Annotated in this window: 59 protein-coding genes and 1 pseudogene (2 of these 60 cut by a window edge); 38 read left to right on the forward strand and 22 right to left on the reverse strand. The window is 71.8% G+C overall.

Features of this window, described 5'->3' with window-relative positions; translation table 11 throughout:
* The 3 genes from HG542_RS07015 to HG542_RS07025 all read left to right on the forward strand — a co-directional run.
* On the forward strand, nt 1-145 hold the final stretch of the coding sequence (locus HG542_RS07015; RefSeq protein WP_171079199.1) for a 6-phosphofructokinase. The gene continues 881 nt to the left of window position 1, outside the view; 145 of the gene's 1,026 nt are visible here — the last part of the coding sequence; the start codon falls outside the window, past its left edge; its stop codon occupies nt 143-145.
* Between the two features lie 78 nt (nt 146-223).
* Nucleotides 224-1,183 (forward strand): cytochrome c oxidase assembly protein, encoded by a 960-nt coding sequence (locus HG542_RS07020; protein WP_171079200.1) that lies wholly within the window; start codon nt 224-226, stop codon nt 1,181-1,183.
* 118 nt (nt 1,184-1,301) lie between these two features.
* Nucleotides 1,302-1,460, forward strand: coding sequence for a hypothetical protein (locus HG542_RS07025; protein ID WP_171079201.1), 159 nt, complete (start codon nt 1,302-1,304; stop codon nt 1,458-1,460).
* 21 nt (nt 1,461-1,481) lie between these two features.
* On the opposite strand, the gene HG542_RS07030 is transcribed toward HG542_RS07025, so the two are convergent.
* Nucleotides 1,482-1,871, reverse strand: coding sequence for an SSI family serine proteinase inhibitor (locus HG542_RS07030; protein WP_171079202.1), 390 nt, complete (start codon nt 1,869-1,871; stop codon nt 1,482-1,484).
* A gap of 233 nt (nt 1,872-2,104) precedes the next feature.
* Here HG542_RS07030 and HG542_RS07035 point away from each other — a divergent pair, with 233 nt between their 5' ends.
* The gene (locus HG542_RS07035) at nt 2,105-2,935 is read left to right on the forward strand and encodes a TIGR02452 family protein (protein ID WP_171079203.1); all 831 of its coding nucleotides are present in this window, start codon (nt 2,105-2,107) and stop codon (nt 2,933-2,935) included.
* Nucleotides 2,936-3,000: 65 nt separating this feature from the next.
* On the opposite strand, the gene HG542_RS34815 is transcribed toward HG542_RS07035, so the two are convergent.
* A complete protein-coding gene (locus HG542_RS34815; RefSeq protein WP_255315813.1) occupies nt 3,001-3,123 on the reverse strand; it encodes a hypothetical protein in 123 nt (40 codons plus the stop codon).
* Nucleotides 3,124-3,193: 70 nt separating this feature from the next.
* Entirely contained in the window at nt 3,194-5,887 is a 2,694-nt protein-coding gene (gene lanL, locus HG542_RS07040; RefSeq protein ID WP_171079204.1) for a class IV lanthionine synthetase LanL, read from the reverse strand.
* A gap of 387 nt (nt 5,888-6,274) precedes the next feature.
* Here lanL and HG542_RS07045 point away from each other — a divergent pair, with 387 nt between their 5' ends.
* The gene (locus HG542_RS07045) at nt 6,275-6,946 is read left to right on the forward strand and encodes an HdeD family acid-resistance protein (RefSeq protein ID WP_171079205.1); all 672 of its coding nucleotides are present in this window, start codon (nt 6,275-6,277) and stop codon (nt 6,944-6,946) included.
* A gap of 10 nt (nt 6,947-6,956) precedes the next feature.
* On the opposite strand, the gene HG542_RS07050 is transcribed toward HG542_RS07045, so the two are convergent.
* Complete coding sequence (locus HG542_RS07050) at nt 6,957-7,220, reverse strand: hypothetical protein (protein WP_176606300.1); 264 nt, start codon at nt 7,218-7,220, stop codon at nt 6,957-6,959.
* Between HG542_RS07050 and HG542_RS07055 the strand changes: the two genes are divergently transcribed.
* On the forward strand, nt 7,206-7,895 hold the full coding sequence (locus tag HG542_RS07055) for an alpha/beta fold hydrolase (RefSeq protein ID WP_171079206.1): 690 nt from the start codon (nt 7,206-7,208) through the stop codon (nt 7,893-7,895). The two genes, HG542_RS07050 and HG542_RS07055, sit on opposite strands and share 15 nt — an antisense overlap.
* Before the next feature lie 70 nt (nt 7,896-7,965).
* On the opposite strand, the gene HG542_RS35645 is transcribed toward HG542_RS07055, so the two are convergent.
* A complete protein-coding gene (locus tag HG542_RS35645; RefSeq protein WP_171079207.1) occupies nt 7,966-10,059 on the reverse strand; it encodes an NEW3 domain-containing protein in 2,094 nt (697 codons plus the stop codon).
* A 153-nt stretch (nt 10,060-10,212) separates the two neighbouring features.
* A complete protein-coding gene (locus HG542_RS07065; protein WP_171079208.1) occupies nt 10,213-10,848 on the reverse strand; it encodes a LysE family translocator in 636 nt (211 codons plus the stop codon).
* A gap of 109 nt (nt 10,849-10,957) precedes the next feature.
* On the opposite strand from HG542_RS07065, the gene HG542_RS07070 reads away from it, so the two are divergent.
* The 7 genes from HG542_RS07070 to HG542_RS07100 all read left to right on the forward strand — a co-directional run bounded on the left by HG542_RS07070 (nt 10,958) and on the right by HG542_RS07100 (nt 16,993).
* The gene (locus tag HG542_RS07070) at nt 10,958-11,902 is read left to right on the forward strand and encodes a glycoside hydrolase family 25 protein (RefSeq protein ID WP_171079209.1); all 945 of its coding nucleotides are present in this window, start codon (nt 10,958-10,960) and stop codon (nt 11,900-11,902) included.
* Nucleotides 11,903-11,971: 69 nt separating this feature from the next.
* Nucleotides 11,972-12,751, forward strand: coding sequence for an SDR family NAD(P)-dependent oxidoreductase (locus HG542_RS07075; RefSeq protein ID WP_171079210.1), 780 nt, complete (start codon nt 11,972-11,974; stop codon nt 12,749-12,751).
* A gap of 198 nt (nt 12,752-12,949) precedes the next feature.
* The gene (locus HG542_RS07080; protein ID WP_171079211.1) at nt 12,950-13,477 is read left to right on the forward strand and encodes a toxin-antitoxin system HicB family antitoxin; all 528 of its coding nucleotides are present in this window, start codon (nt 12,950-12,952) and stop codon (nt 13,475-13,477) included.
* A 92-nt stretch (nt 13,478-13,569) separates the two neighbouring features.
* The gene (locus HG542_RS07085; protein ID WP_171079212.1) at nt 13,570-14,415 is read left to right on the forward strand and encodes a DUF4097 family beta strand repeat-containing protein; all 846 of its coding nucleotides are present in this window, start codon (nt 13,570-13,572) and stop codon (nt 14,413-14,415) included.
* An 80-nt stretch (nt 14,416-14,495) separates the two neighbouring features.
* Entirely contained in the window at nt 14,496-15,491 is a 996-nt protein-coding gene (locus tag HG542_RS07090) for an ATP-binding cassette domain-containing protein (protein WP_171079340.1), read from the forward strand.
* The gene (locus HG542_RS07095) at nt 15,488-16,276 is read left to right on the forward strand and encodes an ABC transporter permease (RefSeq protein ID WP_171079213.1); all 789 of its coding nucleotides are present in this window, start codon (nt 15,488-15,490) and stop codon (nt 16,274-16,276) included. The genes HG542_RS07090 and HG542_RS07095 overlap by 4 nt, the downstream gene beginning before the upstream one ends.
* A 39-nt stretch (nt 16,277-16,315) precedes the next feature.
* Nucleotides 16,316-16,993 (forward strand): nitroreductase, encoded by a 678-nt coding sequence (locus HG542_RS07100; RefSeq protein ID WP_171079214.1) that lies wholly within the window; start codon nt 16,316-16,318, stop codon nt 16,991-16,993.
* 29 nt (nt 16,994-17,022) lie between these two features.
* Here the strand turns inward: HG542_RS07100 and HG542_RS07105 are convergent, their stop codons facing one another.
* Together HG542_RS07105 and HG542_RS34830 are read right to left on the reverse strand one after the other, a co-directional pair.
* Nucleotides 17,023-17,307, reverse strand: a complete 285-nt coding sequence (locus HG542_RS07105) for an antibiotic biosynthesis monooxygenase (RefSeq protein ID WP_171079215.1) — start codon at nt 17,305-17,307, stop codon at nt 17,023-17,025.
* Between the two features lie 204 nt (nt 17,308-17,511).
* A pseudogene (locus tag HG542_RS34830) lies at nt 17,512-17,905 on the reverse strand (transposase); the annotation flags it as partial.
* 118 nt (nt 17,906-18,023) lie between these two features.
* On the opposite strand from HG542_RS34830, the gene HG542_RS07115 reads away from it, so the two are divergent.
* The 3 genes from HG542_RS07115 (at nt 18,024) to HG542_RS07125 (ending at nt 20,662) form a co-directional block, all read left to right on the forward strand.
* Complete coding sequence (locus HG542_RS07115) at nt 18,024-18,986, forward strand: quinone oxidoreductase family protein (protein ID WP_171079217.1); 963 nt, start codon at nt 18,024-18,026, stop codon at nt 18,984-18,986.
* Nucleotides 18,987-19,026: 40 nt separating this feature from the next.
* Nucleotides 19,027-19,185 (forward strand): hypothetical protein, encoded by a 159-nt coding sequence (locus HG542_RS36250; protein WP_218039009.1) that lies wholly within the window; start codon nt 19,027-19,029, stop codon nt 19,183-19,185.
* Between the two features lie 259 nt (nt 19,186-19,444).
* Entirely contained in the window at nt 19,445-20,662 is a 1,218-nt protein-coding gene (locus HG542_RS07125) for a threonine synthase (RefSeq protein WP_171079218.1), read from the forward strand.
* A 235-nt stretch (nt 20,663-20,897) separates the two neighbouring features.
* On the opposite strand, the gene HG542_RS07130 is transcribed toward HG542_RS07125, so the two are convergent.
* Together HG542_RS07130 and HG542_RS07135 are read right to left on the reverse strand one after the other, a co-directional pair.
* Nucleotides 20,898-21,518, reverse strand: coding sequence for a 2'-5' RNA ligase family protein (locus tag HG542_RS07130; RefSeq protein WP_229922597.1), 621 nt, complete (start codon nt 21,516-21,518; stop codon nt 20,898-20,900).
* 14 nt (nt 21,519-21,532) lie between these two features.
* On the reverse strand, nt 21,533-22,942 hold the full coding sequence (locus HG542_RS07135) for an NsdA family TPR-like regulatory protein (RefSeq protein WP_229922598.1): 1,410 nt from the start codon (nt 22,940-22,942) through the stop codon (nt 21,533-21,535).
* Between the two features lie 473 nt (nt 22,943-23,415).
* On the opposite strand from HG542_RS07135, the gene HG542_RS07140 reads away from it, so the two are divergent.
* The 3 genes from HG542_RS07140 (at nt 23,416) to HG542_RS07150 (ending at nt 25,190) form a co-directional block, all read left to right on the forward strand.
* Nucleotides 23,416-23,811, forward strand: coding sequence for a hypothetical protein (locus HG542_RS07140; protein WP_171079219.1), 396 nt, complete (start codon nt 23,416-23,418; stop codon nt 23,809-23,811).
* Nucleotides 23,812-24,138: 327 nt separating this feature from the next.
* Nucleotides 24,139-24,696: a hypothetical protein gene (locus tag HG542_RS07145; RefSeq protein WP_171079220.1), complete on the forward strand. Its 558-nt coding sequence runs from the start codon at nt 24,139-24,141 to the stop codon at nt 24,694-24,696.
* A gap of 32 nt (nt 24,697-24,728) precedes the next feature.
* Nucleotides 24,729-25,190 (forward strand): hypothetical protein, encoded by a 462-nt coding sequence (locus HG542_RS07150; RefSeq protein ID WP_171079221.1) that lies wholly within the window; start codon nt 24,729-24,731, stop codon nt 25,188-25,190.
* Nucleotides 25,191-25,274: 84 nt separating this feature from the next.
* On the opposite strand, the gene HG542_RS07155 is transcribed toward HG542_RS07150, so the two are convergent.
* The 8 genes from HG542_RS07155 to HG542_RS07190 form a co-directional block, all read right to left on the reverse strand.
* Complete coding sequence (locus tag HG542_RS07155; protein ID WP_171079343.1) at nt 25,275-26,822, reverse strand: alpha/beta hydrolase; 1,548 nt, start codon at nt 26,820-26,822, stop codon at nt 25,275-25,277.
* A gap of 216 nt (nt 26,823-27,038) precedes the next feature.
* Nucleotides 27,039-27,833 (reverse strand): urease accessory protein UreD, encoded by a 795-nt coding sequence (locus HG542_RS07160; RefSeq protein WP_171079222.1) that lies wholly within the window; start codon nt 27,831-27,833, stop codon nt 27,039-27,041.
* Complete coding sequence (ureG, locus tag HG542_RS07165) at nt 27,818-28,510, reverse strand: urease accessory protein UreG (RefSeq protein WP_171079223.1); 693 nt, start codon at nt 28,508-28,510, stop codon at nt 27,818-27,820. The genes HG542_RS07160 and ureG overlap by 16 nt, the downstream gene beginning before the upstream one ends.
* 28 nt (nt 28,511-28,538) lie before the next feature.
* A complete protein-coding gene (locus tag HG542_RS07170) occupies nt 28,539-29,258 on the reverse strand; it encodes an urease accessory protein UreF (protein WP_171079224.1) in 720 nt (239 codons plus the stop codon).
* Between the two features lie 17 nt (nt 29,259-29,275).
* Nucleotides 29,276-30,997 (reverse strand): urease subunit alpha, encoded by a 1,722-nt coding sequence (locus HG542_RS07175; protein WP_171079344.1) that lies wholly within the window; start codon nt 30,995-30,997, stop codon nt 29,276-29,278.
* 10 nt (nt 30,998-31,007) lie between these two features.
* Nucleotides 31,008-31,319, reverse strand: a complete 312-nt coding sequence (locus tag HG542_RS07180; RefSeq protein ID WP_171079225.1) for an urease subunit beta — start codon at nt 31,317-31,319, stop codon at nt 31,008-31,010.
* 14 nt (nt 31,320-31,333) lie between these two features.
* Complete coding sequence (locus tag HG542_RS07185) at nt 31,334-31,636, reverse strand: urease subunit gamma (RefSeq protein WP_171079226.1); 303 nt, start codon at nt 31,634-31,636, stop codon at nt 31,334-31,336.
* Nucleotides 31,637-31,764: 128 nt separating this feature from the next.
* Nucleotides 31,765-32,079 carry a type II toxin-antitoxin system Phd/YefM family antitoxin gene (locus HG542_RS07190; protein ID WP_171079227.1) on the reverse strand — a complete coding sequence of 105 codons (315 nt, stop codon included), beginning with the start codon at nt 32,077-32,079 and terminating at the stop codon, nt 31,765-31,767.
* 84 nt (nt 32,080-32,163) lie between these two features.
* Between HG542_RS07190 and HG542_RS07195 the strand changes: the two genes are divergently transcribed.
* From HG542_RS07195 to HG542_RS07205, 3 genes are all read left to right on the forward strand, one after another.
* Nucleotides 32,164-32,802: an ATP-dependent Clp protease proteolytic subunit gene (locus HG542_RS07195; RefSeq protein ID WP_171079228.1), complete on the forward strand. Its 639-nt coding sequence runs from the start codon at nt 32,164-32,166 to the stop codon at nt 32,800-32,802.
* Between the two features lie 5 nt (nt 32,803-32,807).
* Nucleotides 32,808-33,119 (forward strand): hypothetical protein, encoded by a 312-nt coding sequence (locus HG542_RS07200; protein WP_171079229.1) that lies wholly within the window; start codon nt 32,808-32,810, stop codon nt 33,117-33,119.
* A 475-nt stretch (nt 33,120-33,594) separates the two neighbouring features.
* Complete coding sequence (locus HG542_RS07205) at nt 33,595-34,068, forward strand: C40 family peptidase (RefSeq protein ID WP_171079230.1); 474 nt, start codon at nt 33,595-33,597, stop codon at nt 34,066-34,068.
* Nucleotides 34,069-34,122: 54 nt separating this feature from the next.
* Here the strand turns inward: HG542_RS07205 and HG542_RS07210 are convergent, their stop codons facing one another.
* A complete protein-coding gene (locus tag HG542_RS07210; RefSeq protein ID WP_171079231.1) occupies nt 34,123-34,551 on the reverse strand; it encodes an ATP-binding protein in 429 nt (142 codons plus the stop codon).
* A 278-nt stretch (nt 34,552-34,829) separates the two neighbouring features.
* On the opposite strand from HG542_RS07210, the gene HG542_RS07215 reads away from it, so the two are divergent.
* Together HG542_RS07215 and HG542_RS07220 are read left to right on the forward strand one after the other, a co-directional pair.
* On the forward strand, nt 34,830-35,708 hold the full coding sequence (locus HG542_RS07215) for a helix-turn-helix domain-containing protein (protein WP_171079232.1): 879 nt from the start codon (nt 34,830-34,832) through the stop codon (nt 35,706-35,708).
* 10 nt (nt 35,709-35,718) lie between these two features.
* On the forward strand, nt 35,719-35,922 hold the full coding sequence (locus tag HG542_RS07220; protein WP_171079233.1) for a DUF397 domain-containing protein: 204 nt from the start codon (nt 35,719-35,721) through the stop codon (nt 35,920-35,922).
* A 16-nt stretch (nt 35,923-35,938) separates the two neighbouring features.
* On the opposite strand, the gene HG542_RS07225 is transcribed toward HG542_RS07220, so the two are convergent.
* The gene (locus HG542_RS07225) at nt 35,939-37,099 is read right to left on the reverse strand and encodes an 8-amino-7-oxononanoate synthase (protein WP_171079234.1); all 1,161 of its coding nucleotides are present in this window, start codon (nt 37,097-37,099) and stop codon (nt 35,939-35,941) included.
* Nucleotides 37,100-37,247: 148 nt separating this feature from the next.
* Between HG542_RS07225 and bioB the strand changes: the two genes are divergently transcribed.
* The 11 genes from bioB to HG542_RS07280 all read left to right on the forward strand — a co-directional run bounded on the left by bioB (nt 37,248) and on the right by HG542_RS07280 (nt 48,930).
* Entirely contained in the window at nt 37,248-38,402 is a 1,155-nt protein-coding gene (bioB, locus tag HG542_RS07230) for a biotin synthase BioB (protein WP_171079235.1), read from the forward strand.
* Nucleotides 38,395-39,699: an adenosylmethionine--8-amino-7-oxononanoate transaminase gene (locus HG542_RS07235; RefSeq protein WP_171079236.1), complete on the forward strand. Its 1,305-nt coding sequence runs from the start codon at nt 38,395-38,397 to the stop codon at nt 39,697-39,699. Before bioB ends, HG542_RS07235 begins: the two co-directional genes overlap by 8 nt.
* A 54-nt stretch (nt 39,700-39,753) precedes the next feature.
* On the forward strand, nt 39,754-40,464 hold the full coding sequence (bioD, locus tag HG542_RS07240; protein ID WP_171079237.1) for a dethiobiotin synthase: 711 nt from the start codon (nt 39,754-39,756) through the stop codon (nt 40,462-40,464).
* Nucleotides 40,465-40,582: 118 nt separating this feature from the next.
* A complete protein-coding gene (locus HG542_RS07245) occupies nt 40,583-41,269 on the forward strand; it encodes a class I SAM-dependent methyltransferase (protein ID WP_171079238.1) in 687 nt (228 codons plus the stop codon).
* Between the two features lie 100 nt (nt 41,270-41,369).
* A complete protein-coding gene (locus HG542_RS07250; protein ID WP_171079239.1) occupies nt 41,370-42,248 on the forward strand; it encodes an LLM class F420-dependent oxidoreductase in 879 nt (292 codons plus the stop codon).
* A 128-nt stretch (nt 42,249-42,376) separates the two neighbouring features.
* Nucleotides 42,377-43,702: a hemolysin family protein gene (locus HG542_RS07255; protein ID WP_171079240.1), complete on the forward strand. Its 1,326-nt coding sequence runs from the start codon at nt 42,377-42,379 to the stop codon at nt 43,700-43,702.
* Complete coding sequence (locus tag HG542_RS07260; protein ID WP_171079241.1) at nt 43,699-44,712, forward strand: hemolysin family protein; 1,014 nt, start codon at nt 43,699-43,701, stop codon at nt 44,710-44,712. Before HG542_RS07255 ends, HG542_RS07260 begins: the two co-directional genes overlap by 4 nt.
* A gap of 35 nt (nt 44,713-44,747) precedes the next feature.
* A complete protein-coding gene (locus HG542_RS07265; protein WP_171079242.1) occupies nt 44,748-45,515 on the forward strand; it encodes an SGNH/GDSL hydrolase family protein in 768 nt (255 codons plus the stop codon).
* A 209-nt stretch (nt 45,516-45,724) separates the two neighbouring features.
* Entirely contained in the window at nt 45,725-47,158 is a 1,434-nt protein-coding gene (gene purB, locus HG542_RS07270; RefSeq protein ID WP_171079243.1) for an adenylosuccinate lyase, read from the forward strand.
* Nucleotides 47,159-47,161: 3 nt separating this feature from the next.
* Nucleotides 47,162-47,701 carry a G/U mismatch-specific DNA glycosylase gene (gene mug, locus HG542_RS07275; RefSeq protein WP_171079244.1) on the forward strand — a complete coding sequence of 180 codons (540 nt, stop codon included), beginning with the start codon at nt 47,162-47,164 and terminating at the stop codon, nt 47,699-47,701.
* An 89-nt stretch (nt 47,702-47,790) separates the two neighbouring features.
* Nucleotides 47,791-48,930 carry an ROK family protein gene (locus HG542_RS07280; protein WP_171079245.1) on the forward strand — a complete coding sequence of 380 codons (1,140 nt, stop codon included), beginning with the start codon at nt 47,791-47,793 and terminating at the stop codon, nt 48,928-48,930.
* 40 nt (nt 48,931-48,970) lie between these two features.
* Here the strand turns inward: HG542_RS07280 and HG542_RS07285 are convergent, their stop codons facing one another.
* A complete protein-coding gene (locus HG542_RS07285; protein WP_171079246.1) occupies nt 48,971-49,699 on the reverse strand; it encodes a GntR family transcriptional regulator in 729 nt (242 codons plus the stop codon).
* Nucleotides 49,700-49,870: 171 nt separating this feature from the next.
* Nucleotides 49,871-50,794, reverse strand: coding sequence for an RNA polymerase sigma-70 factor (locus HG542_RS07290; RefSeq protein ID WP_171079247.1), 924 nt, complete (start codon nt 50,792-50,794; stop codon nt 49,871-49,873).
* A 120-nt stretch (nt 50,795-50,914) separates the two neighbouring features.
* On the opposite strand from HG542_RS07290, the gene HG542_RS07295 reads away from it, so the two are divergent.
* The 3 genes from HG542_RS07295 to HG542_RS07305 all read left to right on the forward strand — a co-directional run.
* Entirely contained in the window at nt 50,915-51,769 is an 855-nt protein-coding gene (locus tag HG542_RS07295; RefSeq protein WP_171079248.1) for an alpha/beta fold hydrolase, read from the forward strand.
* Between the two features lie 67 nt (nt 51,770-51,836).
* Nucleotides 51,837-53,222, forward strand: a complete 1,386-nt coding sequence (locus HG542_RS35930; protein WP_171079249.1) for a dihydrolipoyl dehydrogenase family protein — start codon at nt 51,837-51,839, stop codon at nt 53,220-53,222.
* A gap of 121 nt (nt 53,223-53,343) precedes the next feature.
* On the forward strand, nt 53,344-54,139 hold the 5' portion of the coding sequence (locus HG542_RS07305) for a GNAT family N-acetyltransferase (protein ID WP_171079250.1). Its footprint extends 578 nt past the window's final position; only the first 796 of its 1,374 coding nucleotides appear in the window; its start codon is at nt 53,344-53,346; the stop codon falls past the right edge of the window.

Consider the following 54,139-nt stretch of genomic DNA (forward strand, 5'->3'; position numbering starts at 1 on the left):
GGTGGAGGCGGTGCACCGCAAGGAGTTCGGCATGATGACGGCGCTGCGCGGCAACGAGATCACGCTGGTGCCACTGGCCGATGCGGTCGCGCAGTTGAAGACGGTGCCGGAGGACCGATACTCCGAGGTCGAGTGCGTGCTGTGAGGCCACCCCGCGGCTGATCGCCCGCGAGTGCGCCTCTACTCTGGTCGAGGCGCATTGGTCCGAATTGGGAGAGAGTGGATGGATCACAGCGGGCATCACGGCATGATGATGATGGACATGCCGCCGTTCACGCTGGGACGGGGCCTGGAGTTCAGCGGCGACCCGTTCTTCATGATCGGCAGCCTGCTGGGCCTGGGGCTCTACGGCTGGGCCGTGGTGCGACTGCGGCGGCGCGGCGACAAGTGGCCGGTCGGCCGGACCGTGGCGTGGGTCCTGGGCGTGCTGTCGGTGGCCCTGGTGATGTGCACCAAGCTCAACGACTACGGCATGGTCATGTTCAGCGTGCACATGGTGCAGCACATGGTCATCAGCATGCTCTCCCCCATCCTGCTCCTGCTGGGCGCGCCGGTGACGCTGACGCTGCGCGCGCTGCCGGCGGCGGGCCGCGGCCGCAAGGGCCCGCGCGAGTTGCTGGTCGCCCTGCTGCACAGTCGCTACATGCGCGTCATCACGCACCCGGCGTTCACGATCCCGCTGTTCATCGCGAGCCTCTACGCGCTGTACTTCAGCCCGCTCTTCGACTTCCTGATGGAGACGAAGACCGGACACATCGCGATGATGGTCCACTTCCTCGCCGTGGGCCTGGTGTTCTTCTGGCCGATCATGGGCGTGGACCCGGGTCCGCACCGGCCGGGCTATGTGATGCGGATGCTGGAGCTGTTCGCGGGCATGCCGTTCCACGCGTTCTTCGGCATCGCGCTGATGATGGCGACCCAGCCGATGATCGGCACGTACATGCACCCGCCGGCCTCGCTGGGCATCGACGCCCTGTCCGACCAGACGGCGGCGGGCGGCATCGCCTGGGCGTTCAGCGAGATCCCCTCGGTCGTGGTGCTGATCGCGCTGGTCTACCAGTGGTACCGCTCCGAGCAGCGGCAGGCGAAGCGGAGCGACCGCAACGCGGCCCGGGACGGCGACAAGGAACTGGCGGCCTACAACGCCTACCTGGCCTCGCTCCGGGCGCGCGAGCAGCAGTAGGCGGTCACCAGGGTGTGGCGGACGGACCGCGGCAAGGAGACCATGGACTCCTGGCCGCGGTCCGCGCGTTTGTACAGTGCTGTACGGCTGTGCGGAACCGCAGTTGAGGAGGTGCGGGATGCCCGGCTCGACCAAGGCGATGGCGGTACTGACGGTGGGCGCGCTGATCGCGGTGACCGCCTATTCCGTCGCGCTCGGCAGCAACGGCTGGCTGTGGTTCACGTGGCTGGTGCTGGGGGCGGCGACGGTGGGGGTCGCGGTGGCCCGCAGAACGTGACGCCTCCGGGGGGCTCCGGGGTCAGAACCGGAAGACCGGTCCGGTGGCGGCGTCGAGCACGCAGGCGTTGCCGAAGGCCTTCCGCCAGTGGATGTCCTGCCCGTGCCACTCCCCCTGCGCGGTGGCGATCACCGGGTCCTCCTCCAAGGTGCACGGGTGCGGGTCGCCGCGCAGCGCGTCCGGCCGCCCGCCGGCCGCGATCAGATCCCGGCAGGCCTCGGCCCCGTGCGGGTGCTTCCCGTGCGCTCCGGGGCAGCCGAGCCGGACACCGCGGATCCAGCTGTGCTCGGCACCGGAGACGGTCAGCAGGAGCCGCCCCTCCTCCTGCTCGTCGGCCGATGCCGGGACGAGCGGCAGGGCGAGCAGCGCGGTGGCGGTCGCCGCAGCGGCCGCGGCGGAGCATACGGACATGGACGGGCCTCCCGGGCACGGGGATACGGATACGGGGTGGTGCGGGGTCGCGGGCCAGGCCACCGCGCGCGGGCACACCGCGGCAAGCGGCCGCACCGCCCGCGTCGCCCGTCCGGCGGGCGCGGGCCACTCGGTTGGCGGTGGCCGTGTGACCTGCGGAAAAGCCGTCGCGGTGCGGGGCGGTGGGCCGTACGCTCGGTGCCTTCGACACGGCCCGGGAGGGGAATCCACGGATGAGCGCACGACTGCGCGAGATGGCGAAGGCGACGGAGCAGATCGTCGCCGCGGGCGGCTGGACGACGCCGGACGGCCGCAGGACGGACATCGCGCAGGCGGTGGCCCGGGCCCGGCGGGGGACACGGCTGTACGGGCCGGAGCCGGTCGCCGTTCCGGCGTGGGAACCGGTGGCCGGTACAACGGAGTTCGAGGTGACGGCGGAAGGCAGCCTGGAGGCGGCCCGCCGGCTGGCCGCCACCGCTCCGGTGGCGGTCCTCAACTTCGCCTCGGCCCGCAATCCGGGCGGCGGCTACCTCAACGGCGCACAGGCGCAGGAGGAGGCTCTGTGCCGGGGCTCGGCCCTCTACACCTGTCTGCGCGAGGCACCGGACTTCTACGCGGCCCACCGGGCGGACGCGAGCCCCTTCTACAGCGACCGGGTCATCCACTCCCCCGCCGTCCCGGTCTTCCGGGACGACCGCGGCACGCTCCTCGACACGCCCTTCGAGGCGGGCTTCCTCACCTGCCCGGCCCCCAACGCGGGCGTGATCGCACAGCGCATGCCGGGCGTGAGCGCCCGCGTCCCGGGCGCCCTGGTCACCCGCGCGGAACGCGTTCTGGAGGTGGCGGCTGCGCATCATTACCGTCAACTGGTGCTCGGTGCCTGGGGATGCGGGGTCTTCCGCAACGAACCGGCCGACGTGGCAACGGCGTTCGCCACGCACCTGACCGGCGGGGGCCGCTTCGCGGACTGCTTCGAGCGGGTCGTCTTCGCCGTCCTGGACCGGCGCACGGACTCGCCGGTGCGTGAGGCGTTCGCCCGGCGGTTCCCGCGGGCGGAAAGCTGACGGCCGGCCCGTCCCGTACGGCCACGGGACGGACCGGCGTCACTCACCGGCCCGGAAGCCGGTTCCTAGAAGTTGGTCCAGGAACAGCTCCACGAACAGCTCCATGAACAGCTCGACGGGCAGTCGATGCTGTCCTCGGACTCCTCCTCGGACGGGAGCAGTTGCAGCAGGTTCACATCGTCGGCCATGTCGGATCACCTCCTCTCGCAATGCGGCGGGTCTCCACACCGGGGGGCGGCCGGCGTGGAGGGGCCGGTGTCACCGGGCGCTCGGCGGCCCGGTGAAGGATGTGGGCAGCCAGAGGCGGGGGCCGCCGTCGCGCAGGCGCAGCAGGAAGGCCAGTACACCGGCGAGGCCCGTGTTGTAGTCGGCGGAGACGGCGGCGCCGGTCTCGTCCGGGACGAGGACGCGGCCGTCGTGCACGGCGTGGCGGGCGTAGATGCCGACGGCGAGCTCCTCGGCCCAGCCGCGGTACGTGTCCTGTCCGGTCGCCTCGGCGAGGTCGAGCAGGAACTCGCCGTCGCCGGCCAGTCCGTGGCACTGCGAGGTGCCGGCGTGCCACCGGGAGCGGCGTACGGCGACGGCCGCCCGGTGGCTCGCCTCGCGCAGTCGCTCGTCCCGGGTCTCCTGCCAGAGGCGGATCAGGAAGGTGCCGATCCCGGACGATCCGCTGCACCAGTGCGTCTTGAGGACCCGGCCGGAGGGACCTTCCGGCCAGTAGGCGGCGCCGTCCTTCGACTGGGCCGTCGCGAGCAGGGTTTCGCCCGCTTCGGCCGCCATGGCGAGGTGACCGCTGTCGTGGGCGGCCCGGCCCGCGGCGAGCAGGAACGCTCCGGCTCCGGCGACCCCGTGGGCGAAGCCGTAGTGGACGAGGCCGGCCAGCCGGGACGCCGAGCCGCGGGGTACCGGCCAGTAGGAAAGGGTCTCCCTGCGCTCGCGTGCCGCCGCGACCGCGTCGGCGGCCTCCCGGGCCCGGTCCAGGAAGCGGTCGCTGCCCGTGTCCTCCCAGAAGCGGAGCTGGGTCATGCCCGCCCCGGCCGCCCCGTGGCAGATGTCGGGGTTGGGCGGACGCAGCGGTACGCGCCCGGCGAGCTCGTGCGCCTGCGCGACCAGTTCCTCGTCGCCCAGGGCCCGGCCGGCTGCGAGCAGCGCCCATGCGGTGCCGGAACGGCCGAAGTGGAGTCCGGGCAGCACGCGCGGTTCGCGGCCCACCGTGCGGCCGGTCCAGTGCGCTGCAGCGGCAACGGCCTCCCGCAGGGCGGGGTCCGGGGCGGACTCGTACGCGCGGACCAGTACGCCGAGGATGCCCGCGGCGCCGTGCTGGACGTTGCACGGGTCGGTCGTGGCACCGAACGGCGAGGGCGGCCACAGGTGTTGCGGCGCGGCGGGGTCCATCGTGGTGAGCAGGTGGTCCAGCGCGTCGCCGATCAGCTGCTTCAGCTCCGCGTCGCCCAGCCGGCCGGGGCGGCGCAGCGGCGTGCCGCCGCCGAGGAGGCCCCGTACGGCGCCGGGTCCGGGACGCCGTGCGGGGTCGTCGTGCATCAGGGCGACGATGGCGGGGGCGAGGCGCCGTGCGGCGGGGTTGCCGGCGCACAGGGTGCCGAGCCAGTCCTGGATCCGCCGGTGCCCCGGGCGCACCATGGGCCGGTCGGGCGGCAGTTGGGGATCGACGCCGGTGGCGGCGTGGAAGAGGGTGGCGCCCAGGCTGTAGCAGTCGGCCGTGGGCCCGGGTGCCGTGCCGATGTACGGGGAGGCGATCTGCTCCGGGGCGGCGTAGCCCGGCGTGTACACGCGGGTGACCGGGTCGCCCGGGCGGGCGAGGTGTTCCAGGTCGATCAGGCGGAGTTCCTCGTCCGGCAGCACCATGACGTTGCCGGGGTTGAAGTCCCGTAACACGAGGCCGTGGCCGTGGACGAGCTCCACGAGTTCCAGCAGTTGCCAGGCGATCCGTTCCACGGCGTCGTCCGGCGGACCCCAGGTGCCGCCGTCGTGCGCGATGTTGTCGGCCACCCATCTGCGCAGGGTGACGCCCGGCAGTTCCTCCTGGACTAGGAAGAGGTCGTGCTGCTGCTCGAAGAGGCCGAGCGGGCGAGGCGTGATGCCGGTCGGTTCCAGCAGTTCGAGCATGGCGGCTTCGTTCCGCCGAGCGTCCCGCACGTCCTGGCCGGTGAGGGTGGCGCCGGTGTGCGGGCGGGCCTGCTTGATGACGACGGGCAGCCCGGTCTCGTCGTCCGTCGCCCGGTACACCCCGCCCGTGAACGCGTGGCGGACGACCTGCCGTACGGTGTACCGGCCGTCGAGCCGGACGGCTCCGGCGGCTGTGCCGCCGTGCGCGACGGACGGCGAGGCGAAAGGATCGTGGGGCGCCCAGCGCGGCGGGGAGAACCAGGCGTGGCGCTCGTCCCGGGCCAGGGTCCCGTCCGGGGCCATCAGCATGGCTTCGTACGAACCGTCGTCGCCCAGGACCGGAACCCCGTCGTGGACCCCGAATCGGTAGTGCACCAGGCTGCCCGCCCGATAGGGACGGTCGGAGAGAATACCGGGACCTGGCAGCCCCAGGGTCGCCCGATGCAGTTCCGCCGCAAGTTCCCGGAGTCGGTTCTCGTCCCCGTCCGGATATGCGGTGATGAATTTCCCGCCGCTGCCCCGGCCGTACCCCCGGGAGAGCAGTTCGGTCACCCGCGCGAGAGAGCCGGCGAACTTGAACGCGCAGCGGTGTCCGACGAGTACGTCCGCTGCCCGCGCGAGCACGAGCGGCGCGGACAGCGGGGTCGCGGAAAGGTGCAGTTTCCATCCCTGGACCCCGGGGCGCTTGCCGCACGGTGCGACGTGGCACCAGAAATCCCCCTGGACGATGTGCCATTCCGTGGCGCCATGACGGGCGAGGGCAGCTCGGACGCATCCGCGGAGCAGCGGGGCATCACCGGGGAATTCACGGTCGTCACAGGTCATGGGCCGCCCACCTTCCGGATATCCGTGCCTGTCGTGCGGCTGCTCAACATAGCCGTCCCGACGGACCGTTGACCCACCCCCTCACAGCACCCCGTGTACCGGCCACCCGAAAACAGCCAGAGGAATGATCGATTTCATTTCCGCGCATTTCATTTATGCTTCATCGCACGCGTGCGATCTCCGCTGGCCAATGGTTTTCGCGGGCGGACCGGAAGGCTACGTTTCAGCGGATCCCGGCGGACCGCGCGACGGTCGATCCGACGCAAAAGGACTGCCCGGCCCGGCCCGTGCTGTTGCCGCTGCTCCGGAACCTGTGCAAGCCTGAACAGAAGGAGCGGTCGACCGCCTGCTGAAGTTATCTGTCCGACTTCAGGAGAGGCGAATGCCATGACATCCTCCCCGCACACACCCGGCGAACACCACGGCACGGAGCCACAGGGCTTCGGACCCGGCGGTGGGCTGGAGGCGCTGGCCCGTGCCGGCTGGCAGATTCTGCTGAGCACCGCCGTGGCGTCCGTGGCCCTCGGCGTCATCGTCCTGGCCTGGCCCAGGGCCAGTCTCACCGTGGTCGGTGTCCTCTTCGGCATCTACCTGCTGGCCGTCGGGGTCTTCCAGCTGGCGGGCGCCTTCGGGCACCACATCCCGGGGCACATGCGCGCCCTCGGCTTCATCAGCGGCGGCCTGTGCGTCCTGCTCGGCCTGGTGGCCCTCCGCGGTCCGGCGCAGTCGATCCTGCTGCTCGCCCTCTGGATCGGGTTCGGCTGGCTGCTCCGGGGCGTCATGCTGACGGGCGTGGCCCTGTCCACCCCGGCCCTGCCCGCCCGCGGCTGGCAGCTGTTCCTCGGCATCATCAGCGTCCTGGCCGGGATCGTGATGGTCAGCGCCCCCTTCCATTCGATCGCCGTGCTCACCCTGGTCACCGGCATCCTGCTGGTCGCGCTCGGGCTGGTCGAGGCCGTCCACGGCATCCAGCTCCGCGCCCGCCTGGGCCGCACGTCCCGCCCGGCCGCGCCGGGCACCACGCAGGGCCACCGCTGGCACCTGCGGCCCCAGCACTAGGGGTTCTGCGTCAGGCCGTGGCCGACGGGAGGCACTTGCGGATCAGCTCGTGGGCGAGATGCGCCGTCACCAGCAGGTCCTCACGATCCGCGCCGAGGCCGGCTTGCACCGACAGGCCGTGCACGACGGACTGGACGAGACCCGTCAGCGCCGCTGCGTCGGTGCCGCCGGTGAGTTCCCCGTCCTGGACGGCCTGCTCGATGCGTGCGAGGAGAGTGCGCTCGTTCCAGCCGTGCAGTTCGGCGTAGTAGGCGCCCGGATGAGCGACGCGCACGCGTGGCGACACGTCGCGACCGCTGTCGCCGCCTGGCCGTCGGTGACGGTCGTCAACCGCCGGGGCCGCACCCCTTCGGGGCCGTTGACCGGCTCGTACTCACTGCGGTCGGAAGTCGAGGACCTGTGCGTGGTCCTCGACCAATTCGAGGACACGCAGGCGTTGTTCGGCTGGAGCTACGGCGGCTTGATCGCGTTGCTGGCCGCCGATGAACGCCCGCTGCACCAGGTGATCGCCTACGAGCCGGTGATACGGCCGTTCGGCAGTCACGCCCTGCCGGACCTGAAGGCCGCCGAAGGGGCGGCGGACCGGGATGCCACCGTCGAGACGGTGAGCCGGCAGATCGCCGGCCTCGATACCGCGGAGATCGAGGCCCTGCGGGCGGACCGCCGGGGCTGGGCGGCCTTGCAGCACCTGAGCAGGACGGCGTACGCCGAAATCGCCGCGCTGAACGCGGCGCCGACACCGTATGAGCTGGCGCGACGAGCGACGCATGTCGACCTGATCCTCGGTCGATGTCATCGGGGAACGTCCGCGTACGACATGGCGTTCGACGACGTCCGGAAGCGCATCCCCGGTGCCGCGGTCCACATGCTTCCGGGCCAGGGTCACATGGCCCACCTCCAGGCGCCGGCAGAACTCGCCCGCCTGCTCGACGGACTCGCCACCGCGTGATGACCGCACGCGACCCGTCGGGCACGCAACGCCCCGGTTCCCGGCCGGAACCGGGGCGTTGCACAGACGGTCAGCTCTGGCGGAAGTCCGTGAAGTCCGCCTGGCCGGTGGTGCCCTCGCTGTGCGAGCTGGTGAAGACGCCGACGTCCTGAACGGCGTTCACGTGCGGAAGAGTTGCCGTGCCGACCCGGGTCCACGTCACGCCGTCCGCCGAGCGGTACCCGGTGAACGTCGAGCCCGAGCGCGTCAGTTTGAGCCGGGTCGGGTACGCGGCCGTGCCGCTTCCCTCGTTGGACGGAGCGCTGTTGGAGTCGAGGCGGCCGCTGCCGGTGCTGTCCCACTGGAGGACGTAGCCCTTGCCGGGGGCTTCGGCGAGGATGACGTAGCCCGGTGAAGTGCCGGGCCCGGTGATGTCGTTGCGCACCATGATGCCCGCCTTGGCCCACTCGCTGGTGGGGGTCTGGGCCGTCAGTTCGACGGTGGTCGTGGAGCCGTCGTGCTCCGCGCCCGGCCGGTAGATCGCGCTGTACTGGTCGACGCGGGACCACAGGTCGGCGCCCGCGCCGTCGATCGCGAGACGGTCCCCCTGCGCGCCGAAGACGGCGGCGTTGTCGGTGAAGGTCTTCAGCGGCGCCCGGACCGGTGCCGCGAGCTCCACGGCGTTCGGCGCGGCGATCGTCCGGGAGCCGCCGGGCCCGCGGACGGACGCGGTGCCGGTGACCGTGGCGCGGGTGATCGGCGCGGGGAGGACGGCCGGTGCGGTCACGCGGAACCTGGCCACCGCCTGCTGCCCGCCCGCGAGTCGGGCGAACCGGACGGGCGTGAGCGGGGTCGCGGCCCAGCCGGTGGGGGTCGCGACGCCGAGCTGCAGGCCGTCGGCGGTCCGCGTGCCGTGGTTGGTCAGGGTGGCCGTCACCGTGGCGGAGCTGCCGGCCGTCCAGCCGGGCGCGGTGGTGTCCAGCACCAGGTGCGGTGCGTACCGGCCCGGCGTCGCGGTGGGTGCGACGCGGTACATGACGGTGCCGTGGCCGGGCACGGTGGCGCTGATGACCCCGGCGCTCTCGGTGGTGCGGTGCTCCCACAGATCCCGCAGGGCGTAACCGCGCGCGGGGCCCAGCCCGATGTCACGGGCGGTGGTGGAGATCACGGCGGGTGCGGTGTTCTCGTTGAACAGCGTCACCGCAACACTTCCGTCGGCGAGCGGCTTGGCCAGCACGTCCAGGCCGTTCTTCATGCTCACCGGCCGTCCCTGCCGGCCGAGCCGGTCCTGGTCGACGGCGATGACCTCCTTGTTGCCGTAGACGGCGAGGGTCTCGGGCCGTGCCGAGCGCAGGTCGGCGCCGGAGATCAGCGGGGCGGCCATCTCGGCCCAGAGCGAGAACTCGGTGCGGTCCTCCACGGGCGTCATGCCGTTGCCGACTTCGAGCATGTCGGGGTCGTTCCAGGCCCCCGGCCCGGCCGCGTCGGCGAGCTTGGCGTTCTGGTGGAAGATGTACAGCATCCGACCGTACGAAGCGTCGATGTCACCGGTGGTGCGCCAGAGGTTGCCGACGGGGCGGGCCCAGCTCGCCACGGATTCCTCGCCCCAGTTGCAGAGGCTGTAGACGATGGGGCGACGGGTCCTGGCCAGGGCATCGCCCATGGCCTGGTAGCGCTGCCGGGACGGGATACCGAGGTTGTTGCAGTTGTCGTACTTCAGGTAGTCGACTCCCCAGGCGGCGAAGGAGTCGGCGTCGCGCTGCTCATGGCCGAGGCTGCCGGGATAGCCGGCGCAGGTCTTCGTGCCGGCGCTCTCGTAGATGCCGAGCTTGAGGCCCTTGCCGTGCACATAGCGGGCCACGCCCGCGATGCCGTGCGGGAACTTGGCCGGGTCCGGGACGAGTTGGCCGTCGGCGCCGCGGGAACCCGCCATCCAGCAGTCGTCGATGTTGACGTACGTGTAGCCGGCGTCCCGCAGCCCGCTGGCGACGATCTTGTCGGCGGTCTGCTCGACCAGCTTCTCGCCGACGTTGCAGCCGAAGGCGTTCCAGTCGTTCCAGCCCATGGGCGGGGTCCGGGCCAGTCCGTTGTCGAGCGCGGCGGCCGGGGTGACCGCGACGGGCAGCGCCGCCAGGGGTGCCGCCACCAGGGCGGCGGCGATCAGGGCAGCCCACGTTCTTCGCATCGGTTCTCCTGTGGTCCGGTGGTGGTCCGGGAGCGGATCTGATGCCTTGCGTCGAGCGGGTGCGGGGGGATCGAACCAAATCCAACACAACCAGTCAAGGGGCAACAGAAGATAACCGAAAGCAACGGCACATTGCGCCCTTGCCCCGAGTCGTCAGTCCTTCCGTCCCGCCACGGCGACACCGACACCGAGGCCGATCATCGTGAGCCCGCCCAGGCCGCCGACCAGCGCGAGCCGTTGCGGTGAACGGGCGAACCAGTCCCGCGCGGTGGCCGCGGTCAGTCCCCACACGCTGTCCGACACCACACCGATACCGGTGAACACCAGGCCGAGCAGCAGCATCTGGGCCGCCACGTGCCCGCGGTCGCGATCGACGAACTGCGGCAGCATCGCCGTGAAGTACACGATCGTCTTCGGGTTGGCCACACCCACCGCGAACCCCTCCCACACCGAGCGCAGATCCCCTCGCGGGGACCCGGATCCGGTGAACGCCGCCTGCAGCGACCCGCGTTGCCGCCACGCCTGCACACCGAGGCACACCAGGTACGCCGCACCGGCCAGTTTCACCGCGGTGAAGACGAGCACGGAGCGTTCCACGACCGCGCCGACCCCGAACGCCACGGCCACGATGAGCACTTGGGCGCCGAGCATGTTCCCGGCGACGGATGTCAGGGCGGCACGGCGACCCTGCGCCAGCGCCCGCCCGATGACGAACAGCACGCTCGGACCGGGAATCACGATGACCAGGAACGACATGGCCGCGAAGGCGAGGATGCGGGCACCGGGCATGCACCCAACCTTCGCAGGTCGCGGACCAAGTGCACCATGAACTCTTGGCAACGCCGCCGACCGGGCCGATGCTAGGCGCACCGCCACGGCCTGAGAGGGACTGATCCGCATGGGGATCTACGGCCAGGACTGGGCCAGTTACCAGTCGTCGAACCCGGATACGACAGGCCTGTCGTTCGCGTTCGTCAAAGTGAGCGAGGGCCTGTCGTACATCAACCCCAAGTGGGCGTCACAGCGCGACCACGCCAAGGCCCACGGCCTGGTCTGGGGCGCCTACCACTACCCGCACATGGCCAACAGCCCCACCGGCGAAGCCGACTTCTTCCTCGCCCAGGTCGCCTGGCAGCCGGGGGACATCGTCGTCCTCGACTGGGAAGGCTACGACGACGCCAACAGCGGCGTCCCCAAGGCCCGCCAGGTCGCCTACCGGGACGCCTGGCTGAGCCACGTCAAGTCGACGATGCCCGATCACGCGGTCGGCATGTACTGCAATCTCGACTACTGGCTGAACGTCGACACCACCTCGAACTGCGGCGACTTCCTCTGGATCGCCACCGCCGGACGCCCCGCCGGCAGCCCCGGCATACAGGCTCCCTGGCTCTTCCACCAGTACAGCGACGACGGCGTCGACCGCGACTACTGCCACCTCGGCAGCAGGGCGGCCCTCCGGGACTGGTCGCTGTCCTTCCAGCAGCCCGCACCCCCCACCCCTCACTACACGGAGGACGACATGCTCGCCTACCTGCCTCCGATCCCCGCGAACACGACCGTCGACCTGCCGGTCGAACCCGCCGGGACACCGACCAACCCCCAAGGCAGCGCCCGCAACGGCCCCATGTGGCTCTGCCTGGCCCCGCAGGGCGCCGAAGGCCAGGTGGTCACCGCCTTCCACCACGAAAGAGGCGACTGGGACGCCCCCGCCGCGCCCGTCACCCTGACGCTCACCGGCAGCAAGCTCGTCCTGGAACTCCCGGCCGGCACGGACGTGGACAAGGTACGGATCCGCTCCACGGCCCCGCTGCTCGGCTACATCACCGGCCGCCAGGTCGCCTGAGCACGCCTTCCGGCCCGGCCGCTGCCACTGTGAACGTGCCCTCCAGGGTGTGCCCTCTAGGGTGCGGTCATGAGCGCACATACCTATCTCACCGAACTGTTCTCGCTGGACGGCCGGGTCGCCGTGGTGACGGGCGGCAGTTCCGGCATCGGCCGGGCCATAGCCGGAGCCCTCGCGCGTGCGGGGGCGAGCGTGGTGGTCGTGGCACGCAAGGAGCAGGAACTCGCCGCCACCGTCGACGAGTTGACGGCGGACGGCTGCCGGGCGGCCTGGGTCGGCGCCGACCTGAGCACCCGCGACGGGGTGCGCGCGGCGGCGGAGCAGGCGGCCGGGGTGTTCGGCGAGCCCGACATCCTCGTCAACAGCGCCGGCATCAACCTGCGGCCGCCGATGGGCGAGCTGGGCGACGAGGTGTGGGACACCACGATGGCAGTGAACCTGGAGGCACCGTTCCTGCTGGGCCGGCGGTTCGGGCCGGGCATGGCCGAGCGGGGGTTCGGGCGGATCATCCACATCACCTCGCAGCAGGCGCACCGGGCCTTCGTCCAGAGCGGCGCCTACGGGGTGTCCAAGGGGGCGCTGGAGTCGCTGGCCCGTTCCCAGGCCGAGGCGTGGTCGCCGTATGGCGTCACCTGCAACACGCTGGTGCCCGGCTTCGTCATGACCCCGCTCAACGTGCGCTTGTCGTCCGACCCGGAGAAGGTGGCGGCGCTCGCCGCGCGCACGCTGGTCGGGCGCAACGGTCTGGCGGAGGACTTCGCCGGGGCGGCCGTGTTCCTGGCCAGCCGCGCGTCGGGGTATGTCACCGGGCAGTCGATCTTCGTCGACGGGGGGTTCTCGGTGCACTGAGCGGCGTCGGGGCGGAGGCGGGTGGCAGGTGGTGAATGTCGGGTGGCGCCATGTGGCGCCACCCGGCGCCACATGGCGTCATCGAGCGCCACCCAGCACCCTCACCAAGGGCCACGGCGCCGCGGTAGGCCCAGGCCGCCGCACACATAGCGCCACCGGACTTGCGTATGGCGCCATTGTGGTGCCATTATTTCCGTCATGGACCTCACGCCCTATGTCGACACTCTGCGCCGGGAGCTGGCGGTGGCCGCCGAAGCCGGCGGGGACGATGCCCGCGAGCTGGCCGAGCGGCTGACCGCCCCGCTGGAGTCGGCGACCCGTCTGACGATGCTCAACGTGCTCTCCGCCGCGATGGACGAGATCACCCGCGAACTCGCCCCCGGCTCGGTCGACGTACGGCTGCGCGGACTGGACCCCGACTTCGTCGTCACCCCGCCGCCCGCGGACGCCGGCCCCGCGCAGGCGGTGGCCGCCGCGCCCGCCGAACCGCTCGCACCGCCGCCCGCACCGCCCGCCGAGGGCGAGGAGAGCGGCACCGCCCGCGTCAACCTGCGCCTGCCGGCCCACCTCAAGTCCCGCGTCGAGGAGGCCGCGAGCCGCGAGGGCCTGTCGGTCAACGCCTGGCTCGTACGCGCCGTATCGGCCGCGACCGAAGGCGGCACCCGCCCGCGTGCGACACAGACGGCCCGCACCATCGGACAGAGCTTCACGGGCTGGGTGCGCTAGCCCCGCGCGTCCCACCCACCGCACGACTTCACCCACACCACGTCCCCACCGTGACCGGGGACGAGCATGAGACCCAACAGGACGGGACCGCCATGCCTTCTTTCGCCACCCCGGAACCGATCTCCGCCACCGCCTTCGTCTACGCAGGCTCCATCCGGTTCACCGCCGGGGACCGCACCGACACCGTCGTCGACGTACGCCCCCGCGACCCCGGCCAGGACCGCGACGTACGCGCCGCCGAACAGACGGAGGTCACCTGCGGCGGCGGCACCCTGACCATCAAGACGCCCAAGCAGCGCCACCTCGTCGGCCGCGCCGGTGTCGTCGACGTGACGGTCGAACTGCCCACCGGTTCGCGTGTCGACACCACCGGCGCCTGGGTCCAGGTCCTCGGCGAGGGCCGCCTCGGCGACGTCCGCGTGAAGACCTCCTCGGGCGACGTCCGCCTCGACACCACCGGCCCCCTCCAACTGACCGCCTCCCACGGTTCGATCAGCGTCGAGCACATCGAGGGCGCAGCCGAGATCACCACCAGCTCCGGCAGCATGCGCGTCGGCACCGTCGCCGGATCCGCCGTCCTGAAGAACTCGCACGGCACCACGACCGTCGGCACCGCGTCGGGCGAGCTGCGGGTGAGCGGCGCGAACGGCGACATCGACATCGCGTGCGCCGAGGGATCGGTCACCGCCACGACCGCCCACGGCACTCTGCGGGTGGCCGAAGCCGCCCGCGGGACCGTCCAGTTGGAGACGTCGTACGGCGCGATCGAGGTCGGCATCCGCGAAGGCACCGCCGCCTGGCTCGACGCCACCTCCGGTCACGGGCAGGTGCGCAACACCCTCACCGCGTCCCAGGCGCCGACGGAGACCGAGGACACCGTCCAGGTCCGGGCCCGCACCCGCTACGGCAACATCGACATCCGCCGCGCCCGGTCCTGAGCGTCCGCCCCACGAACAATCCCCCAGCCGACTCGACCGACTCCACCCCTCGAACGGGAGGACCCATGCGCACTTCTGTCATGCCCACACCAAATCGGAGCGGCGATCCGCAACCGCCCGCCGCCGTCTCCGCGATCGGCCTGCGCAAGTCGTACGGCGACAAGACCGTCCTCGACGGCATCGATCTGCGCATCCCGGCCGGCACGGTCTTCGCACTGCTCGGACCGAACGGCGCCGGCAAGACGACCACCGTGCAGATCCTGTCCACCCTCGTCGCCGCCGACGGCGGACAGGCCCAGGTCGCGGGCCACGACATCGCCACGGCACCGGACGGGGTGCGCGCCGCGATCGGCGTCACCGGGCAGTTCGCCGCGCTCGACGACCTGCTCACCGCCGAGGAGAACCTGCTCCTCATGGCCGACCTGCTGCGCCTCGGCAAGCGCGAAGGGCGCTTCCGGGCCAAGGAGTTGCTGGAGCGGTTCGACATCGCGGACGTGGCGAGGAACCGGGCCGCGACCTTCTCCGGCGGTATGCGGCGCCGGCTCGACATCGCCATGACGCTGGTCGGCGACCCCCAGGTGATCTTCCTGGACGAGCCGACGACCGGGCTCGACCCGCGCAGCCGCCGCACCATGTGGGAGACGGTGCGCTCGCTGGTCGCGGGCGGCACCACCGTCTTCCTCACCACGCAATACCTGGAGGAGGCCGACCAGTTGGCGGACCGGATCGCCGTGCTCGACGGCGGCCGGATCGTGGCCGAGGGAACGGCCGAGGAGCTCAAGGCGCAGATCCCGGGCAGCCACGTACGGCTGCGGTTCACCGACTCCGTCGAGTACCTGCTCGCGACGGCCGCCTTCCCGGGTGCGACCCGGGACGACGAGAACCTCGCCCTGCGCGTGGCGGGCGACGGCGGCATCGACGCGCTGCGCGCCCTGCTCGACCGGCTCGACGCCGCGGGCATCCGGGCCGCCGACTTCTCCGTGCACACCCCCGATCTCGACGACGTGTTCCTGGCCCTGACCGGCCACGGCACCGGCACCGGTACCCCGCTTCCCGCCGAGGAGACCCAGCGATGAGCACTCTCACCTACGCCGTGCACGACTCGACGACGATGCTGCGGCGCAACCTCAAGCATGCGATCCGCTACCCCTCGGTGGGACTCGGCAGCGCCATGATGCCGATCCTGATGCTGCTGCTGTTCGCGTACGCCTTCGGGGGCTCGATCGGCGCGGGACTCCCGGGAGGCGGCGGCCGGGACGCGTATGTGAACTATCTGACGCCCGGCATCATCGTCATGGGCGTGGCCGCCGGCTCGATGTCGACGTCGATCGCGGTCTGCTCCGACATGACCGAGGGCATCATCAACCGCTTCCGCACCATGAACATCACGCGTTCGTCGTTCATGACGGGGCATGTCCTCGGGAGCGTCATCCAGACGATGGTGTGCATGATCCCGGTCGTGGGCGTCGCACTGGCCGTCGGCTTCCGCTCCGGGGCAACACCCTTGGAGTGGCTGGCCGCGGCCGGCCTCCTCGCGGCGATCGCCTTCGCGGTGACCTGGCTGTCGGTGGCGCTCGGCCTCATCTCCAAGACGGTCGAGTCCGCGAGCAACAAGCCGCTGCTGATCCAGTTCCTGCCGTTCCTGGGCTCCGCGTTCGTCCCGGCCCAGTCGATGTCGCCGGGCCTGCGCTGGTTCGCGGAGTACCAGCCGTTCACGCCGATGACGGAGGCACTGCGGGGCCTGCTCACCGGCTCGGCGATCGGCAACAACGGCTGGATCTCACTGGCTTGGTGCGCGGGCATCACCGTCGTCGGCTACATCTGGTCGCGGTCGCTGTTCAACAGCACGACGAAGCGCTGAATACGGTAGGGGCCCGGTCGAGCGAGAGGGCGGGAAGACATGGACGTGTATGAGGCCGTGGAAAGCCGCAGGGCCGTGCGGGCGTTCAGCGAGGAGCCGGTGCCCGAGGAGGTACTCGAGCGAGTGCTGACTGCAGCGGCACAGGCGCCGTCGAGCGGGAACCTCCAGCCCTGGCACATATACGTCGTGACCGGTGAGCCCTTGGCCGACCTGAAGCGGCGCGCAACGGCCAGGGCACTGGCGGGAGATCCGGGTGATGAGCGGGAGTACCCGATGTACCCGGCCGAATTGGCCCCGCCATATCTGGACCGTTTCGCCGCCGCGGCCGCCCAGCGGTACGAAGCGCTGGGCATCGACCGCGACGACCCCGAAAGGCCGAAGACAATCGCCGCCTTGAACTCGGAGGCGTTCGGGGCGCCCGTCGTCCTGTTCTGCTACCTCGACCGGACGATGGGGCCCGGACAGTGGGCTGACGCGGGGATGTACTTGCAGACGGTCATGCTGCTGCTGAGGGCGGAAGGGCTGCACAGCTGCCCCCAGGTGATGTGGACCATGTACCGCAAGACCGTCGGCCGGACGGTGGGAGCCGGAACCGGAGCCGATGACGGGCCCGTACTGTTCTGCGGCCTCTCGGTGGGGTTCGAGAAGGAGGGCGCACCGCGGCTGCGCACCGGGCGGGCGGACCTGAGCGAAACGGTGAGCTTCATCCGAGGCTGACCGTTTGCGGGGGCCGCCCGCCTTCCCCGTTACCCGGGGAGCAGAGTGAAGAACTCGCGGGGTCGGTGTTCGCGTTCATCGCATTCGGTGATGACGCCCGCATCACGGGCGGCGACGAACGCCGCCTTCAGCGCCTCCTCCGACGCGAACCGCCCGGTCGTCACGACCGCTTCGCCGTCGGCCGTGACCCAGCATTCGGCCGCCATGCCGCCCGGCCTGGAGCCCACGAACGCACAGGCCTTGCGCACGCGGCCGATGAACTCCTCGGCGTATTCGGGTCGCGGGTAATGGAAGGCAACGAAGCCGACGGTCATACCGTCGCCCCCTCTCGCATATACGGTGGCGTATAGGGCGAGGCTAGACCCGCATATACGGGGGCGTACAGATCGCCGGGTGTGAGAGGAAGCACATCATGGGCGGCGCGCACGAGGGGTTCAGGGCACCAGAGCCTGTCTGACAAATGGTCATCCGGCCGGTGCGCGAAGCCAGAGGATGAGGGACGCCAGGACCACTCCGGCGCGGTGGCGGTCGGCGAGTTCGTCGAAGGCGGTGGCGTCGTCGACGTTGCCGGGCGTGAGCACGGTGACAACGGCAGGCCCCGGCCAGCCGCGGCGAGGTGGACCTTGGCGGTCAGCCCTCCTCGCGACCAGCCAGGGCCTGGCGCGTCTGCGAGCGGCTCCGATCTATCAGTTCATCCCTGTATGCGGCCCCCTTTTGCGGGCGTCGGCGGCGTGCTGGTGAGCTCGGTTGACCGTGAAGTCGACGGCGACGGCCCACTCCACCTGGCCCGCCGCATCCTCGCGGACCTGGACGTGCTCCAGAGGGTTCGCCCAGGTGCCGTCCGCCTCCCAGCGGGCGAACCCGCTCGCAGACGGTCTGCCACGGCCCGTATCTCTCCGGGAGATCACGCCACCATGGGGGCCGGTCAACTTGCCGGTCCGAGCCCGAGTTTGGACTTGCTGGTCCATTTTCAGCGGCCTAGCGTGCTGATCATTCCCTCAAAGACGAGCTCGCAGGAAGGCGTCATCCCATGCACGCGATTCGGATCGAGGAGCACGGCGGCCCTGAGGTCATGCGGTGGAGCGAGTTGCCGGACCCGACCCCCGGCACCGGCGAGGCGCTGGTGCGCCTGGGCGCGGCGGGGGTGAACTACATGGACACAGGTGCCCGGGCGCAGGGTGGGCCCGGCTGGGCGGCCCCCGTTGTCCTGGGCGCCGAGGGCATGGGCTACGTCACCGCCCTCGGCGCGGGCGTGCACGACCTGGCCGTCGGCGACCGGGTCGCCTGGTTCTACCACCCGGGCAGCTACGCCGAGTTGCTCACCATCCCGGCGGACTCGCTGGTCAAGGTGCCCGACGGGGTGTCGGACGAGACAGCGGCCGCCGTGCTGATGCAGGGCCTGACCGCCAACCACCTGAGCACCGAGGCCTACCCCGTCGGCCCGGGCGACACGGCCGTGGTGCACGCGGCGGCCGGCGGGGTGGGCCTGCTGCTCACGCAGATGGTCAAGGCCCGCGGCGGGAACGTGATCGGCCTGGTCTCCCGCCCGGAGAAGGCCGGCGTCGCCCGGGAGGCCGGCGCCGACCACGTGCTGGTCCACTCCGGCGGCGGGTTCGAGGAGCAGGTCCGGGAGCTGACCGGCGGCCGCGGTGCGGACGTCGTCTACGACGGCGGCGGTGCCGACACGTTCGCCTCCTCGCAGTCGGCCTTGCGCCCGCACGGGGTGCACGCCTACTACGGCCCCTTCATGGGAGTCCCGACGCTGCGGCCCACCGACCTGCCCAACAGCATCCTGCTGACGTATCCGGTGGTGCACCACCACGTCGCCACCCGCGAGGCCCTGGTGCGGCGCGCCGGCGAGGTATTCGACATGGTCCTGGAAGGGCGGCTGATCCCGCGGATCACCGGCCGCTACCCGCTCGCCGAGGCGGCCCGGGCCCACGCGGACATCGAGTCCCGGCGCACCACCGGCAAGCTGCTGCTCCTACCGTGACCGCTACTTCCCCGGCGGGAAGGACGAACTGCTGCCGGCCGTGGCCCGCCATGAGGCGGCCCGGGTGATCGACGACCAGCAGCCCGAACTGGGCACCCTCACCTCCCGGGACGCCTGGCACCAGTGGCGTGACAGGGTCGTCGCCCGCTACCGTGCGCAGGGCGCGTGGCCCTCTCCGAGCTGGGACCGGCCACCGTAGCAGCGCGGGCGGTCGCCGCCGAGCTGGCCGAGCTGCTGGGGCAGTGGCAGGAGCAGATCGCCGCAGGCATCCGCCACATGCAGGGCATCGGCGAGAGCCGGGTCCGCCTGCACTCTGCCGCACGGTGCCCGCACAGTCCTGACCTCTGGCAGTGCTGTAACCGGGATTATGGCTCCGCGCACCAGCCGGATGACTATTTGTCAGACAGGCTCCAGGAGGCCCTGCCGCCCATCGCGCCCACCGCGCCTACCATCGGCCCATGACGACCGACCCGGCCGCCTCGTTGGCCACCGCCCAGCGCTCGCTGGGCGATCCTGCCCTCCGTTACCCACTATGGCCCCCGCTGACCAGCGGCTGCCCGAAGAGCAGCACGGATGAGGTCGCGTATCCGGTCGAGGTGGACTACGCATACGAGCACGTACCTGCCGACCTCTTCGACGGTCGGCCCCCGCGTACCGGCCTCGACCGCTGGGCCCCGCTCCTCCCGCCGCTCGCCGCCCCCGGACTCGGCGAGGGCGGCACGCCGTTGGTGGAGCTCGGGCCCGGGGTTTTCGTCAAGGACGAGTCCCGCAACCCTACTTGGAGTCACAAGGACCGCCTCAACCGGTGCACGGTCAGCGCCGCCGTGGCGTGCGGCGCACCCGGTGTCGTCGTCGCGTCGTCCGGCAACCACGGCGCCTCCGCCGCGGCGTTCGCGGCGCGGGCCGGGCTGCGCTGCGTCGTCCTCACCTCCACCGGCCTCCCGCAGGCGATGGACACCTTCCTGCGCGCATACGGCGCCGTCGTGCTGCCCGTGCCGACCGAGGCACGCTGGCCGCTCACCCGACGGATCGCCGAGCACTTCGGGCTGCAGCCCGTCAGCAATGTGACCCGCACCCATACCGGCCACGCGTTCGGTCCGGAGGGCTACAAGACGATTGCGTACGAGATCCACGCGGAACTGGGCGCCCCCGCAGCCGTCTTCGTCCCGACCGGTTACGGCGAGCTGCTCTTCGGGATCGGCAAGGGCTTCGCCGAACTGCACCGCCTCGGGGTGACGGACCGGGTCCCCCGGCTGTTCGCCTGCGAACCCGCCGCGGGCGGACCACTGGCCGCCGCCCTGCGCCAGGGCCTGCCGGCGGCGCATGTGGATGTCGGCGCCACGGACGCGTACGGCATCGGCTGCTCGGTGAACGGCTACCGCGGCGTCCTCGCGGTCCGCAACAGCGGTGGCCGTCCGGTGCTGCTCACGGACGAACAACTCCACGCCGCCCAGACGGAGCTGGCCCACGCCGGTCTGTGGGCGGAACTCTCGGCGTCCGCCGGCCTGGCGGGGCTGCGGGCCTGTGCCGACGAGGCCTTCGACGGGCCGGTGGTCTGCGTGTCGACGTCCAGCGGGTTCAAGGACCGGGGCGTCGGCAAGGAGCGCAGCGAGCCGGTGTCACCGGAGTGGACCGCTGTACGGGGGCGGTTGCGGGCGGCGGGGATCGGTGAGTGAGGGGGCCTGGTGGACGAGACGGCTGTACGCCGCTCCACCGGTGCCCTCCGGGGTTTTTGCCACCGGAAGCTCAAAAGAGGCCCCGCGCTTCACCCACTTTCTACCGATATGCCATCCAGCAATCACCGGAATCAATCATTCCGGTGTCAGGAACCCCGAACGAGCCCGGCAAGGCACGCCGAGCCACGACACTGGCCCCGGCTCTTGCACGAGACGTCCGTACGGATACAGGTGTTCAGCCGAGCGGCACCTTTGCGAAGCGCTCCCACTCGTACATGCGGTGGTCCCGGTTGAGCACGATCAGCTCGACACTGTCGATATGGGCTCGTGCCGGTTCGGCGTCGACGCGGCCAAGCGCTTCGGCCACCGGTGCAACAGGACCTCGGGAGTTGCTGTATGCAATAGAGACGTGAGGGGCGAAGCCATGTGCAGTTTCTGGTACTTGGGGCCATACATCCGCAATGGCGGCGCGGATCGCCGTTCGCACGTCTGCGGGCTGCCGGCTCGGCGAAGCCTCCCACCGGATGGCCTCGGGCGTGATGTCAGGTCGATCGAGCAGCAAGTGAAAGGCCGGTACAGCGCGCAGACGCGCAGTGGCTGCATCGACGATGGCTCGTGCCTCCTTCTCCGGAACCTCGTCCACGAAGCCAAGGCCCTGCATCGTGAGGTGCAGCCACCGGTCCGGCACCAGGTCGAGTCCCTGCACTTCGGCCAGGCCTTTACGATAAGTCTCGGCGAGCCGGTGAACCTCCGCGGCGCCCTGGAAGGTGAAGTGCCAGGTGTAGAAGCGTCGCCCAGGCCGCCAACCCGACCTCCACCACCAGTGGTTGGCCATGGTCTCTGGTTGAGTGCTCATGACCTGTCATCCAATCAGTCGGAGCCGCGGTCCGGCGAGAGGGCGATAAGCCGCGGTGCCGTCGCCTCGCACCAAGCACCGATCTCTTCCCGGAGCCGTACGGCCGGTCGCGCCCGGGAGCAGCAGGAGCGGGCCACTGTGGACGACAGCTCCCGCATGCGGTGCATGACCGGTTCGAGCCGATGTTCTGGTGCCAGCGACAACACGGGAGCGACCGCATCCGCGGTGCCGTCTGGCGATTCGAGCAGCAGGAAGGCGGACGCGCGCGCGATGTGGATCTGGGCGCTGGTGCCGTAGGAGTGAGCCGGCTGGCTCTGGAGCGCGTGATCAGCTTCTTCCAGGGCGCGATGGGCATCACCGGCCCGTGTGAGGACCGCGGCTGCGTAATTGGCGCGCCGGGCTTCCGGACAGGAGAACAGGCCGCCGATCTCGTCCTCACCTCTGATGTGTTCGCGTGCGTCATTGGCACGGGCAAGTGCGCTCCGGGCTTCGTCGATCGCCCCGAGTTCTGCCCAGGCGTCAGCCTCCTGAGAGGCCAGGAGCACGGCTACGGTGCCCTGCGGGCGGCGTGCGCTGCCACATCGGGCGTGACTGATGGCGTCACGAAGCCGACCGTCCCAGAAGGCGGTCTTCGATCGGGTGGAGAGCACCCAAGCGCTCAGCTCCGTGTGCCCGGCCAGTTCGGCGCACAGCCATGCAGTGCGCCCGTGGGTTTCGGCATAGCGGAGTTGGCCGAGGTCGCTGGACATCCAGGCGAGCATGGCGCAGAGGTACCCGGCCACCACATAGAGATCTCCGGTCTGCCTGGGATGCTGTCGTCCTTGGAGCAGGCTGAAGGTACGGTTGCGGAGTTTTCGGGTCTCCATGAAGACATGTGCTGGATCTCCGGTGAGGTAGTCCTCGGAGAGGGCGCGGGCATCCGCCATGAGCTGCTCAACGGCGATGTCGCCGACGTTTGTTGCCTCGGCCCACGTTGCCCAGTTCGCAGACTCCTTCGCTGCGATGTGGAGGAGTTGGCTGCCGGTCGACTCCAACCGCAGTGCCGACACCGGCTCCGGGTGGTTGGCTGCCGTTGACCGATCCATCGCCCGGGTGAGGACCCGGCGCTCCGTCTCCGGCATCGCCTTGCGGTCGTCGAGGTCAAGGAGCTGGTCGATACTGCACTCGTACATCTCGCTCAGAGCAGCCAGGACGGCGATGGTGGGACGTCGCCCGGACGGGCCCGGCCACTTCTCCCACTTGCCTACCAGGCTGGCATCGGCCGCGACGGCCCCCTTGCCACCGGCTCCTGCTTCGTTGATGCGGTCGGCGGTCTCCTGCAGCGTCCAGCCGAAGGCGTGCCGCCAGGCTTCACGGGGCCTGAAGGCGAAGCGTGCACGCATCTCGGATGCGATCTCCGCCCGGGGGCATCCGATGACCGTCATCTCGTGACGCAACCGGTCGCGCTCGGGCTTGGACCCGGCACTGGAGCGAGGAAGCATAGGCATCCCTGTGACGTGATGGATGCCCACACGGTAGCCGCCACGCCCTGGCAAGATGCGCGACTTCAGGCAGGGCGAGGGTGGTTGCGGACCGGTTCTCCGTCCAGAGATGCTCCTCGCCGCAGGTCAGGAGTATGCCGTGCTGTCCAGAATCCTTGGACTCTGCTGCCCGTGACGCGAACAGCGCGAATTGGGACGGTGGTGAGGCGCCAGAAGGCCCCACGCGGGCCTCGGTTACCTGATCCCGAGCGGACAGGCACTGCGCATGCCCCTGCCACCTGTCAGCAAACGAAGGCATTCACGTGACGTACTCGGCCCAACCCATTGACCCCCGCGTGTCCGGCGGTGCCGCAGCCCTCTGGCTCGTTTCGCGGGAGACCCGTCCGAGCGACGCCCGCGAGTCCTGGGCAAGAGGCATGACCGCCACGTTGCAGGTCGGCCTGCACTTCGACGTCGTCCAGCTCCCCTCCGGGGTGGTGGAACGTGGCATTCACGGCATCAAAGACCAGGCCGGGATCCAGGATCACTTCCTTGCGGTCGGCATCACCAGCGCCGTCATCGTCTCCCGTACGCAGGCCCGGTACTTCCTGCTCGTGCCGCCCCGCACATCACGGGACTGGTCAGAGCCCGGCACCCAGTGCATCGGCGCCGATCACCCCGTCAACTACCTCGGAGTTCCCGCCCCCACCCGCAGGGAACCACCCGGCGCCTACTGGCTCCTGCCCGCCCCCGACGACAGCCGCATGCTGTGCGACCCGATGAAGGTCCGCGTCCTCATCGGCAAGTCCAAGCACCGGCAGGGACAGGGGTGATGGCCAAGCACTGCGCCTGGTGCAAGAAGCCGGCGATCGAAACCACGGCGATCGACATCGTCGAGGGCGACCAAGCAGCCAGAAAGATCTACGCCTGCCCCGACTGCATGCGACGGTACCGGCTCGTACCGCTCCACGGTCACCAACCTCCACGGAACCGGTGACCGAGTCCGGTCCTCGCGGGGCCTGATCGCGTCGACCACCGTCACCCGGGGTCACCGACGTTCGACCCTGTGCCATCACACCTTGACAGGGGCGAGACCGCGCCCCATCGGAGCCCGAGCCTCCTAAACTGGAATTACCTCACCTGACTGAGGAGGTCGCCCCATGTCCACAGGGACCCTTCTGGCAATCATCATCCCCATCGTGGTGGTGCTGGCCCTGGTCGCAGTGGCGGCGGCGCTGATGATCCGGCGTCGCCGGCTGCGCGAGCGCTTCGGTCCGGAGTACGACCGGACCGTGGAACAAACCGGTGGCCGGCTGGCCGGTGAGCGTGAGCTCAGGGCCCGCGAGAAGCACCACGACGAGCTGGACATCAAACCGCTGCCGGACAGCTCGCGCAACCGGTACGCCCAGGAATGGAGCGGTGTCCAGCAGGAGTTCGTGGACCGGCCCGAGCAGGCCGTTCACGACGCCGACCGCCTGGTGGCCTCGCTGATGAACGAGCGCGGCTACCCCACGGAAGGGTTCGAGCAGCAGCTCAAGGACCTGTCCGTGGAGCATGGGCGCACCCTTGAGCACTATCGCGCGGCTCATGAGGTGGAGACGCTCACCGCCGGCGGCAAAGCCACCACCGAGCAGCTACGGGGCGCAATGGTCCACTACCGGGCCCTGTTCGACGAACTGCTCGCCAACGGCGGCCGGGCCAGGCACGCCCGTACCTGAACCCGCCCGCTCACGCCTGGCCGGAGAAAGCCATGCCCAGCGAAAACGACATACCGGACCGCGAGGAAAGCGGTCTTTCCACCGAGGACCTCGCCCAGCCCTCCGCGGCGCGCGAGGAGGCGCCGGTCTTCCCCGGCGAAGCGACCGAAGTGACCGAAGCGACCGAAGACACCGGAAGCCGGACGCCCGAGGCCGCGGCCCCCGAGGAGGAGAGGGAGGAGGAGTCTCCACGTCTGCTGGCGGAAGAGGACGAGGAGGGATACCGCAAGCGCTGGCGGGAGATCCAGAGCACGTTCGTGGACGAGCCGAGGGACGCCGTGCACGCAGCCGACTCCCTGGTCGCCGACGTCATGCAGACCCTCGCCACCACCTTCGCCGACCACAAACACGAACTGGAAGGCCAGTGGAGCAAGGGCGGGCAGGTGGACACCGAGGACCTGCGCATGGCCCTGCGCCGCTACCGATCGTTCTTCAACCGCCTGTTGAGCACCTGACATCTGACACTCCTGCAGCGGAAATGATCAGTGCCCCGGTCCTTCCGGACCGGGGCACCGACTACCGACTGCGCAAGCCGCAGGCTACTTCGGCGGCTCCGGCGTGGCGTGCGGGGTGCACGTCACGTCCTTGCCGTCCGTCTTGCCCGTGAGCAGGTAGGCGTCGACCCGCTCGTTGATGCAGGGGTTGACCAGGCCCGTCACACCGTGCGAACCCGCGCCCTGCTCCGTGATCAGCTCCGAGCCGCGGAAGCGCTTGTGGAGCTCGACCGCGCCGGCGTACGGCGTGGCGGCGTCACGGGTGGACTGGACGATGAGGGTCTTGGGCAGGCCCTTGTGGGTCGTGACCTCGACCGGGTTCTGCTGCGGCGTCTTCCACGTGGCGCAGGGCAGGTTCATCCACGCGTTGGACCACGTCATGAACGGGGCCTTGCGGTTGACGCGGGTGTTGTCCCGGTCCCACTTGGCCCAGCTGGTGGGCCACTTGGCATCGGCGCACTCGACGGCCGTGTAGACGGCGTTGCTGTTCTCCGAGGCGATGTTGCCCGCGGTGTTGGCCAGGTCCGGGCCGGCCGCCTCGACGAGCGCCTTCTCGTCGCCCGCGCGGTACTTCTGCCAGTTCTGGGCGACCGGGACCCACGAGGAGTCGTAGTACGCCGCGCTCTGGAAGTAGTTGATCAGCTCGGCCGGGCCGACGACCCCGCCGATGGGGTTCTTCTTGGCGGTGGCCCGCAGCTTCAGCCACTGCTCCTGGACCTTCTCCGCCGTGTCGCCGATGTGGAAGACGGAGTCGTGCTTGGCGACCCAGGTCTCCCAGTCCTTGAAGCGGCCCTCGAAGGCGACGTCCTGCTCCAGGTTGGCCTGGTACCAGATGTTGTCCTGCGCCGGGTTGACGACGCTGTCGACTATGAGGCGGCGGACGTGCGTCGGGAAGAGGGTGCCGTAGACGGCGCCGATGTACGTGCCGTAGGAGACGCCCAGGTAGTTGAGCTTCTTCTCGCCGAGGGCGGCCCGGATGACGTCGATGTCGCGGACGGTGTTCGGCGTGGTGAGGTACGGCAGGAGATCGCCGCTGCGCTCGTAGCAGCCGTCGGCGTACTCCTTGGCGAGCTTGCGCTGGGCGCGCTTGTCGGCCTCGCTGCCCGGCACCGGGTCGGCCTTGGGGGCCTTGACCCACTCCTGCGGGTCGACGCAGGAGATGGGGGCGGAGTGGCCCACGCCGCGCGGGTCGAAGCCGACGAAGTCGTAGGCCTTCGACGTCTTCGCGTACAGCGGGTTCTTGGTCGTCACCTTGCGCGGGAACTTCATGCCGGAGCCGCCGGGGCCGCCCGGGTTGTAGACGAGGGAGCCCTGGTGCTCGCTCGCGGTGCCGGTGGCGCGCGCCCGGTCCACCGCGATCTTGATGGTGCGGCCGTTCGGCTTGGCGTAGTCGACGGGCACGGTGACGAAACCGCACTCGATGGGCTTCTCCAGGCCCCAGGAGGCAGGGCAGTCCTGCCACTTGATGCCGGCCGCGGCCGCGCGCTCGGCGGCGATCCGCGCGCCGCGGGCCTCTGCGGCCCCGCCCGGCACCCGGCTGTCGGCGCTGGCCGCGGGCGCGGCCAGGAAACCGGCGACAAGGGCGCCGGTCATCACGGTGCCGGCCGCACCGAATATCGCTTGACGTCTCACGTGGGACTCCCCCTGCTGGCTACGCCGCTCGGTCGACTGCGGCGTTGATCACGAAGGTCAGGGGGATCCTTTCGCTTCCCTTGCCACAAACGACAGGGTGTGCGAGCGTTCTTTACTAATCCGTAAAGATGACGTCACAAGAGATGCCATATACAGCCTCTCTTGCCCCCGAACTCCTCAAATCACCTTTACCACCCCACTGATGTACGAGAGCAGCGAATCCAGAAGTTTCCGCAGAGCCAGCGCATCCGGCGCCACCGCGCCGACGGCCACCGCCGGTCCGGCGAGCGGGGTCAGCACCGCCGTCCCCCCGAGCACCCGGGGCTCGGCCGGGCGGTGCTCGAAGGCCGGATCGACGACGACGAGTTGGCCCACGGCCCGGTGCCCGCCCAGCACCGCACCGCCGTCCCAGCCCGGCACGCCGGGCCCGTAGGCCAGCTCCTGGTCGAAGAGCGGGCGCCCGGCGCGGCGCACCGTCAGCCGGGAGACGAGCCGGCCCGGCGGCTCGCCCGTGCGGCCGAGGACCTGTTCCTCGCGCAGCACCAGCCGGGCGCCGGCGGCGAGTTCGGCCCGGGTGGCCGTCCGCAGGTCGCTGCCGCGCGCGGAGATCAGCGGTTCGGGGAGCCAGTGCAGGACGGCGCCGTCGCCGACGCGGAGGGAGGTGTCGTACGTGGCCGGGGCACCGGTGCGGCCCGGCAGGGCGATCGTCGCGGCCGTCGTGGCGAAGCGCAGCGCGGCCCCGTCCTCCACCTCCGCGGTCAGCGTCAGCCGGTCGCCGCCGAGCGGGGCGCTCATGGCACCGACGAGCGCCACCCGCGCCTCCGGGCCGCGGACGCCCGTGCGGCGCAGGGCGAACGGGCCCTGCCCCGCGAGGACGGGCAGGGCGGTGCCGCCGCGGCCGTCCGGTGCGGCGACGATCCGGGCCGCGGCCACCACGCCCGCGGTGACGGTCGCGGTCACGCGGCCGTCCATGCGGCGAGCTTGCCGCGCACCCAGTCCCGTACCGGGCCGACGCCGTCCTCCGCGGTGAGCGCCGTGAACGCGACGGGCAGGCCGCCCCGTTGGGCCTCGGCATCGCGGGCCATGACCTCCAGATCCGAGCCGACGTACGGCGCGAGGTCGGTCTTGTTGATCACGAGCAGGTCGGCGGTGGTGACACCGGGACCGCCCTTGCGGGGGATGTCGTCGCCCCCGGCGACGTCGATGACGAAGATCTGCGCGTCGACGAGCCCCTTGGAGAAGGTGGCGGTGAGGTTGTCGCCGCCGGACTCGACCAGGACCAGGTCCAGCGGACCGACCGTGTCCTCCAGTTCCTCGACGGCCTCCAGGTTGGCGGAGATGTCGTCGCGGATGGCGGTGTGCGGGCAGGCGCCGGTCTCGACCGCGGTGATGCGCTCGGGCGGCAGCACCGCCTCGCGCAGCAGGAACTCGGCGTCCTCGCGCGTGTAGATGTCGTTCGTGACGACGGCTATGGACAACTCGTCGCGCAGGGCCCGGCACAGGGCGGCGACGGTCGCGGTCTTGCCGGAGCCGACGGGCCCGCCGAGCCCGATCCGCAGCGCCCGGCGGGTGCCGTCGGGGCGCAGCGGGGTCGCTGCGCTGTACGTGTGGCGTTGGGGGTAGAGGTCGTCCGAGTGGTCGAGATGCACGTTTCCTCCGAGGGACGGTGGACGGTGGTCACGAGGCGAAGAGACGTACGGGCCAGCCCGCGTGCTGCTCCGCGGTGATGTCGAGCAGCGGGGCGGAGCCCGCGGGGAGGACGCCGATGCCCTCGTAACCCGCGCGAACGGCGGCCTCCGCGGCCCGGGTTGCGACGTCGTCGAGCTCGGGCGCGAGGCGGGCGAGGACGGCGGTCGCCTGGAAGGGGTCGAGGCCGAGCAGCCGCACGGCCGCCGTGGCAGGGCCGCTCACGGCCTCGTACGCGGCGGCGTACGCCGCGTCGGACGGCCCCAGCCCGGCGGCGCGGGCGGCTGCGCCGAGCACGACGGGCTGGTGGACGCCGCGCGGACGGGCCGCCGCGAGGGCGTCCAGTTCGGCGCAGGGCCAGGCGGCCCGGGCGGCCCGCATCATCTGACGGCCCAGGCGGCGGGCTGCTGCGCGCAGGGCGGCCGAGGGGGTGCGGGCGTCGGCGGCCTCGTCGAGGGCGAGAGGGTCGAGCCCTGCGGCGGCGGCCGCCGAGATGCCTGCGGCCGTGAGACCTGCGGTCCACAGGCGGCCGCGGCAGAACGTCTCCAGTGACGCGGCGTCCGTCAACCTGCCCGCCTTGACGGCGGCTTCGGCTCCGCCGGAGTGGGCGTGGCCGCCGGCGGGGAAGCGGCCGTCGGCCAGGATGAGCAGTGCAGCGCGGGTCCGTTGTGGCTGGTCGCGCAGTTCCCCGCGCCCCTTACGGGGCGCCATGTCCGAGGTTTTTTCCATCAGAACAGGAAGTACCTTTGCGCCATCGGCAGTTCCACCGCCGGCGCCGGATCCACCGGGTCGCCGTCGATCGTGACCGTGAACGTGTCCGGATCCACCTCCACCCGCGGTCGTGCATCGTTGTTGCGCATGTCCGCCTTGGTCACCCCCCGCGTGCTCCGGATCGGGACGAACCGCTTGTCCAGCCCCAGCCGTTCCGGCAGGCCGTCGTCCAGGGCCCACTGGGTGACGAAGTTGAGCGAGTTGGCGGCCGGGGCGCGGCCCACGGCGCCGAACATCGGGCGGGGCAGGATCGGCTGCGGCGTGGGAATCGACGCGTTCGCGTCGCCCATCTGCGCGTACGCGATCTGGCCGCCCTTGATGACCAGTTGCGGCCGGACGCCGAAGAACGCCGGTTCCCACAGCACCAGATCGGCGAGTTTGCCCGTCTCCACGGAGCCGATCTCATGGTCGAGGCCCTGGGCCACCGCCGGGTTGATGGTGTATTTGGCGACATAGCGCCGTGCGCGCAGATTGTCCGCCGCCCCGTCCCCCGGCAGCGCCCCGCGCCGCCGCTTCATCACGTGGGCGGTCTGCCACGTGCGCAGCACCACCTCGCCGATGCGGCCCATCGCCTGGGAGTCCGAGGAGATGATCGAGATGGCGCCGAGGTCGTGCAGCACGTCCTCGGCCGCGATCGTGCCGGGCCGGATGCGGGACTCCGCGAAGGCGAGGTCCTCCGGTACGGCGGGGTTGAGGTGGTGGCAGACCATCAGCATGTCGAGGTGTTCCTCGACGGTGTTGACGGTGTGCGGCCGGGTGGGGTTGGTGGAGCTGGGCAGGACGTTGGCCTCGGAGACGACCGTGATGATGTCGGGCGCGTGCCCGCCGCCCGCGCCCTCGGTGTGGTACGCGTGGATGGAGCGGCCCGCGATGGCGGCGAGGGTGTCGCCGACGAAGCCCGCCTCGTTGAGCGTGTCGGTGTGGATGGCGAGCTGGGCGCCGCTCTCCTCGCACACGTGCAGGCAGGCGTCGATGACGGCGGGCGTCGCCCCCCAGTCCTCGTGGATCTTGAATCCGACGGCCCCGCCGCGCAGTTGGGCGCGCATCGCGTCGTAGGAGACGGTGTTGCCCTTGCCGAGCAGGCCGATGTTGACGGGGTAGGCCTCCAGCGCGTCGAACATCCGGGCAAGGTGCCAGGAGCCGGGGGTGACGGTGGTGGCCTTGCTGCCCTCGGCCGGGCCGGTGCCGCCGCCGACGAGGGTGGTGACGCCGGAGGCGAGCGCCTCCTCGGCGGCCTGCGGGCAGATGAAGTGGACGTGGGCGTCGATGGCCCCGGCCGTGAGGATTCTGCCGTTGCCGGCGATGATCTCGGTCTCGGGGCCGATGACGAGGTCGGGGTGGACGCCGTCCATGGTGTCGGGGTTGCCGGCCTTGCCGATGCCGGTGATGCGTCCGTCGCGGATGCCGACGTCGGCCTTGACTATGCCCCAGTGGTCGAGGACGACGGCGCCCGTGACGACGGTGTCGGGGGCGCCCTCGGCGCGGGTGGTGCGGGACTGGCCCATGGACTCGCGGACGACCTTGCCGCCCCCGAAGACCGCCTCGTCCCCGGCGTGGCCGGGGCCGCCGGAGCGGTCCTCCTCGATCTCGACGAACAGATCGGTGTCGGCGAGCCGGATCCGGTCGCCGGCGGTGGGCCCGTAGAGCGCGGCGTAGGCGGCGCGCGGCAGTTCCGGCAGGGCGGGTGGTTCAGACATCGAGCGGTCCCCCGCACTCGCCGCGCAGGCCGTGGACGATGCGCTTGCCGCCGATGGGGACGAGGCCGACCTCGACGGGGATGCCGGGCTCGAACCGCACGGCCGTGCCGGCGGCGATGTCCAGCCGCCTGCCGCGGGCGGCGGCCCGGTCGAAGACGAGGCCCGGGTTGGCCTCGGCGAAGTGGTAGTGGGAGCCGACCTGGACGGGCCGGTCGGCGGCGTTGAGCACGGTCAGCCGGGTGCGGTGCAGGCCCTCGTTGAGCCGTACCGGGGCGTCGGCGTACTGGACTTCTCCGGGTATCACGGTGCGTCCCCCTGTCACGCGATGGGCTCGTGGACGGTGACGAGCTTCGTCCCGTCCGGGAAGGTGGCCTCGACCTGGACGTCGGGGATCATCTCGGGTATGCCCTCCATCACCTCGTCACGGGTGACGACCTTGCGCCCGGAGGACATGAGTTCGGCGACCGTGCGCCCGTCGCGGGCGCCTTCGAGGATGTGGGCCGTGATGAGCGCGACTGCTTCGGGGTGGTTGAGGAGCACCCCGCGCGCCCTGCGCCTCTCGGCGACGTCCGCGGCCACATGGAGGAGCAGCCGTTCCTGCTCGTGCGGGGTCAGTTGCATGTATCTCACCTCAACACAGCGGTGACCTGGGGCCCTTCCCCCGGGAGCGGGGAATTGCAGATTAGGGCGCAAGCTTTTCCACTGCGTTAACTGACGCTTTGCCAGGTCGTGGACCCGGGCCCCGGAGCTCAGTGCCGGGAGCCGCCGCGGCCCGGGTCGCGGTGCTCGGCGGCGATGCCGAAGCGGCTGCGTTCGCCCGCGGCGGACGACAGCGACCGCACGGTGGAGACCGTGCTGATGACCTGCTCCTCGGCGGCGGGCTGCGCGGCGTCCTCCGCGAGGCGCTCGCTCTCCTCGAGTCGTTCCAGGTCGGCGGCGGAGACCAGGGCGACGAGCGGTTTCCCGTGGCGCGTGACGACCACCCGCTCCCCGCCGTAGACGACGCGGTTGATCAGCTCCGCCAACTCGGCGCGGGCTTGCGTCACAGGAATCTCGTAGGCCATGCCCCCATTCTAACGTGGTGTACGTCCTGTACATTTTTTACAGATGCACGGGCCCGACCGGGCCCGGCCCCAGGGAGGCATGCCATGCACCGACCCGCCACAGCGCGCCACGTCCTGCCGGAGTTCACGGAGCGGACGGGCGACGGCACGCGGACGTTCGACCCCTATTCCAAGCTGCTCTCCGAGCGGATCGTCATGCTCGGCACGCCGGTCGACGACACGGCGGCCAACGACGTGATCGCACAGCTCACGCACCTCGAACACGCGGCGCCCGAGCGCAGCATCTCCCTTTACATCAACTCGCCCGGCGGCTCCTTCCCCGCCCTTTCCGCCGTCTACGACACGATGCGCTTCATCACCTGCGACATCGAGACCGTCTGCCTCGGCCAGGCCGGCGCGGCCGCGGCCGTCCTGTGCGCGGCCGGCACCCCGGGGCTGCGACTGGCGCTGCCGCACGCGCGGTTCGTCGTCCACGAGCCCGGACTTCCCGAGCCCGTGCAGGGACAGCCCTCCGATCTGGCCCTGCACGCCGGGGAGTTGCAGCGCCACCGTGACAGCATGGTGGCGATGCTGGCGCTGCACACCGGGCAGAGCGAGGAGCGGATCCGGCGGGACACCGACCGCACGACCGTCTTCGACGCCGTGGGCGCCGTCGCCTACGGCCTGGTCGACCACGTCGTCGTGAACCGTGGCCGGCAGTCCGCGCGGCCCGGGGCCAGGTGAGGCGCATGTGGCCGCCGGAGCTGCCGCCGCTGCCCGCGCTCACCCGGGCCGAGGGCGAAGTCGTGGACCGTTATCTGGAAGTACTGGATCTCCTCGGCCGGATCAATCCGTCGCGCACGCGCCACACGTACGGCGGGCTACGAGCCGCGCAGACGCTCGTGGTCGCGGCCACCGGACTGCGCGACGCCCTCGCCCTGATGTACGAGCGGGGCGAACGTGAGGTGCATTCGGGCACGCTGGCACAGGCGTTGCGGGTCCTGGACGGTGAACGACGGGCGCGGAAAGTGATGTTGCCGCCCGCAGGGGCGAGCGGATGAGCGAAAACCTTCAGGACCCCATTTCCCGCCGACGGCGTAGGGAACCGTAGACGGGCGGCGGTGATCATTCCGATCACCGCGCGCATGTCGCGCTCGCGGTCGTCACCACGCCGCAGGTGGCGGACTCAGCACGGAAATCCCGCCATGGTCAAACCCCCCTGCGTCCACCGGAATTGCCCAGAGGTGACGAGGCTCACATAGCACGGTTTCCGCTCGGCGTGTCCGTCACCACTGCGTCAAGATCCGTCCGACGACAAGACCCCGCCACCACGGCGGGGCGGTCCGGGCGGACGCCGAACCCTGCCGCCGCCCGGGCGACCGGTCGACACGAGTGCACCGGCAGGGATGGAGGACCCGAGCACGACGGGACGGCGCGACCGTCCCTTGGGGTGAAGCCGCCGCAGGCGGCCGGGCATTCTTCGCCTGCCCGAACCCGACAGGTCATCCTTCACAGGCGGCTGACGAAGGGTATGGCATGGGCGCGCACAAACGTCCTTCAAGGCTGTCGAGGGGCAAAACCGCATCGGCCCTGACCCTCGCCGCAGTCGGAGCCACGATGTTCCTGCCCGGCGGCGTCAACAAGGCCGACGCCTCGACCATCTCCGACCGGGCTCTGCGGATCGCGGAGTCCAAAGCCGGCGCCCCCTACCAGTGGGGCGCGACGGGACCGTACCGCTTCGACTGCTCGGGGCTGACCCTCTACTCCTTCAAACACGCCGGCAAACAACTGCCGCGCACCGCCGAGGACCAGTACAACCGCACGGAGCACATTCCCGCTTCCGTCCGTGAACCCGGGGACCTGGTCTTCTTCCATCGCGGCGGCTACGTCTACCACGTCGGCATCTATGTCGGGGGCGGCAGGATCCTGCACGCTCCCCACACCGGCTCGGTGGTCCGCCTCGAACACATCTGGACGAAGAGCGTCTGGTACGGCCGGGTCGACGACTGACCGCACTCCGGGGCGCGCACCGCGGGCGCGCCCCGGACATCCGGATCACCCGGCTCAGGCGGCCGGCGCGGTCCACGGGAGGCGGACCCACACCGTCTTGCCCCCGTCGGGGGTGGGGGTGACGGAGAGCCCGCCGCCGCACTCGGCGGTGAGGGCGCGGACGATGGCCATGCCCCGGCCGTTGTCCTGCTGGACGGCCGCGGGCAGCCGCCGCGGGTGGCGCGGATGACCGTCCGTGACGCCGATGCGCAGCTGCTCCTCCCGCTCCAGCCGGAGGTCCAGCGTGAAGGTGGGCGACAGGCCCCGGGTGTGCTGCACGGCGTTGGTGACGAGTTCGGAGACGATCAGCCGCACCGCATAGGCGGCGTCGGAGCCGTCCGGGAGCCCCCATTCCGCGAGCACGTCCGCGACATGGCGGCGGGCCGTGGAGACCGAGGCGGGGGCGCTCGGCAGAGTGACGGTTGCTTCCTGGTGGTCTGCCATGGCGCTGTCCCTTTCCCGCCGGGACGGACTCCGACGGCATTGTGCAGGGAAGTCGGGAACGGAACCGGCGGCTCTCCGTGACAGCCTGCCACTGATAACGGCCGGGATGGGAGCGATCCACCGGGATATGCATATATCTGTCGCTCGAAGCGGTGAACTCTGCTACGGGAGACCGGATTTGGAATCACACTGGTCCCGTGACTCCGGCATGTGAACGAAGAGCGCGGTGACCGTGGCGTGAAGGTCCCGCCACGGCCGGGCGCGGGGAGGGAAGGCTGATGCGATACGGACCCGCGGTGCGCCGCCGCAAGCTCGGAGCCGAGCTGCGCCGCCAGCGCGAACTGACGGGTATGACCAGCCGGGAGGCCGCGGGGGCGGTCGGCTGGCACCAGTCGAAGGTGAGCCGGATCGAGACGGGCAGCAGTGGCGTGAAGCCGTCGGACGTGGCCCGGCTGCTGGATGCGTACCGCGTCTCGGATCCCGAACTGCGGGCACTGCTGGGGGCGCTGTGCGGTTCGGGGTCCGCGGATGCGGCGGGGGCCCGGCGCGGCTGGTGGTACGCCTACCGCGACCGGTTGCCGGCCGCCTATCTCGACTTCATCAGCCTGGAGTCGGAGGCGTCCGTGGCGCGCACCCTGGAGACGACGGTGGTGCCCGGACTGCTGCAGACCGCGGCGTACGCGCGGGCCGTGACCCGGGCGGCGCTCGGCGATCCCCCGGAGCAGCGGGTGGCGGAGCTGGTGCAGGTGCGGCTGGCGCGGCAGTCGGTGCTGCGCGGGGAGAAACCGCTGGAGTTGTGCGCGGTGCTCGACGAGGCGGTGCTGCGCCATGAGGTCGGCGGACCGGAGGTCATGGCGGAGCAGTTGCGGCACTTGCTGCGCACGGGTTCACTGCCGCATGTGCGGCTGCATGTGCTGCCGTTCTCCCGGGCCAACCATATCGGCATCACCGGGCCTTTCGTCATCTTCTCGTTCCCGCGCATTGCCGATCTGGACGTGGTTGTTCTGGACCACTTGACGAGTAGCCTCTATCTGGAGCGGAAAGAAGACCTCCGGGCGTACGGCTCCGCCTTCACCACGCTCCGGGCGCACGCCCTCTCGCACGAGAACTCGTTGGATTTCATCGCCGGTATCGCCGGGATCGGCGTCGGCGGGTGAGGAGTTCGACATGTGCCCTTCGGACCCTTGGGACTGGCACCGCAGCAGCTACAGCACCGGAATGAACAACTGCGTCGAAACGGCCACGATCGGCCCGGGTCTCCTCGCCGTGCGCGATGCGCACCGGGCGACGGGCCCCGCCCTGCTGTTCACCCCCGCCGCCTGGGCCCGCTTCGTCACGGGCCTGAGCCGCGGGGCCCTCCCCGAACTCTGAGCAGCGCCAAGGAGATTCAGACCGCCGGAGCAGTCGCGACGACCGTTCCGGCCGCCCGGGCGACCGCCGCGTCCGACAGGTCCGCCCGGGCCGTCAGCCGCAGCCGCGAGATGCCGTCGGGCACGGACGGCGGCCGGAAGCAGCCGACCGCGAGCCCGGCCTCCCGGCAGTCCGCCGCCCACTGCACCGCCGCCTCGGGCGACGGGGCCTGCACCGACACCACCGCCGCATCCGGCCGCACCGCCCTGAGCCCGGCCTCCGTCACCCGCCGGTGGAGCTCCCGGGCCACGGCCCGCACGCGGTGCGCGCGTTCCGGCTCCCTGCGCAGCACCCCGAGGGCGGCCAGCGCGGCGCCGGCCGCCGCGGGCGCGAGGCCGGTGTCGAAGATGAAGGTGCGCGCGGTGCTCACGAGATGCGCGATGACCCGGGCCGGGCCGAGCACCGCACCGCCCTGGCTGCCCAGCGACTTCGACAGGGTGACCGTGGTGACGACATCCGGCGCGCCCGCGAGCCCCGCCGCGTGCACCGCGCCCCGGCCGCCCTCGCCCAGGACGCCGAGCCCGTGCGCGTCGTCGACGAGCAGGGCGGCGCCCGCCTCCCGGCACACCGCGGCGAGGGCGGACAGCGGGGCCGCGTCCCCGTCCACCGAGAAGACGGAGTCCGTGATCGCGAGGGCTCGGCCGCCGTGCGCGGCGAGGGTCTTGCGGACCGCCTCGGGGTCCGCGTGCGGGACGACCGTCTTCTCCGCGCGCGCCAGCCGGCAGCCGTCGATGAGCGAGGCGTGGTTGCCCTCGTCCGAGACCAGCAGGGTGCCGCTGCCGACGGGCCCGGACAGCGCGGTGACGGCGGCCAGATTGGCGGCGTAGCCGGAGGAGAAGACCAGCGCCGCCTCGAACCCGCAGAACTCCGCCAGGCTCTCCTCCAGCCGGGCGTGCAGCCCGGTGCTGCCGCTCACCAGCCGCGAGCCGGTCGCGCCCGCGCCCCACACCCGGGCCGCCTCGGCCGCCGCCTCCGTGACCTCGGGGTGCCGGGACAGGCCCAGGTAGTCGTTGCCCGCGAGGTCGGTGAGGGACGCGTCCGCCCGGCGGGGCCGCAGGGTCCGCACCAGCCCCGCGGCCCGCAGCCGCTCGTGCCGGGCGTCGATCCAGTCGAACGGGTCCCGCTCTGCTCGGTGCATGTGCGTCCTCGGTGCCGAAAGGGGTTTGCACCGCAAGGTAGCCGCCGTCGGGCCTGTCGCGGGATGTGGTGATACACACACGTGAATCGGCCCGTCTTGTGCGATCTCTCCTTGGCCGGAACGGGTGGCGTGAGCAAGGATCTCCGCCATGGACCTGCTGAACACGCTGGTGGAGAAGGGGTTGCGGCGCGAGCTGCCGACCCGTGAAGAGGCTCTCGCCGTCCTGGCGACCTCCGACGACGAACTGCTCGATGTGGTGGCGGCGGCGGGCAGGGTGCGCCGCAAGTGGTTCGGGCGGCGGGTGAAGCTCAACTACCTCGTCAACCTCAAGTCCGGGCTCTGCCCCGAGGACTGCTCGTACTGCTCCCAGCGGCTCGGCTCCGAGACCGGGATCCTCAAGTACACCTGGCTCAAGCCGGAGCAGGCGGCCGAGGCCGCCGCAGCCGGGGTCGCGGGCGGGGCCAAGCGCGTGTGCCTGGTCGCCAGCGGCCGCGGGCCGACGGACCGGGATGTGGACCGGGTGTCGAAGACGATCGAGGCGATCAAGGAGCAGAACGCCGACGTCGAGGTGTGCGCCTGCCTGGGGCTGCTCTCGGACGGCCAGGCGGAGCGGCTGCGCGACGCCGGCGTGTACGCCTACAGCAACAACCTCAACACGTCCGAGGCCACGTACGCCGACATCACCACCACGCACACCTACGCCGACCGTGTCGACACCGTGCGCAAGACGCAGGAAGCGGGCATGTCCGCCTGCTCCGGGCTGATCTCCGGCATGGGCGAGACCGACGAGGACCTCGTCGACGTGGTCTTCTCGCTGCGCGAGCTGAACGTCGACTCCGTCCCCGTCAACTTCCTCATCCCCTTCGAGGGGACGCCGCTGGCCAAGGAGTGGAACCTCACCCCGCAGCGCGCGCTGCGCATCCTGGCGATGGTGCGGTTTGTCCACCCGGACGTGGAGGTGCGCCTCGCGGGCGGCCGGGAGATCCACCTGCGCTCGCTGCAGCCGCTGGCCCTGCACCTCGCCAACTCGATCTTCCTCGGCGACTATCTGACCAGCGAGGGCCAGGAGGGCAAGGCCGACCTGGCGATGATCGCGGACGCGGGCTTCGAGGTGGAGGACATGGGCACCACCACGCTGCCCGCCCACCGGTCCGAGGCCGCGGGCTGCGGCGGCGGGAGCTGCGGTCCGTGCGGGGACGGCGACGGGCAGCCGGCGGCACAGGCCGGGCCCGACGAGGCCCGTACCGATCTGGTCGCCGTGCGGCGCCGGGGCGCGGGGACGGACCTGCCGCCCAATGCCTGAACCCCTCGCCCCCGAGCGGCTGCTGGCCCTCGACCGGCAGCACGTCTGGCATCCCTACGGCCCGATGCCGGGCCGCCAGGAGCCGCTGATCGTGGAGTCGGCGTCCGGTGTCCGGCTGCGCCTGGCGCAGGCGGTGCACGGCTCGGACGAACTGGTGGACGGGATGTCGTCGTGGTGGGCCGCCATCCACGGCTACAACCACCCGGTCCTCAACGAGGCCGTCCAGGGGCAGTTGGGGCGGATGAGTCATGTGATGTTCGGCGGGCTCACGCACGAGCCCGCCGTGCGGCTGGCCTCCCGGCTGGTGGACGTCGCGCCCGAGGGGCTCGAGCACGTCTTCCTCTCCGACTCGGGCTCGGTGGCGGTCGAGGTCGCCGTCAAGATGTGCCTGCAGTACTGGCGTTCCGTCGGCCGGCCCGCCAAGCGCCGCCTGATGACGTGGCGCGGCGGGTACCACGGCGACACCTGGCAGCCGATGGCCGTGTGCGACCCGGACGGCGGGATGCACGAGTTGTGGTCGGGGGCGCTGCCGCGGCAGGTGTTCGCGGACGCGCCGCCGGCCGGGTTCGACGCCGGGGCCGAACCGGCGTACGCGGCGCATCTTCAGGAGCTGATGGAGCGTCACGCCCATGAGCTGGCCGCGGTGATCGTCGAGCCCGTGGTGCAGGGCGCGGGCGGGATGCGTTTCCACTCCCCCGCGTATCTGCAGGTGCTGCGCGAACTGTGCGACGCGCACGACGTGCTGCTGGTGTTCGACGAGATCGCCACCGGATTCGGGCGCAGCGGCGCCCTGTTCGCGGCGGAGCACGCGGGGGTCACGCCCGATGTGATGTGTGTCGGCAAGGCGTTGACCGGCGGCTATCTGTCGATGGCGGCGACGCTGTGCACCCCGCGGGTGGCCGACGGCATCTCGCAGGGCGAGGTGCCGGTGCTGGCGCACGGCCCGACGTTCATGGCCAATCCGCTCGCGGCGGCAGTGGCCAACGCCTCGCTGGACCTGCTGCTGCAGCAGGACTGGCGGACCGAGGTCAAGCGCATCGAGGCCGGGCTGCGGGACGGCCTCGCGGAGGCGGCCGCGTTGCCCGGGGTCCGGGACGTCCGGGTGCTCGGGGCGATCGGCGTGGTCCAGCTCGACCACGAGGTGGACATGGCGGCGGCCACCCGTGCCGCGGTGCGCGAGGGGGTGTGGCTGCGGCCGTTCCGGGATCTCGTCTACACGATGCCCCCGTATGTCAGCGGTGACGACGATGTGGCGCGAATCTGCGCCGCCGTGTGCGCTGCCGCGCGGGAGGCGTGAGGGAACCGCGCGAACAACCACAGCGGATCCGCAGATCAAGGAGAGGAGAGAAACGTGCCGGTACTGATCGTCTCGGGCACGGGCACCGAGATCGGCAAGACGGTGACAACCGCCGCCATCGCCGCGGCAGCCCGGGCGCAAGCCCGCACGGTGGCCGTGCTCAAGCCCGCGCAGACGGGGGTCGCCCCCGGCGAGCCCGGGGACGTCGCCGAGGTCGAGCGGCTGGCGGGAGCGGTGACGGCCGTCGAACTCGCCCGGTTCCCGGAGCCGTTGGCGCCCAACACGGCGGCCCGCCGGGCGGGCCTGAAGCCGGTGCTGCCGGCGGAGATCGCGCAGGCGGCGAAGGAGCTCGACCAGGACCACGACCTGGTCCTGGTCGAAGGCGCGGGCGGGCTGCTGGTGCACCTCGACGACACGGGCAGCACGCTCGCGGACGCGGCGCGACTGCTGGACGCGCCGGTGCTGGTGGTGGCCCAAGCAGGTCTCGGCACGCTGAACGTCACCCAGCTCACCGCAGAGGCGCTGCGCGCAAGGGGCCTGCGCTGCGCGGGCGTCGTCATCGGCAGCTGGCCCGCCGAACCCGGTCTGGCCGTGCGCTGCAACGTCGCGGACCTCCCCGTGGTGGCGGACGCACCGCTGACCGGCGCCGTCCCCGAAGGGGCGGGCGGGCTGACCCCCGAGGAGTTCCGGGCGGCGGCACCGGGCTGGCTGGCCCCCGAGCTGTACGGCACCTGGGACGCGACGACGTTCACCGGCGCCCCTTAGACACCTCCTTGCACAACTGCCCCGGCAGCACAGGACATTGCGGCGCGCCGACGGTGCCGCCGGGCCCGTCCGTGGGAACAATCGCGGTAGCCGTCGTTCCCCGGGAAGGGGTTGTGCCATGTCGCTCCGCAGCACCAGAACGCCGCACGACGCCGTGCACCACCCCGTTTTCGCGCGGTTCTACGGAAAGTTCAGCCCGATCATCGACGAGCGTGCCGGGATCGGTGCACACCGGGACGAGCTGCTGGCGGGGCTCTCGGGCCGGGTGATCGAGATCGGCGCCGGGAACGGGCTCAACTTCGCGCACTACCCCGGCTCGGTCTCGGAGGTGGTCGCGATCGAACCGGAACGCCGGCTGCGGCTGATGGCGGCCGAGGCGGCGGTCCGGGCCGGGGTGCCGGTGGACGTGGTGCCGGGGGCGGCGGAGGCGCTGCCGGTCAAGAGCGAGGCGTTCGACGCGGCGGTGGTGTCCCTGGTGCTGTGTTCGGTGCGGGACGTGCGGCGGTCGCTGGCGGAGCTGCACCGGGTGCTGCGGCCGGGCGGCCAACTGCGGTTCTTCGAGCACGGTCTGGCCGAGGGCCCGGCGCTGGCCTCCGTGCAGCGGGGGCTGGACCGCACCGTCTGGCCGCTGCTCTTCGGCGGCTGCCACACCTCCCGCGACCCGCTGGCGGCGATCACCGGGGCGGGCTTCGAACTGGCGCGGTACCGCCGCCTGAGGGTGCCGCAGACCCGGGTGCCCACGCCGTCCTCGCCGTGCTTCCTCGGCACGGCCGTGCGACCCGCGGAGCCCGAAGTGCGGCGCTGAGCCGAAATCATGAGCACCGACAAGATCCACTGAGGTATCCTCCCCCAAGATCGGAGGCGCCCTCCGGTACGTCGGAGGGCCAAGCACCCAGGGGGAGTTCATGACGCGTCCGTTCCGTTTCGGCGTCAACATGCTCGACATCGGCACCGGCGCCGCGTGGCGCGAGAAGTGCCGCAAGGCCGAGGCGCTCGGGTACGACGTCGTCCTCGTGCCCGACCACCTCGGCATGCCGGCCCCGTTCCCCGCGCTCGTCGCCGCGGCCGAGGTCACACAGCGGCCGCGGCTGGGCACGTTCGTCCTCAACTCGGGTTTCTGGAACCCCGCGCTCCTGGCCCGCGAGGCGGCCACGACCGACCTGCTCACCGGCGGCAGGCTGGAGCTGGGGCTCGGAGCGGGCTATGTGCAGGCCGAACACGACAGCGCCGGGCTGCCGTTCGGCTCGCCCCGCGAGCGGGTCGACCACCTGGAGCGCACCCTCACCGAGGTGCCCCGGCTGCTCGGCGACCCGGAGCACCGGCCGGCGGCCGTCCAGTCGCGTGTGCCCATGCTGGTCGGGGGCAACGGCAAGCGGGTGCTGCGGATCGCCGCGCAGCACGCCGACATCATGGCGTTCACGGGCGGGGGTGCCGGCCCCGACGGGCAGCCGAGGCCCCTCGCCCCCGCCGCCCTGGAGGAGAGCGTCAACGCCTTCCGGGCCTTCGAGGGCGACCGGGCCGAGCCCGCCGAGCTCAACTTCCTGGTGCAGATCGTGGCGGTCGGCGGCGATCCGCGCGTCAAGGCCCGTGAGCTGATGGGCTACCGCGAGGAGCTCGGCGTCGAGGACTTCCTGGACCACCCCTCCCTGCTGACCGGCTCGGTCACGGAGATCGCCGACAGCCTCCGGGCCCACCGCAAGCGCTACGGCTTCTCCTACTTCACGATCCTGGAGCCGTACCTGGAGGAGTTCGCCCCGGTGATCGAGGAGCTGCAGGGGAGCTGACCCCACCGGGGGACTTTGCCGATCCTTTACCATGGGGACATCCGTTCTTCTTCGTCACCGCGAAGGGTTGTCCCCGTGAAGGGTTGTGCGCATCCGCCCATGGGCGATCATGGGACGGAGGTGAACCGATGACCGAAGTACTCCTTCTGGTGCTCGCCCTGCTGCTGACGCTCGCCTGCGCGGTGTTCGTCGCGGCCGAGTTCTCCCTCACCACCGTCGAGCGGGCCGAGCTGGAGCGGGCCGCCGAGAACGGCGAGCGCGGGGCACAGGGCGCGCTCAAGGCCGTGCGCAGCCTGACCTTCCAGCTCTCCGGCGCCCAGCTCGGCATCACCGTCACCGGCCTGATCATCGGCATGCTCGCCAAGTCGTCCATCGCCGCCCTGCTCACCGGTCCGATCGAGGCCCTCGGCCTGCCCGCCGCCGCGGCCTCCTCCACGGCCCTGGTCCTGGGCACCGTGCTGTCCACGGTGGTGCTGATGGTCGTCGGCGAGCTCGTGCCCAAGAACTGGGCGATCTCCCGCCCGCTGCCGGTGGCCAAGAAGGTCGCGGGCCCGCAGCGCGTGTTCAGCGCCGTCTTCCGCCCGCTGATCCGGCACCTGAACAACACCGCCAACCGCTTCCTGCACCGGATGGGCCTGGAGCCCGCCGAGGAGCTGGCCTCCGCGCGCGGCCCCCAGGAGCTCATGGCGCTCGCCCGCCACTCGGCCCGGGAAGGCGCGCTGGAGAAGGACACCGCGGAACTCTTCGTCCGCACCCTCAACCTGGCCGACCTGACCGCGGAGAACGTGATGACCCCGCGCGTCCAGGTCATGGCCCTCGACGTGCGGGCCACCGCCGAGGACGTCGCCAACGCCACCCGTGCGACCGGCCTCTCCCGCTTCCCCGTCTACCGGGGCAGCCTCGACACCGTCGTCGGCACCGCCCACATCAAGGACGTCCTCGCCGTGCCCGCCGACCGGCGCCCGCACCATCCCGTCGCCGAGCTGCTCCGCGAGCCGCTGCTGGTGCCGGAGTCGCTCACCGTGGACCGGCTGCTGGACCGGCTCTCCGCCAAACGCAGCATGGCCGTGGTCATCGACGAGTACGGCGGCACGGCCGGCGTGGTCACCCTGGAGGACATCATCGAGGAGGTCGTCGGCGAGGTCCGCGACGAGCACGACCCCCAGGAGCGCCCCGACCTGGCCCCGACCGGCCGGGACGCCGAGGGCCGCCGGGTCTACGACGCGGACGGCGCCGTCCGCACCGACGACCAGCTGGAGGAGATCGGGCTGCGCGTGCCGGAAGGCCCGTACGAGACCGTCGCGGGCCTGGTCGCCACCGAGCTCGGCCGCATCCCGGCCGAGGGCGACATCGTCCGCGTCGCGGGCTGGCGCATCGACGTCACCGACGCCTCCGGGCGGCGTGCCGCCCGTGTGCGTCTTACCGCGCCCCTGCCCGGGGAGGCGGACCGGTGACCTTCGTGCAGTTGCTCATCGGACTGGCCACCCTGGCCGTCAACGCCTTCTTCGTCGGCGCCGAGTTCGCGATGATCTCGGTGCGCCGCGGCCAGATCGAACCGCGCGCCGAGGACGGCGACCGGCGGGCCCGCAGCGTGCTGTGGGGGCTGCGGCACATCTCCGCCCTCCTGGCCGCGGCACAGCTCGGCATCACGCTGTGCACGCTGGTGCTCGGTGTGGTCGCCGAACCGGCCATCGCCACCGTGCTGCACCCCTTCTTCGACGCGGTGGGCATGCCCCAGGCGCTGAACCACCCGGTGTCGTTCGTCATCGCCCTGGCCGTCGCGACGTATCTGCACATGCTGCTCGGCGAGATGGTGCCCAAGAACGTCGCCCTCGCCGAACCCGTGCGCACCGCGCTGCTGCTCGGCCCGCCGCTGGTGACGCTCGCGCGCACCCTGCGCCCGGTGGTCTTCACCGTCAACGAGCTCGCGAACGGCGTCCTGAAGCTGCTGCGCGTCGAGCCCAAGGACGAGGTGGCGGCCACCTTCTCGGACGACCAGCTCGCCCGGATCGTCGCCGACTCCAGCGAGGCGGGCCTGCTCGACGCCCGGGCCACCGAACGGCTGCGGGACGCCCTGGAACTGGGCAAACGCCCGGTCGAGGACGTGGTGATGGAACCGGAGAAGGTCGTCTCGGCCCGGCAGGGCATCACGCCCGAGGGCCTGGAACAGCTCTCCGCGGCCACCGGCTTCTCCCGGTTCCCCGTCGTCGACGAGCACGACCGGATCCTCGGCTATCTGCACGTCAAGGACGCCCTGGACGCCGAGCCGCGCGACGAACCCTTCCCGCCGGAGCAGATGCGCCCGATCGCCCGGGTCCGCTCCGACACCCCCCTCGACGACGTGATCACGGCCATGAGCGGCACGGGCGCCCACCTCGCGGCGGTCATCGGCGAGGACAGCCGGCTGACCGGGATGGTCACCCTGGAGGACGTGCTGCGCGAACTGATGGGCCGGCAGCCGTGATCCACCGCCGCGCACAGGCGTAGGATCGCCGGGTCATGCAGACGAATGCCATATACACCAGTTTTGTCGCGGTCGGCGACTCCTTCACCGAGGGCATGTCCGACGGACTGCCGGACGGCTCGTACCGCGGCTGGGCCGACCTGCTCGCGGCCCGGCTGGCCGAGCGCGCCCCCGGGTTCCGGTACGCGAACCTGGCGGTGCGCGGCAAGCTGATCGGACAGATCGCGGACGAGCAGGCGGCACCGGCCGCCGCGATGGGCGCCGATCTGGTGACGCTGGTCGGCGGGCTCAACGACGTCCTGCGGCCCTCGTGCGACGTGGACCTGGTGTGCGCCCGGCTGGAGGAGGCGGCGGCCCGGCTGGCGCCGAGCTGCCGGCAACTGGTGCTGATGCGCAGCCCGGGGCGGCGCGGGCCGGTGCTGGAGCGGTTCCGGCCCCGGATGGAACAGCTCTTCGACTTCGTCGACGGGCTGGCCGAGCGGCACGGTGCCCTGGTCGTGGACCTCTTCGGGGCCGAGGTGCTGGGCGATCCCCGGCTGTGGGCCGAGGACCGCCTGCACCTGAACGCCGAGGGGCACCGGCGGGTGGCCGAAGCCGTTTGGCAGGCGCTGGGGCAGGCGCCTGCTTTCGATTGGCGGGATCCGCTGCCGGCCGCCGCCCGCGCCGGCTGGGGCGCGCGGCGGGCGTCGGACGCGCGGTTCGCGCGGGAGCATCTGCTGCCGTGGATCGGGCGGCGCCTTTCCGGCCGTTCCTCCGGCGACGGGCGGCCGCCCAAGCGGCCGGAGCTTTTGCCGTACGCGTAGAACCGCGGGCCGTCTGTGGCTGGTCGCGCAGTTCCCCGCGCCCCTCCGGGGCGCGACGAGTCCGGGTGCGATCAGTGGGCGCCCCGTCAGGGGCGCGGGGAACTGCGCGAGCAACCACAACGGACCCGCAGCCAACAGACGGCCTCGTAGCAACCCACAACCGCCACCGGCGTCCGGACCTGCGCGAACCGCCAGTAGAATCTGGTCACGTGACTGCAAAGCCTCGCATCCCCAACGTCCTGGCCGGCCGCTACGCCTCCACCGAGCTCGCCGTGCTGTGGTCCCCCGAGTACAAGGTGACGCTGGAGCGGAAGCTCTGGCTCGCCGTGCTCCGCGCCCAGAAGGACCTGGGGGTCGAGGTGCCGGACGCGGCCCTCGCCGACTACGAGCGAGTCCTGGAGCAGGTCGACCTGGCCTCGATCGCCGAGCGCGAGAAGGTCACCCGGCACGACGTGAAGGCCCGCATCGAGGAGTTCAACGCCCTCGCCGGCCACGAGCACGTGCACAAGGGCATGACCTCCCGCGACCTCACCGAGAACGTGGAGCAGCTGCAGATCCGGCTGTCGCTGGAGCACGTCCGCGACCGCACGGTCGCCGTCCTGGCGCGGCTCGGCAAGCTGGCGGCCGAGCACGCCGAGCTGGTCATGGCGGGCCGCTCGCACAACGTCGCCGCCCAGGCCACCACCCTCGGCAAGCGCTTCGCCACCGCCGCCGACGAGCTGCTGGTCGCCCACGGCCGCACCGAGGAGCTCATCGCCCGCTACCCGCTGCGCGGCATCAAGGGCCCGGTCGGCACCGCCCAGGACATGCTCGACCTGCTCGGCGGCGACGCCGCGAAGCTCGCGCAGCTGGAGGAGCGCATCGCGCAGCACCTCGGCTTCGGCCGGGCCTTCACCTCCGTCGGCCAGGTCTACCCGCGCTCCCTCGACTACGACGTGGTGACCGCGCTGGTGCAGCTCGCGGCCGCCCCCTCGTCGCTGGCGAAGACGATCCGGCTGATGGCCGGCCACGAGCTGGTGACCGAGGGCTTCAAGCCGGGCCAGGTCGGCTCGTCGGCGATGCCGCACAAGATGAACACCCGTTCCTGCGAGCGCGTCAACGGCCTGATGGTGATCCTGCGCGGCTACGCGTCGATGACCGGCGAGCTGGCGGGCGACCAGTGGAACGAGGGCGACGTCTCCTGCTCCGTGGTGCGCCGCGTCGCGCTGCCGGACGCGTTCTTCGCGCTGGACGGTCTGCTGGAGACCTTCCTCACCGTCCTCGACGAGTTCGGCGCCTTCCCGGCCGTCGTCGCCCGTGAGCTGGACCGCTACCTGCCGTTCCTCGCCACCACCAAGGTGCTGATGGGTGCGGTGCGCGCGGGTGTCGGCCGCGAGGTCGCGCACGAGGCCATCAAGGAGCACGCGGTGGCCTCGGCGCTGGCCATGCGCGAGCAGGGTGCCGAGCGCAACGAGCTGCTGGACAAGCTGGCCGCCGACGAGCGCATCCCGCTCGACCGCGCCGCGCTGGACGGGCTGATGGCCGACAAGCTGTCGTTCACCGGTGCCGCGGCCGACCAGGTCGCCTCGGTCGTCTCCCGCATCGAGGAGATCGCCAAGCAGCACCCGGAGGCGGCCGCCTACGTGCCGGGCTCCATCCTGTAGTACATGACTCCTCAAGAGCTCGAAGCCGCCCGCGACCGCCTCGTCCCCGACGTGGTCGCGGGCGGTCTGCGCGTCCTGTTCTGCGGCATCAACCCGGGTCTGATGACGGCCGCCACGGGCCACCACTTCGCCCGGCCCGGCAACCGCTTCTGGCCCGTCCTCCACGCGTCGGGCTTCACCCCGCGCCTGCTCCACCCGTCGGAGCAGGAGGAGTTGCTCGGCTACGGGCTCGGCATCACCAACGTGGTGGCGCGGGCGACCGCGAAGGCGGACGAGCTGAGCGCCGAGGAGTTCCGCGAGGGCGGGCGGCTGCTGAGGGAGAAGGTGGCCCGACTGCGGCCGCGCTGGCTGGCCGTGGCCGGGGTGACCGCCTACCGCACGGCCTTCGGCGACAAGCGCGCCGCCATAGGCCCGCAGGAGCGGACGATCGGGGACACCAGGATCTGGGCGCTGCCCAACCCCAGTGGCCTCAACGCGCATTGGACGCTCGCGACGATGGCCGAGGAGTTCGGCCGGCTGCGCGCGGCGGCCGAGGCCGACTGAACCGGGGCGTCCGGACGCTCGCCGCCCGGTCCCGCACCGGCTACGATCCGGCAGCAGGCAAAGCGCACGCAAAGCGAGGAGGCGGCACGTTGGGGCGGCTCACCGGCGGGGATCCGTCTCTGCTGCGGCGGATCAATTCGGCCGTGGTACTGCACGCGTTGCGTGCCGCCGCGTGCCCCACGCTCACCGACCTGGTCAAGGTGACGGGCCTGTCCCGGCCGACCGTGGAAGGCGTGGTCGAGGGCCTGATCACGACAGGTCTGGTGGCGGAGGCACCCGTCGAGGAAGGTGCCGCGCGCCGGCAGGGACGGCCGGCGCGGCGCTTCCGGTTCCGGGTCGAAGCGGGGCATCTGCTGGGCATCGAGATCGGAGCGCACCGGATCGCCGCGCTCCTCGCCGACCTCGGCGGGCGGGTCGTGGGGTCGGCGTCGGCCGACGTCTCCGCGGCGGCTCCCGCGGACGAGCGCCTGGAGCAGGTGCGGGTCTGCGTCGAGGGGCTGCTGGAACGGGCGGGCGTGCCGTGCGGTTCGCTGCGGGCCGTGGGCGTGGCCAGCCCCGGCATCGTCGAGGCGGACGGGACCGTCCGGCTGGGCACGGCGCTGCCGGGCTGGACCGGACTGCCCCTCGGGAAGCGGCTGCAGGGCTCGTTCCGGTGCCCGGTGCTGGTGGAGAACGACGCCAACGCCGCGGCCGTGGCCGAACATTGGAAGGGTGCGGCGACCGAATCGGACGACGTCGTCTTCGTGCTCGCCGGCCTGAGTCCCGGGGCGGGTTCGCTGATCGGCGGCCGGCTGCACCGGGGCTTCGGCGGGGCGGCCGGGGAGATCGGCGCCCTGCACCTGCTGGGCCGCGAGGCGACCCCGGAAGAGGTGCTGTCCCCCACCGGGGAGCCGCTGCACCCGCTCGACGAGGCCCAGGTGGCGCGGGTGTTCGCGCTGGCGGACGAGGGCGACGAGCGCGCCCGGGCCGCGGTGGAACGCTACCTGCGGCGCCTGGTGCACGACGTGGCGGCCCTGGTGCTGGCCCTGGACCCCGAGCTCGTGGTGGTCGGCGGCTGGGCGGCCGGCCCGGACGGGGTCCTGGAACCGCTCCGCAGGGAACTGTCCCGGTACTGCCTGCGGCCGCCACAGGTGGCGCAATCCCTGCTGGGCGAGGCCGCGGTGGCAACGGGAGCGCTGCGCCTGGCCCTCGACCACGTGGAGGAACAACTCTTCGCGGTCGGCCCGTAGGGGCTGCGCCCCGTAAGAGGCGCGCCCCCCTACGGGGCGCTCACCCCGCGAGCAAGCCGTCGAACGTGAGCCGACACGTGTCGGCCCGGTACGTGGCGACGGCCACCGCCGCCGTCCCGCCCCCCGCGCTGTAGCGGGTGGTGACGACAAGGACAGGCGAACCGGGAAGCCGGTCCAGCTGCTTGGCGTCGTCCGCACGCGCCGATCCCAGCTCCACGGACCGCTCCTGCCCCTCCAGTTGGAGCCGCTGAAGCTCCCGCAGCACGGCACGGGCGCGAGCCGCCCCGCCGGGCGCGTCGATGGCGGCGAGCCCCGGAACGCTCGCGGCCGGCACGTACAGCAGCTCCGCGGCGACGGCCTGCCCGTGCGTCCTGCGGATGCGGCGCACCGTGTGCACGGACTCCTCCGCACCGGTGCCGAGGAGGCGGGCGACGGCCGCGGGCGGAGCGGCCTCGACGCCGTCGACGGCCTGCCAGGAGTCGGTGGCGGCGCCGGGCCAGACGTGCCCGGCGTCACCGACGGCCACGCCCATGCGGGGCGGGGCGACGGTGGTGCCGACGCCGCGGCGGCGCTGGAGCCGTCCCTCCAGCTCCAGTTGTTCGAGCGCCTGCCGGAGCGTGGCCCGGGCGACGCCGAACCGGGCCGCGAGATCGCGCTCGTTGGGCAGGATCTCCCCCACGGCGAACTCGGAGTCGAGTGCGTCGCTGAGGACGGTCTTCAGGTGCCAGTACTTCGGCTCAGGCACCGATTCCAGCTGCGTGGTCCCCACCCTGTCCTCCGCAAAGGGTTTTTGCGCGCTTCTTTATTAAAGGTTGTTGCGTATGCCTGCGACCATAGGGCGGTGTGCGGACTTGGTCAAGACCAATGCCCCTGCACAACGAGCGTGCAGGGGCATCGGGTGGCGCGAAGGCAAACAGAGGCAACGGGCCCGGTACGGCAGTTATGCCCGCACTCCGGTGAGCTTGTCCGGGTTGCGCATGATGTAGACGGCCGTGATCCGCCCGTCGGTGATGCCGAGGCTGAAGACGGTGTCCGGCCGGCCCTGCGCCAGCAGCACGAACGCCGGGGTGCCGTTGATCTCCTCGAACCGCAGCTCCAGGCCGGGCACTTGGAGGTTGGAGACGGCGACGAGGAAGCGGCCCACCTTGTCCGCGCTCTCGATGACGCGCCGCGCGGCCTTCGCCTTGCCGCCCGCGTCGCTGACGAGCCGGACGTCGGGGGCGAGCAGCGCCAGCAGGTCCTCCAGGCTGCCGCCGGTGGCGGCGGCGAGGAACCGCTCGGTCAGGTCGCGCTGCTGCACCGGGTCGACGTCGAACCGCGGCCGGCGCTCGTCGACGTGCCGCCGTGCGCGGGTGGCGAGTTGGCGCACCGCCGACTCCGAGCGCTCCAGGGCGGTGGCGATCTCCGGGAAGGGGAAGCCGAACGCCTCGCGCAGCACGAACACCGCACGTTCCAGGGGCGAGAGGGACTCCAGCACGACGAGGAGGGCGAGCGAGACGGAGTCGGCGAGCACGGCCCGCTCGGCGGTGTCCGGCACGGCGGCGGCGAAGTCGGTGGTGACGGGCTCGGGGAGCCAGGGCCCGACGTAGGCCTCGCGCCGGGACTGCACCTGGCGCAGCCGGTCGAGGGCCAGCCGGGTGGTGATCCGCACCAGGTAGGCGCGGGGTTCGCGGACCTCGTCGCGGTCCGCGCGCGACCAGCGCAGCCAGGCCTCCTGCACGACGTCCTCCGCGTCGGCGAAGCGGCCCAGCATGCGGTAGGCCACCCCGGTCAGCGTGGAGCGGTGTTCTTCGAAGGCGTCGAGTACGGCATCACGGTCGTTCACCGGCCCATCCCATCCGAAGCGATGGGCCGTTGTCCACATGAGCCGCCTCTCAGCGCGGACGTCCCGTACACCCCGGGGTCTACCCCGCGGTAACCGTTGCTGACATCCTGTCTCATACACGTTGCGGATGACAGTTGCGGATGACAGAGGGGCAGCTCCATGGCCGAGACGATCTCCTTTCCCGTCGCCACCCCGTCCGGGCGGCGGACCGTGCAGGTGGTGCACGAACGGCTCGGCAGCGGCGATCCGCTGGTGCTGCTGCACGGCATCGGCCACCATCTCCAGGCCTGGGACCCGGTGGTGGGGCTCCTCGCCGCCGAGCGCGACGTCATCTCCGTGGACCTGCCGGGCTTCGGCCGCTCCCCCGCCCTGCCGGAAGGCGTCTCCTACGACCTGCAGGGCGTGGTCTCCGTGCTGCGCGCCCTCTTCGAGGAGCTGGGCGTGGACCGGCCGCACGTCGCGGGCAACTCCCTCGGCGGACTGATCGCCCTGGCACTCGGACACGAGAAGCTCGTACAGTCCGTCACCGCGCTCTCCCCCGGCGGGTTCTGGACCGAGGGCGAGCGCCGCTACGCCTTCACGGTGCTGCAGGCGATGCGGCGCGGTGCCCTGTCCCTGCCGCCGGACGCGGTCACGCGGCTGGCCCGTACCGCGGTCGGCCGGGCGGCCCTGACGAGCACCATCTACGCCCGCCCCGGGCGCCGTTCGCCGGATGCCGTGGTCGCCGAGACGCGGGCCCTGCGCGAGGCGGCGGGCTTCGAGGCCACGCTCGCCGCCGGGCAGTCGGTGATGTTCGCCCACGACGTGCCGGACGTGCCGGTCACCATCGCCTGGGGCTCCCGCGACCGGATCCTCCTGCGGCGGCAGGGCGTGCGGGCCAAGAAGGTGATTCCCACGGCGCGGCTGGTCCGGCTGCCGGGCTGCGGGCACTGCCCCATGAACGACGACCCGGCGCTCGTCGCCCGCGTCATCCTCGACACCTCGCGCCGGCCGGGGGCGCGCGTCGCACAGTGACGCCGCCGCCCGGCGGTGCAAGGCTGGGCCGACCCAGTCGACTCCCGTGGGATAGAGGTGCGGTGCAGTGGCCGAACAGGTGGACGTCGTCGTCATCGGCATGGGTCCGGGCGGCGAGCACGTGGCGGGACGGCTGGCCGAGTCCGGCCTGAGCGTCGTGGGCGTGGAGGCGGAGCTCGTCGGCGGCGAGTGCCCCTACTGGGCCTGCATTCCCAGCAAGATGATGATCCGCGCCGGCAACCTGCTGGCCGAGGCGCGGCGGGTGCCCGGCATGGCGGGCACCGCACAGGTCGCGGCGGACTGGGCGCCGGTGGCGGCCCGGATCCGGGACGAGGCGACGGACGACTGGAACGACCAGGTCGCGGCGGACCGTTTCACCGGCAAGGGCGGCGTGCTCGTCCGCGGGCGCGGCCGGCTGGCCGGTCCGGGGCGGGTCGAGGTGGACGGCCCGGAGGGCGGCAGCTTCGAGGCGCGCATCGGTGTGGTGCTGGCCACCGGGTCCCGTCCGCAGATCCCGCCGGTGCCGGGCCTGGCGGACGTGCCGTACTGGACCAACCGGGACGCCATCGCGGCGAAGGAACCGCCCGCCTCGCTGCTGGTGCTGGGCGGCGGCGCGATCGGTGTCGAACTGTCCCAGGTCTACGCCCGGTTCGGCACCCGGGTCACCGTCGTGGAGGCGATGGACGCACTCGTCCCCGCCGAGGAGCCGGAGGCGGGCGAGCTGCTGGCACAGGTCCTGGCCGGCGAGGGCCTGACGCTGCGGACGGGTGCCCGGGCGACGGCGGTGCGGCACGACGGCGAGACCTTCACCGTCGCCCTGGAGAACGGTGAGGAACTGACGGCCGATCAGCTGCTCGTCGCCACCGGCCGTAAGGCCGACCTCTCGGCCCTGGGCCTGGAGACGGTGGGCCTCGACCCGTCGGCCCGCTCGCTGAGGACCGACGGGCGGATGCTGGCCGCCCCGGGGCTGTGGGGCGTCGGCGACGTGACCGGGCACGGGGCGTTCACGCACGTCGCGATGTACGAGGCCGAGATCGCCATCCGCAGCGTGCTCGGCGACCCGGGCCCCGACGCGGACTACCGGGCGCTGCCCCGGGTGACCTTCACCGACCCGGAGATCGGGGCGGTGGGCCTGACCGAGCGGCAGGCCCGCGAGAAGGGGCTGCGGGTGCGCACGGGCTGCTCGCGCGTGCCGGAGTCGGCGCGCGGCTGGATCCACAAGGCGGGCAACGAGGGCCTGGTCAAGCTGGTCGAGGACAGCGGCCGGGGCGTGCTCGTCGGGGCGACGGCGATGGGCCCGGCGGGCGGCGAGGTGCTGTACGGTCTGGCCGTGGCGGTCCAGGCCGAGGTGCCGGTGGAGACGCTGCGGCACATGATCTTCGCGTACCCGACCTTCCACCGGGGAGTGGAGGACGCGCTGAAGGACCTGTGGTCCCACACGGACCAGGCATGAATTCCGCGATAAGTTTCGCAATAAAACACCCTTTGCCGGAAGAAGCGCGGGACGGGTCCCTTTACCCATCGGACACAGAGCGTTCGTGATCACGCAACACCGCTCGGCCAGGGTGGACCGCATGACCGACGAGACTCCCGCGAAGCACCGCCCGGGCCACCACTGGCGCCGCGACCTCGCCGAGATCGCGGCGCTGTTCACGGCGGTGGCCGCCGCCGACTCCGTCGCCGACACGGTCGTCCACGGCCCCGACGGCCCCGCCCTGCTCGTCGGCTCGGCCGCCGCCCTGCTGGCCACGGCGGGCTGCCACCTGTGGTGGTCCCGCCGCCGCGGCCACGCCCCGCCGGGCGGCGACGCGAGCCCCCCGTCGCCTGCCGCCCGCCCCGCACCCGCCGAGGCGGGCGACACCGCGCTGTGGCGCATGCGGACCACCGTGCGCGACGAGCCCGGCAGCCTGGCCTCGCTGTGCCAGGCCCTGGCCGGGCACCGGGTCGACATCCTGGCCCTGCAGACCCACCCCCTCGGCGAGGGCACCGTCGACGAACTCCTGCTGCGCGCCCCCGCCGTGCTCGCCCCCGCCGATCTGACCCGGGCGGCCGCCGACGGCGGCGGCAGCGACACCTGGCTGGAGCGGGCGGACGCCCACGACCTGGTGGACGCCCCCACCCGGGTGCTCGGCCTCGCCACCCGCACCGCGCTCGACCCGGCCGAACTTCCGCTCGCCCTGCGCCAGTTGCTGGGCCGCTGCACCATCCGCTCCGTACCGCTGCGGCCGGCGGAGGCCGACCCGGTGCCGGAGGAAGGGACCTGGGACGGCGCGGTGATGCGGCTGCGGGACCCGGCCGGCGGGACGATCACCATCGAGCGGCCTCATCTGCCGTTCACACCCACCGAGTTCGCCCGCGCCCGGGCCCTGG

Origin of the sequence: Streptomyces morookaense, from assembly GCF_013030945.1 — a bacterium.
Classification (GTDB): Bacteria; Actinomycetota; Actinomycetes; order Streptomycetales; family Streptomycetaceae; genus Streptomyces; species Streptomyces morookaensis.

What these genes read in the sequence shown, in the direction of transcription:
- HG542_RS07020 (WP_171079200.1), top strand. Translation starts at nt 224, where the DNA reads ATGGATCACAGCGGGCATCACGGCATGATGATGATGGACATGCCGCCG.
- HG542_RS07025 (WP_171079201.1), top strand. Translation starts at nt 1,302, where the DNA reads ATGCCCGGCTCGACCAAGGCGATGGCGGTACTGACGGTGGGCGCGCTG.
- HG542_RS07030 (WP_171079202.1), bottom strand. Translation starts at nt 1,871, where the DNA reads ATGTCCGTATGCTCCGCCGCGGCCGCTGCGGCGACCGCCACCGCGCTG.
- HG542_RS07035 (WP_171079203.1), top strand. Translation starts at nt 2,105, where the DNA reads ATGAGCGCACGACTGCGCGAGATGGCGAAGGCGACGGAGCAGATCGTC.
- HG542_RS34815 (WP_255315813.1), bottom strand. Translation starts at nt 3,123, where the DNA reads ATGGCCGACGATGTGAACCTGCTGCAACTGCTCCCGTCCGAGGAGGAG.
- lanL (WP_171079204.1), bottom strand. Translation starts at nt 5,887, where the DNA reads ATGACCTGTGACGACCGTGAATTCCCCGGTGATGCCCCGCTGCTCCGC.
- HG542_RS07045 (WP_171079205.1), top strand. Translation starts at nt 6,275, where the DNA reads ATGACATCCTCCCCGCACACACCCGGCGAACACCACGGCACGGAGCCA.
- HG542_RS07055 (WP_171079206.1), top strand. Translation starts at nt 7,206, where the DNA reads ATGAGCGACGCGCACGCGTGGCGACACGTCGCGACCGCTGTCGCCGCC.
- HG542_RS35645 (WP_171079207.1), bottom strand. Translation starts at nt 10,059, where the DNA reads ATGCGAAGAACGTGGGCTGCCCTGATCGCCGCCGCCCTGGTGGCGGCA.
- HG542_RS07065 (WP_171079208.1), bottom strand. Translation starts at nt 10,848, where the DNA reads ATGCCCGGTGCCCGCATCCTCGCCTTCGCGGCCATGTCGTTCCTGGTC.
- HG542_RS07070 (WP_171079209.1), top strand. Translation starts at nt 10,958, where the DNA reads ATGGGGATCTACGGCCAGGACTGGGCCAGTTACCAGTCGTCGAACCCG.
- HG542_RS07075 (WP_171079210.1), top strand. Translation starts at nt 11,972, where the DNA reads ATGAGCGCACATACCTATCTCACCGAACTGTTCTCGCTGGACGGCCGG.
- HG542_RS07080 (WP_171079211.1), top strand. Translation starts at nt 12,950, where the DNA reads ATGGACCTCACGCCCTATGTCGACACTCTGCGCCGGGAGCTGGCGGTG.
- HG542_RS07085 (WP_171079212.1), top strand. Translation starts at nt 13,570, where the DNA reads ATGCCTTCTTTCGCCACCCCGGAACCGATCTCCGCCACCGCCTTCGTC.
- HG542_RS07090 (WP_171079340.1), top strand. Translation starts at nt 14,496, where the DNA reads ATGCCCACACCAAATCGGAGCGGCGATCCGCAACCGCCCGCCGCCGTC.
- HG542_RS07095 (WP_171079213.1), top strand. Translation starts at nt 15,488, where the DNA reads ATGAGCACTCTCACCTACGCCGTGCACGACTCGACGACGATGCTGCGG.
- HG542_RS07100 (WP_171079214.1), top strand. Translation starts at nt 16,316, where the DNA reads ATGGACGTGTATGAGGCCGTGGAAAGCCGCAGGGCCGTGCGGGCGTTC.
- HG542_RS07105 (WP_171079215.1), bottom strand. Translation starts at nt 17,307, where the DNA reads ATGACCGTCGGCTTCGTTGCCTTCCATTACCCGCGACCCGAATACGCC.
- HG542_RS07115 (WP_171079217.1), top strand. Translation starts at nt 18,024, where the DNA reads ATGCACGCGATTCGGATCGAGGAGCACGGCGGCCCTGAGGTCATGCGG.
- HG542_RS07125 (WP_171079218.1), top strand. Translation starts at nt 19,445, where the DNA reads ATGACGACCGACCCGGCCGCCTCGTTGGCCACCGCCCAGCGCTCGCTG.
- HG542_RS07130 (WP_229922597.1), bottom strand. Translation starts at nt 21,518, where the DNA reads ATGAGCACTCAACCAGAGACCATGGCCAACCACTGGTGGTGGAGGTCG.
- HG542_RS07135 (WP_229922598.1), bottom strand. Translation starts at nt 22,942, where the DNA reads ATGACGGTCATCGGATGCCCCCGGGCGGAGATCGCATCCGAGATGCGT.
- HG542_RS07140 (WP_171079219.1), top strand. Translation starts at nt 23,416, where the DNA reads ATGACCGCCACGTTGCAGGTCGGCCTGCACTTCGACGTCGTCCAGCTC.
- HG542_RS07145 (WP_171079220.1), top strand. Translation starts at nt 24,139, where the DNA reads ATGTCCACAGGGACCCTTCTGGCAATCATCATCCCCATCGTGGTGGTG.
- HG542_RS07150 (WP_171079221.1), top strand. Translation starts at nt 24,729, where the DNA reads ATGCCCAGCGAAAACGACATACCGGACCGCGAGGAAAGCGGTCTTTCC.
- HG542_RS07155 (WP_171079343.1), bottom strand. Translation starts at nt 26,822, where the DNA reads ATGACCGGCGCCCTTGTCGCCGGTTTCCTGGCCGCGCCCGCGGCCAGC.
- HG542_RS07160 (WP_171079222.1), bottom strand. Translation starts at nt 27,833, where the DNA reads ATGGACGGCCGCGTGACCGCGACCGTCACCGCGGGCGTGGTGGCCGCG.
- HG542_RS07170 (WP_171079224.1), bottom strand. Translation starts at nt 29,258, where the DNA reads ATGGCGCCCCGTAAGGGGCGCGGGGAACTGCGCGACCAGCCACAACGG.
- HG542_RS07185 (WP_171079226.1), bottom strand. Translation starts at nt 31,636, where the DNA reads ATGCAACTGACCCCGCACGAGCAGGAACGGCTGCTCCTCCATGTGGCC.
- HG542_RS07190 (WP_171079227.1), bottom strand. Translation starts at nt 32,079, where the DNA reads ATGGCCTACGAGATTCCTGTGACGCAAGCCCGCGCCGAGTTGGCGGAG.
- HG542_RS07195 (WP_171079228.1), top strand. Translation starts at nt 32,164, where the DNA reads ATGCACCGACCCGCCACAGCGCGCCACGTCCTGCCGGAGTTCACGGAG.
- HG542_RS07200 (WP_171079229.1), top strand. Translation starts at nt 32,808, where the DNA reads ATGTGGCCGCCGGAGCTGCCGCCGCTGCCCGCGCTCACCCGGGCCGAG.
- HG542_RS07205 (WP_171079230.1), top strand. Translation starts at nt 33,595, where the DNA reads ATGGGCGCGCACAAACGTCCTTCAAGGCTGTCGAGGGGCAAAACCGCA.
- HG542_RS07210 (WP_171079231.1), bottom strand. Translation starts at nt 34,551, where the DNA reads ATGGCAGACCACCAGGAAGCAACCGTCACTCTGCCGAGCGCCCCCGCC.
- HG542_RS07215 (WP_171079232.1), top strand. Translation starts at nt 34,830, where the DNA reads ATGCGATACGGACCCGCGGTGCGCCGCCGCAAGCTCGGAGCCGAGCTG.
- HG542_RS07220 (WP_171079233.1), top strand. Translation starts at nt 35,719, where the DNA reads ATGTGCCCTTCGGACCCTTGGGACTGGCACCGCAGCAGCTACAGCACC.
- HG542_RS07225 (WP_171079234.1), bottom strand. Translation starts at nt 37,099, where the DNA reads ATGCACCGAGCAGAGCGGGACCCGTTCGACTGGATCGACGCCCGGCAC.
- bioB (WP_171079235.1), top strand. Translation starts at nt 37,248, where the DNA reads ATGGACCTGCTGAACACGCTGGTGGAGAAGGGGTTGCGGCGCGAGCTG.
- HG542_RS07235 (WP_171079236.1), top strand. Translation starts at nt 38,395, where the DNA reads ATGCCTGAACCCCTCGCCCCCGAGCGGCTGCTGGCCCTCGACCGGCAG.
- HG542_RS07245 (WP_171079238.1), top strand. Translation starts at nt 40,583, where the DNA reads ATGTCGCTCCGCAGCACCAGAACGCCGCACGACGCCGTGCACCACCCC.
- HG542_RS07250 (WP_171079239.1), top strand. Translation starts at nt 41,370, where the DNA reads ATGACGCGTCCGTTCCGTTTCGGCGTCAACATGCTCGACATCGGCACC.
- HG542_RS07255 (WP_171079240.1), top strand. Translation starts at nt 42,377, where the DNA reads ATGACCGAAGTACTCCTTCTGGTGCTCGCCCTGCTGCTGACGCTCGCC.
- HG542_RS07265 (WP_171079242.1), top strand. Translation starts at nt 44,748, where the DNA reads ATGCAGACGAATGCCATATACACCAGTTTTGTCGCGGTCGGCGACTCC.
- mug (WP_171079244.1), top strand. Translation starts at nt 47,162, where the DNA reads ATGACTCCTCAAGAGCTCGAAGCCGCCCGCGACCGCCTCGTCCCCGAC.
- HG542_RS07290 (WP_171079247.1), bottom strand. Translation starts at nt 50,794, where the DNA reads ATGTGGACAACGGCCCATCGCTTCGGATGGGATGGGCCGGTGAACGAC.
- HG542_RS07295 (WP_171079248.1), top strand. Translation starts at nt 50,915, where the DNA reads ATGGCCGAGACGATCTCCTTTCCCGTCGCCACCCCGTCCGGGCGGCGG.